At 67.0% G+C, this 57,671-nt stretch carries 40 protein-coding genes (1 of these 40 running past the window's edge); 19 read left to right on the top strand and 21 right to left on the bottom strand.

All coding sequences use genetic code 11. The annotated features are described in order from the left end of the window. Positions 1 to 1,443, bottom strand: the 5' portion of a protein-coding gene (locus tag FHS94_RS17185) for a GDSL-type esterase/lipase family protein (protein ID WP_184060176.1). 624 nt of this gene lie to the left of the window's left edge; 1,443 of the gene's 2,067 nt are visible here — the first part of the coding sequence; its start codon is at positions 1,441 to 1,443; its stop codon lies off the left edge, out of view. A gap of 80 nt (positions 1,444 to 1,523) precedes the next feature. Further along, positions 1,524 to 3,092 carry an aldehyde dehydrogenase (NADP(+)) gene (locus FHS94_RS17180; RefSeq protein ID WP_184060174.1) on the bottom strand — a complete coding sequence of 523 codons (1,569 nt, stop codon included), beginning with the start codon at positions 3,090 to 3,092 and terminating at the stop codon, positions 1,524 to 1,526. A gap of 119 nt (positions 3,093 to 3,211) precedes the next feature. Between FHS94_RS17180 and FHS94_RS17175 the strand changes: the two genes are divergently transcribed. Together FHS94_RS17175 and FHS94_RS17170 are read left to right on the top strand one after the other, a co-directional pair. After that, on the top strand, positions 3,212 to 4,312 hold the full coding sequence (locus FHS94_RS17175; RefSeq protein WP_184060172.1) for a Gfo/Idh/MocA family protein: 1,101 nt from the start codon (positions 3,212 to 3,214) through the stop codon (positions 4,310 to 4,312). A 17-nt stretch (positions 4,313 to 4,329) separates the two neighbouring features. Continuing rightward, positions 4,330 to 5,307, top strand: coding sequence for an SMP-30/gluconolactonase/LRE family protein (locus FHS94_RS17170; protein WP_184060170.1), 978 nt, complete (start codon positions 4,330 to 4,332; stop codon positions 5,305 to 5,307). A gap of 16 nt (positions 5,308 to 5,323) precedes the next feature. On the opposite strand, the gene FHS94_RS17165 is transcribed toward FHS94_RS17170, so the two are convergent. Beyond that, positions 5,324 to 6,904, bottom strand: a complete 1,581-nt coding sequence (locus FHS94_RS17165) for a carboxylesterase/lipase family protein (RefSeq protein WP_184060168.1) — start codon at positions 6,902 to 6,904, stop codon at positions 5,324 to 5,326. A gap of 159 nt (positions 6,905 to 7,063) precedes the next feature. Between FHS94_RS17165 and FHS94_RS17160 the strand changes: the two genes are divergently transcribed. Genes FHS94_RS17160 through FHS94_RS17150 form a run of 3 tightly spaced genes read left to right on the top strand, consistent with a single transcriptional unit; the run spans position 7,064 to position 12,249 of the window. Continuing rightward, positions 7,064 to 8,977 (top strand): glycoside hydrolase family 2 protein, encoded by a 1,914-nt coding sequence (locus tag FHS94_RS17160; protein ID WP_184060166.1) that lies wholly within the window; start codon positions 7,064 to 7,066, stop codon positions 8,975 to 8,977. Continuing rightward, complete coding sequence (locus FHS94_RS17155) at positions 8,974 to 11,166, top strand: beta-glucosidase (protein ID WP_184060164.1); 2,193 nt, start codon at positions 8,974 to 8,976, stop codon at positions 11,164 to 11,166. The genes FHS94_RS17160 and FHS94_RS17155 overlap by 4 nt, the downstream gene beginning before the upstream one ends. 42 nt (positions 11,167 to 11,208) lie before the next feature. Next, positions 11,209 to 12,249, top strand: coding sequence for a cupin-like domain-containing protein (locus tag FHS94_RS17150; RefSeq protein WP_246348766.1), 1,041 nt, complete (start codon positions 11,209 to 11,211; stop codon positions 12,247 to 12,249). Positions 12,250 to 12,255: 6 nt separating this feature from the next. On the opposite strand, the gene FHS94_RS17145 is transcribed toward FHS94_RS17150, so the two are convergent. Genes FHS94_RS17145 through FHS94_RS17125 form a run of 5 tightly spaced genes read right to left on the bottom strand, consistent with a single transcriptional unit; the run spans position 12,256 to position 19,427 of the window. Then, positions 12,256 to 13,260 (bottom strand): cupin-like domain-containing protein, encoded by a 1,005-nt coding sequence (locus FHS94_RS17145; protein WP_184060162.1) that lies wholly within the window; start codon positions 13,258 to 13,260, stop codon positions 12,256 to 12,258. Further along, complete coding sequence (locus FHS94_RS17140) at positions 13,257 to 14,789, bottom strand: tryptophan halogenase family protein (RefSeq protein WP_184060160.1); 1,533 nt, start codon at positions 14,787 to 14,789, stop codon at positions 13,257 to 13,259. The genes FHS94_RS17145 and FHS94_RS17140 overlap by 4 nt, the downstream gene beginning before the upstream one ends. Then, positions 14,786 to 16,396 (bottom strand): tryptophan halogenase family protein, encoded by a 1,611-nt coding sequence (locus FHS94_RS17135; protein ID WP_184060158.1) that lies wholly within the window; start codon positions 16,394 to 16,396, stop codon positions 14,786 to 14,788. The genes FHS94_RS17140 and FHS94_RS17135 overlap by 4 nt, the downstream gene beginning before the upstream one ends. Beyond that, positions 16,393 to 17,898, bottom strand: coding sequence for a tryptophan halogenase family protein (locus tag FHS94_RS17130; protein ID WP_184060156.1), 1,506 nt, complete (start codon positions 17,896 to 17,898; stop codon positions 16,393 to 16,395). The genes FHS94_RS17135 and FHS94_RS17130 overlap by 4 nt, the downstream gene beginning before the upstream one ends. Continuing rightward, positions 17,898 to 19,427 (bottom strand): tryptophan halogenase family protein, encoded by a 1,530-nt coding sequence (locus FHS94_RS17125; protein WP_184060154.1) that lies wholly within the window; start codon positions 19,425 to 19,427, stop codon positions 17,898 to 17,900. Before FHS94_RS17125 ends, FHS94_RS17130 begins: the two co-directional genes overlap by 1 nt. Positions 19,428 to 19,624: 197 nt before the next feature. Here FHS94_RS17125 and FHS94_RS17120 point away from each other — a divergent pair, with 197 nt between their 5' ends. Together FHS94_RS17120 and FHS94_RS17115 are read left to right on the top strand one after the other, a co-directional pair. Then, entirely contained in the window at positions 19,625 to 23,182 is a 3,558-nt protein-coding gene (locus FHS94_RS17120) for a TonB-dependent receptor (protein ID WP_221234852.1), read from the top strand. Between the two features lie 73 nt (positions 23,183 to 23,255). Beyond that, positions 23,256 to 24,914 carry a glycoside hydrolase family 43 protein gene (locus FHS94_RS17115; protein WP_184060152.1) on the top strand — a complete coding sequence of 553 codons (1,659 nt, stop codon included), beginning with the start codon at positions 23,256 to 23,258 and terminating at the stop codon, positions 24,912 to 24,914. 2 nt (positions 24,915 to 24,916) lie between these two features. Here FHS94_RS17115 and FHS94_RS17110 read toward each other — a convergent pair whose 3' ends face one another. The 3 genes from FHS94_RS17110 to FHS94_RS17100 all read right to left on the bottom strand — a co-directional run bounded on the left by FHS94_RS17110 (position 24,917) and on the right by FHS94_RS17100 (position 28,209). Beyond that, positions 24,917 to 26,395, bottom strand: coding sequence for an alpha/beta hydrolase family protein (locus FHS94_RS17110; RefSeq protein ID WP_184060150.1), 1,479 nt, complete (start codon positions 26,393 to 26,395; stop codon positions 24,917 to 24,919). Continuing rightward, positions 26,395 to 27,000, bottom strand: a complete 606-nt coding sequence (locus FHS94_RS17105) for a hypothetical protein (protein WP_184060148.1) — start codon at positions 26,998 to 27,000, stop codon at positions 26,395 to 26,397. Before FHS94_RS17105 ends, FHS94_RS17110 begins: the two co-directional genes overlap by 1 nt. Before the next feature lie 72 nt (positions 27,001 to 27,072). Then, on the bottom strand, positions 27,073 to 28,209 hold the full coding sequence (locus FHS94_RS17100) for an endo-1,4-beta-xylanase (protein WP_184060146.1): 1,137 nt from the start codon (positions 28,207 to 28,209) through the stop codon (positions 27,073 to 27,075). Between the two features lie 89 nt (positions 28,210 to 28,298). On the opposite strand from FHS94_RS17100, the gene FHS94_RS17095 reads away from it, so the two are divergent. After that, positions 28,299 to 29,246: an alpha/beta hydrolase gene (locus tag FHS94_RS17095; RefSeq protein WP_184060144.1), complete on the top strand. Its 948-nt coding sequence runs from the start codon at positions 28,299 to 28,301 to the stop codon at positions 29,244 to 29,246. Here the strand turns inward: FHS94_RS17095 and FHS94_RS17090 are convergent. Then, on the bottom strand, positions 29,218 to 30,864 hold the full coding sequence (locus tag FHS94_RS17090) for a ShlB/FhaC/HecB family hemolysin secretion/activation protein (RefSeq protein WP_184060143.1): 1,647 nt from the start codon (positions 30,862 to 30,864) through the stop codon (positions 29,218 to 29,220). The two genes, FHS94_RS17095 and FHS94_RS17090, sit on opposite strands and share 29 nt — an antisense overlap. 145 nt (positions 30,865 to 31,009) lie before the next feature. On the opposite strand from FHS94_RS17090, the gene FHS94_RS17085 reads away from it, so the two are divergent. The 6 genes from FHS94_RS17085 (at position 31,010) to FHS94_RS17060 (ending at position 38,653) form a co-directional block, all read left to right on the top strand. Then, complete coding sequence (locus tag FHS94_RS17085; RefSeq protein ID WP_184060141.1) at positions 31,010 to 32,719, top strand: FecR domain-containing protein; 1,710 nt, start codon at positions 31,010 to 31,012, stop codon at positions 32,717 to 32,719. 121 nt (positions 32,720 to 32,840) lie between these two features. Then, complete coding sequence (locus tag FHS94_RS17080; RefSeq protein ID WP_184060139.1) at positions 32,841 to 35,120, top strand: putative bifunctional diguanylate cyclase/phosphodiesterase; 2,280 nt, start codon at positions 32,841 to 32,843, stop codon at positions 35,118 to 35,120. 113 nt (positions 35,121 to 35,233) lie between these two features. Then, entirely contained in the window at positions 35,234 to 36,313 is a 1,080-nt protein-coding gene (locus tag FHS94_RS17075; RefSeq protein ID WP_184060137.1) for a diacylglycerol/lipid kinase family protein, read from the top strand. Continuing rightward, positions 36,310 to 37,227, top strand: a complete 918-nt coding sequence (locus FHS94_RS17070) for a hypothetical protein (protein WP_184060135.1) — start codon at positions 36,310 to 36,312, stop codon at positions 37,225 to 37,227. The genes FHS94_RS17075 and FHS94_RS17070 overlap by 4 nt, the downstream gene beginning before the upstream one ends. After that, a complete protein-coding gene (locus FHS94_RS17065) occupies positions 37,224 to 37,973 on the top strand; it encodes a nucleotidyltransferase family protein (RefSeq protein ID WP_184060133.1) in 750 nt (249 codons plus the stop codon). Before FHS94_RS17070 ends, FHS94_RS17065 begins: the two co-directional genes overlap by 4 nt. Then, entirely contained in the window at positions 37,970 to 38,653 is a 684-nt protein-coding gene (locus FHS94_RS17060; RefSeq protein ID WP_184060130.1) for an HAD family hydrolase, read from the top strand. Before FHS94_RS17065 ends, FHS94_RS17060 begins: the two co-directional genes overlap by 4 nt. Here the strand turns inward: FHS94_RS17060 and FHS94_RS17055 are convergent. The 3 genes from FHS94_RS17055 to FHS94_RS17045 are packed head-to-tail and all read right to left on the bottom strand — an operon-like array spanning position 38,650 to position 41,430. Then, positions 38,650 to 39,126, bottom strand: a complete 477-nt coding sequence (locus FHS94_RS17055) for a DUF2141 domain-containing protein (RefSeq protein WP_184060128.1) — start codon at positions 39,124 to 39,126, stop codon at positions 38,650 to 38,652. The two genes, FHS94_RS17060 and FHS94_RS17055, sit on opposite strands and share 4 nt — an antisense overlap. Positions 39,127 to 39,175: 49 nt before the next feature. After that, positions 39,176 to 40,321 (bottom strand): hypothetical protein, encoded by a 1,146-nt coding sequence (locus tag FHS94_RS17050; RefSeq protein ID WP_184060126.1) that lies wholly within the window; start codon positions 40,319 to 40,321, stop codon positions 39,176 to 39,178. After that, positions 40,318 to 41,430 (bottom strand): hypothetical protein, encoded by a 1,113-nt coding sequence (locus tag FHS94_RS17045; protein WP_184060124.1) that lies wholly within the window; start codon positions 41,428 to 41,430, stop codon positions 40,318 to 40,320. The genes FHS94_RS17050 and FHS94_RS17045 overlap by 4 nt, the downstream gene beginning before the upstream one ends. Here FHS94_RS17045 and FHS94_RS17040 point away from each other — a divergent pair. Next, positions 41,429 to 42,796 (top strand): lipopolysaccharide biosynthesis protein, encoded by a 1,368-nt coding sequence (locus FHS94_RS17040; RefSeq protein WP_184060122.1) that lies wholly within the window; start codon positions 41,429 to 41,431, stop codon positions 42,794 to 42,796. The two genes, FHS94_RS17045 and FHS94_RS17040, sit on opposite strands and share 2 nt — an antisense overlap. Before the next feature lie 3 nt (positions 42,797 to 42,799). Here the strand turns inward: FHS94_RS17040 and FHS94_RS17035 are convergent, their stop codons facing one another. After that, positions 42,800 to 44,122 (bottom strand): dipeptidase, encoded by a 1,323-nt coding sequence (locus FHS94_RS17035; protein ID WP_184060120.1) that lies wholly within the window; start codon positions 44,120 to 44,122, stop codon positions 42,800 to 42,802. Between the two features lie 138 nt (positions 44,123 to 44,260). Between FHS94_RS17035 and FHS94_RS17030 the strand changes: the two genes are divergently transcribed. After that, the gene (locus FHS94_RS17030; protein ID WP_184060118.1) at positions 44,261 to 46,288 is read left to right on the top strand and encodes an L-dopachrome tautomerase-related protein; all 2,028 of its coding nucleotides are present in this window, start codon (positions 44,261 to 44,263) and stop codon (positions 46,286 to 46,288) included. On the opposite strand, the gene FHS94_RS17025 is transcribed toward FHS94_RS17030, so the two are convergent. Both FHS94_RS17025 and FHS94_RS17020 read right to left on the bottom strand, forming a co-directional pair. Beyond that, complete coding sequence (locus tag FHS94_RS17025; protein WP_184060116.1) at positions 46,289 to 47,266, bottom strand: MBL fold metallo-hydrolase; 978 nt, start codon at positions 47,264 to 47,266, stop codon at positions 46,289 to 46,291. It lies immediately after the preceding gene. Between the two features lie 32 nt (positions 47,267 to 47,298). Beyond that, a complete protein-coding gene (locus FHS94_RS17020; RefSeq protein ID WP_184060114.1) occupies positions 47,299 to 47,772 on the bottom strand; it encodes an NUDIX hydrolase in 474 nt (157 codons plus the stop codon). 247 nt (positions 47,773 to 48,019) lie between these two features. Here FHS94_RS17020 and otsB point away from each other — a divergent pair, with 247 nt between their 5' ends. The 3 genes from otsB to FHS94_RS17005 are packed head-to-tail and all read left to right on the top strand — an operon-like array spanning position 48,020 to position 51,938. Then, entirely contained in the window at positions 48,020 to 48,787 is a 768-nt protein-coding gene (gene otsB / locus FHS94_RS17015; protein ID WP_343055341.1) for a trehalose-phosphatase, read from the top strand. Beyond that, a complete protein-coding gene (locus FHS94_RS17010) occupies positions 48,784 to 50,571 on the top strand; it encodes a glycoside hydrolase family 15 protein (RefSeq protein ID WP_184060109.1) in 1,788 nt (595 codons plus the stop codon). The genes otsB and FHS94_RS17010 overlap by 4 nt, the downstream gene beginning before the upstream one ends. Beyond that, positions 50,568 to 51,938: an alpha,alpha-trehalose-phosphate synthase (UDP-forming) gene (locus FHS94_RS17005; protein WP_184060107.1), complete on the top strand. Its 1,371-nt coding sequence runs from the start codon at positions 50,568 to 50,570 to the stop codon at positions 51,936 to 51,938. The genes FHS94_RS17010 and FHS94_RS17005 overlap by 4 nt, the downstream gene beginning before the upstream one ends. Before the next feature lie 366 nt (positions 51,939 to 52,304). Here FHS94_RS17005 and FHS94_RS17000 read toward each other — a convergent pair whose 3' ends face one another. From FHS94_RS17000 to FHS94_RS16990, 3 genes are read right to left on the bottom strand one after another with little or no spacing between them, the layout of a single operon-like run. Next, positions 52,305 to 54,047 carry a TolC family protein gene (locus tag FHS94_RS17000; protein WP_184060106.1) on the bottom strand — a complete coding sequence of 581 codons (1,743 nt, stop codon included), beginning with the start codon at positions 54,045 to 54,047 and terminating at the stop codon, positions 52,305 to 52,307. Positions 54,048 to 54,060: 13 nt separating this feature from the next. After that, positions 54,061 to 55,404 carry an HlyD family type I secretion periplasmic adaptor subunit gene (locus tag FHS94_RS16995; RefSeq protein WP_184060104.1) on the bottom strand — a complete coding sequence of 448 codons (1,344 nt, stop codon included), beginning with the start codon at positions 55,402 to 55,404 and terminating at the stop codon, positions 54,061 to 54,063. Continuing rightward, the gene (locus FHS94_RS16990) at positions 55,404 to 57,179 is read right to left on the bottom strand and encodes a type I secretion system permease/ATPase (RefSeq protein ID WP_184060102.1); all 1,776 of its coding nucleotides are present in this window, start codon (positions 57,177 to 57,179) and stop codon (positions 55,404 to 55,406) included. The genes FHS94_RS16995 and FHS94_RS16990 overlap by 1 nt, the downstream gene beginning before the upstream one ends. Positions 57,180 to 57,671 lie beyond the last annotated feature (492 nt).

The raw sequence follows: 57,671 nt of genomic DNA, 5'->3' as shown, positions 1-57,671 counted from the left end.
CGCGGCGCGCCAGGCATCCAGCACCGCGTCCGCGTCGGCAACGCCCTCACCGAACTTGCCGTTGACGAAGCCAAACGCGGGAACCCCGTGCGCACGGAAAGCGGCGATCGCCTGTTGCGCGACGGAGAGGCGGGTGAGGCCAGCCGGCAACGGCCCGTGCGCGGGCATGTCGTCCACGGTGATGGCGAGCATCGGCTGCGGCGGCGGCGGGGTGGGTGCGGTGAACACGTCCAGCGGCACCGCGTCGCCCATCGCGGTGTAACCGGCGGGCGAGGGATGGAGATGGTCGCCCGAGTCATAAGCGGGCAGCAGGCGGTCAGGTTGGGCGGGATCGCGGGTGATGCGGTCGAAATCCACCACGGCGTCGAACACGCCGGAGCCGCGGATGAATGCATTCACCTGTTGCCGGTCAGCCTCCGTCTCGGGGCCCGGATGGTAATAGGTGTTGCCGGCGAACGGCATGATCGTTGCCCCGATCACGCGGATGCCATGGGCGTGAGCGCGATCGGCCAGGGTGCGAAAGGCGGTGGTAAGCTGCGTGACGACCGCACGATGGGCGGCGAGTGTGGCGGGAGCGTCGCGGGTGAGCACGCCGAGGTCGTTGACTCCCTCCAGTACCAGCACCTGTTTGACGCCGCTGCGCGAAAGCACGTCGCGATCGAAGCGCGCGACGAGGTTCGGGCCCGATCCGTCCAGCAACACGCGGTTGCCGCCGATGCCGGTGTTGACCAAAGCCATGTGCCGCGTCGCGGGCGACGCGGAGAGGCGCTGGGCCAGCCGGTCGGTCCAGCGCGTGTAAGTGTCAGCCTTCACCCCATATCCGTCGGTGATTGAGTCGCCGATGGCCACGATCGCCTCTGCGTTCGCTGGTGCCTGCACTTCGATGCCGGCGAGCTGGTACCACCGCTCGACGCGCTCGGCCGTTGGCAGGTCGGGGTCAGCGCTATGATCGCCAGCCGCGATGAAGCTGGCGGAGCGGGCACCGGGGTGGCTGGTCAGGCGGTCAGGCGCCTTGGGCGTGTACAGGCTGACGGCCAGCGTTTCGCCCGCTGCGATCGCCAGGGGAAGGGGGTCGGAAGTGATTTCCCCACCCGCCGGGATCGTCACCTCGCGCCGGCCGGCGAACAGCAGCGGGCGCGGGTCGGTAATGCGGGCGGTGCCGGGCTGGGATGCGCGGGCCAGGGTTGCGGCGCTGACCAGCAGCGGCTCGGTGCCCCAGGCGTTGGACAGGCGGACACGGATCGCAGCCCCGCCCAAGGTGACACGTACCTGCTGTCGCAGGGTCGCGTTCGTGAGCCGGTCGGGCCGGAGCAGCTGGTCTCCGGTCGGGATATACTGCGCGGCGCCCCAACTGCTCACCCACCGCGTCGGCTTTGGGGCAGGTGCAGCGCCGACCAATACCAGACTCGTGGCGAGCAACGCTCCGCGCCAACGCTTGCCCATGCATCTCTCCCCTTGTTCGTGATGAAGGCCGGCCCGGAGCCCCCGATCTTTGCCGGGGTGCCCTGGGCCGGAAATCAGGTTCAGGCCTCGACAGCGCCGTCGACCAGCCGCGGCAGGCCCAGCGGGTTGCCGTGCTGCACCGCGCGCGGCAGCAGCGCGTCGGGCAGGTCCTGGTAGCAGACCGGGCGGAGGAAGCGTTCGATCGCGGCCGTGCCGACAGAGGTCGAGCGCGGGTCGCTGGTGGCTGGGAAGGGGCCGCCATGAACCATGGCGTCAGACACTTCGACGCCCGTGGGCCAACCGTTCGCCAGGATGCGTCCGGCCTTGCGCTCCAGCAGCGGCATCAACGGACGGGCAAGCTCCTCGTCTCCCTCGTCCAGGTGCAGCGTCGCGGTCAGCTGCCCTTCCATGCCGCGCAGCACGGTTGCGACCTCGTCGATGTCGTTGGCGCGAATGACTAGGCTCGACGCACCGAACACTTCATGGGCCAGTTCGGGATCGGCAAGGAAGGCCTGGGCGTCGGTGGTGAACAGTGCCGCACGTCCGCGATTACAGCCGGTGCCTTCCGCCCCGCGCGCAATCTCCGTGACGGCATTGTTGCCGGCCAGCGCCTCGACACCCTTGCTATAGGCCGAATGGATGCCACGGGTCAGCATGACCTGTGGCTGCGCCTGGCCCAGCGCCTCTGCCGCGACGTCGGAGAAGCGGTCGAGCTCGGGGCCGGCAATCGCCAGCACGATGCCGGGATTGGTGCAGAACTGGCCCGCGCCCATCGTCAGTGAACCGACATAGCCCTTGGCCAGTGCCTCACCGCGATTGGCGAGCGCGGCGGGGAACAGGATCACCGGGTTGATGCTCGACATTTCGGCATAGACCGGGATCGGCTCGGCCCGCTCCTGGGCGAGCTTGACCAGCGCGAGGCCGCCGGCGCGGCTGCCTGTGAAGCCCACCGCCTTGATGCGGGGATCGGTGACCAGCGCGGCGCCGAGTTCATTGGCCGGGCCCTGCACGAGGCTGAACACGCCGTCCGGCAACCCGCACGACGCGATTGCATCGCGGATCGCGCCCGCGACCATGACGGAGGTGCCGGGATGGGCGGGGTGGCCCTTGCACACCACCGGGCAGCCGGCGGCGAGCGCGGCGGCGGTGTCACCGCCAGCGACGGAAAAGGCGAGGGGGAAGTTGGAAGCGCCGAACACTGCCACCGGACCGACGCCGACGCGGCGCTGGCGCAGGTCGGACCGGGGCATCGGCTGCCGCTCTGGCTGGGCCTGGTCGACCACCACCTGGGCGTAACGGCCGGCACGCACGTGCTTGGCGAACAAGCGCAGCTGGCCAACGGTGCGGCCGCGCTCGCCGGTCAGGCGCGCGACGGGAAGGCCGCTTTCCTGGACGGCGCGCTGCACCAGTGCGTCGCCCAGCGCCTCGATGTTCGCCGCGACCGCTTCCAGGAACGCGGCCCGTGCTTCGGGATCGGTGTCGCGGAAGGTATCGAACGCCTCGTCGGCAAGCTGGCACGCCCGTGCGACATGCTCCGGGGTTGAGACGGAAAAGGCTGGCTCGACCAGCTGATCGGTCGAGGGATCAAAGGCCTGGAATGTTTCGGTGGTGACGACCGACTCGCGGCCGATCAGGAATGCGCCGTCCATGGGGAAGCTCCGATGCGTTGCTTTGCGCCTCCATGGACCCGGTTATCGCTACCAGCAACCCGTTGCCGGTCTTGATCGCCGCGCGTACCATCATCGGGAGAGCGAGAGGGAGAGAGGCAATGGACGGGATTGATCGCCGCGGTGTGTTGGCCGGGGGCGGCGCCTTGGCCGCGGCGGCGCTGGCTGCGCGGGCGGGCGCGGCGGATGCAAAGCCGCTTCGCTACGCGATCGTTGGATTGGGCTATTACGCCGTCAACGTGATCCTGCCGCAGTTCGCCAACTGCCGGTCCAGCCGCGTCACGGGCCTGGTCAGCGGTGATCCCGCCAAGGCACGTCGCATCGCGGCGCAATATGGCGTGCCCGAGCGATCGATCTACAATTACCAGAACTACGATCGCATCGCTGACAATCCCGACATCGACGCCGTGTACGTGATCCTGCCGAACTCGATGCACGCCGAATACACGATCCGGGCGGCGAAGGCCGGCAAGCACGTGCTGTGCGAAAAGCCGATGTCGAACACCGCCGCAGAGGCCGAGGCGATGATCGCGGCCTGCAAGCGTGCGGGCAAGAAGCTGATGATTGGCTACCGCATCCACTTCGAGCCGAACAACCTAAACGCGATCCGGCTGATCCGCGAAGGGGCAATCGGCAAGTTGCGTTTCATCGATGCCGAGCATGGCTTCGTTCAGGGCGACCCCAGCAAGTGGCGCCTGAAAAAGGCGCTGTCGGGCGGCGGGTCGCTGGCGGACATGGGGATCTATTCCCTCCAGGCGGCGCGCTACCTGTCCGGCGAGGAGCCGAACGCGGTGCTGGCGCGGACGAGTACGGATCGCACCGACCCGCGCTTCCATGAGGTCGAGGACCTGATCCAATGGACACTGGCTTTCCCAAGCGGCGCGGTAGCGTCGTGCATGTCGTCCTATAGCTCGGCCCATAATCATGTCCGCGCCACCGGAAGCAGCGGCTGGCTCGATCTCGATCCCGCCACGTCGTACGAGGGCATCACGCTGCGCCGAAAGACCGGCGACCGGACAGAAACCGTTCCGGCGCCCGCTGGCCCCGGCAAGACCATGTTCGCAGCGCAGCTCGACCACCTGGCCGATTGTGTCGCGAGCGGGCGCGAGCCGATCGTGTCCGGCGAGGAAGGTCTGCGCGACATGCGGATCATTGAAGCGATCTATCGGTCTGCACAGACCGGCCGGACGGTGGACCTGTGATCCATCGGCGGACTTTCATGGCCGCAGGTGCGGCGCTGCTCGCCAGCCCGGCATTCGCGGAAACACCGCCGACGATCCGGCGGCTGTCGCCCAAGCTCGATCGGGTGATCGCGCCGGGAACGCCGGTGGAAACGATCGTGACCGGCATCCGCTGGGCCGAAGGGCCCGTTTGGGTGCCCGGCACGGGGCTGCTCTTTTCCGATCCGCCTGCCAACATCGTCCGGCGCTGGACCCGGGCGGGCGGGACGAGCGTGTTCCTGAACCCGTCGGGCGCCCCGACGTTCGACCCCAAGCTGGTGCGGGAGGCGGGGGCGAACGGCCTGGCGCTGGCCCGGGACGGCGCGCTTCTGATCGCCAATAGCGGCGGGCGTACGCTTGACCGGCTTGACCTGAGCACCCGCAAGCGGACCGTGCTCGCCGACCGGTACCAGGGCAAGCGCTTCAACAGCCCCAACGATATCGCGGTCGCGCGTGGCGGAGCGCTCTATTTTACCGACCCGCCTTATGGGTTGACCGATCCGGACACCTCACCGTTGCGCGAACTGCCGCACAATGGCGTGTACCGTCGCGCGACCGACGGCTCGGTGGCGCTGGTGGACGGGTCGTTGACCCGCCCCAACGGCATCGCCCTGTCACCGGACGAACGACGCCTGTACGTGTCGGTTTCGGACGAGGCAGCGCCGCGGATCATGATCTATGACCTCGATGCGAAGGGCATGCCGACCGCGTCCCGGGTGTGGCTGGATGCCAAGCCGATGCAGGTGAACAAGGCGCCCGGCCTGCCTGATGGCATGACCGTGGCGCAAAACGGCATCCTGTTCTGCTCCGCGCCGGGCGGCATGTATGTGCTGACGCCTGAGGCGGAGCCGCTTGGGTTGATCGAGCACGGCGCGCCCATTGCCAATGCGGAGATTGGGGAGGGCGGCCGCTCGCTGTTCCTGACCGCCAACGACCGCGTGCTGCGGGTGCCGCTGGCGCCGGGGTTCCCCAAATAGGCGCCCGGCCGGTCGATCAGCGCGGCGTCAGAACCGTGCTCATCGACCGGTAGCGCTGTTGATCGTCGAAGGGGCGGCCCTCCGTCACCACGTCGATCTGCTGGCGGTTGGCCGGGGCGTCACCCGCACCGACCGGGGCCCAGCGTGGCAGCTCCGCGCCGTTCGGATCGCCGGTCAGGACGAAGTTAGCCCAATAGCCCTGCATGGTCGTCGACACCCGCTCATCCTCGGGCGTCCAGGCATAGCTGTCGCGGAAGGTATGCAGGTTGCCGAGCGCGTATTCGATTTCCGCGCTGTGCACCGCCCCGAATGGCGCGGGCGCCGTGGGCGTCGCCAATGCGGCCGGGCGCACGCGAGCGTAGCGGTAATAGTAGACCGGCACGCCCGTCCGGCGCTGGGCATCCATCCACGCCCATGTGCTGTGGCCCAAGAAACGGTCCGACGCGAACTCGGTCGCGACGCGGCGGACATCGGCATCGCTCGCCACCGGATAGGCCGCCGCGATCGCCGTGGCGTTCTGTTCGCCCATCGCGCGCACCAGCCCCGCGCGCCAGGACGCGATCGTCGGCGCGTCGTTGCCCAGGATCGACTCGGCCGCGCCCTCCTGTGAGTTGGTGCCGACCAGCAGCGGGATGCGCGCCTGCCGACCGGCCGCGAAGGTGGCGCTGGGCTGTTCGGTCAGGAACCAGCCATCGAGCGTGGGGCCGAAGCGCAGGTCACTCGCCGCCGTGAGTAGCGTGGTCGCCGGTACTGCCCGGAGCGCGGCGAGGTCGCTCGCCCCGAGCTTGCCGGCCAGCGCCGCGGTGGCCGCATCCGCCTTGTCACGCGTGGGGAGGTCGAGCGTTGGCGCCATGATCGCGCCGCTCTCCCCGATGGCCTGGGCGAATCTGGTCCGGGTCAGTGGCGAGGCCATCAGCGCACTGACCGACATGGACCCGGCGGACTCGCCGCCAACGGTCACCCGAGCGGGGTCGCCGCCGAACGCGGCAATGTTGCGCCGGACCCAGGCAAGCGCCGCTGCCTGGTCGAGCAGGCCATAATTGCCCGATGCCCGGTGCGGGGACTCTGCCACAAGCGCAGCGCTGGACAGGAAGCCGAGGGCCGCCAAGCGATAGTTCACCGTCACGGAAACGATCCCGCGCCGGGCCATGCTTTCCCCGTCATAGCGCGGTTCGTCGCCGGAACCCGCCTGGAAGCCACCGCCATGGATGAACACCAGCACCGGCAGCTTGGCGCCCGCGCGTGCCGTGGCCGGCGCCCAGACGTTCAGGAACAGGCAGTCCTCACTCGGCGCAGGGGAGCGGAACACCATGTCGGCAAACAACGGCAACTGCGCACAGCGCCCACCGAAATCGGCAGCCGAGCGGACACCTTGCCAGCGCTGGACCGGTTGCGGCTCGCGCCACCGCAGAGGGCCAACAGGCGGCGCGGCGAACGGGATGCCAGCGAAGCGGCGCACCTGCCCATCGGTGGTGAAGGTGCCCGCGAGCCGCCCCTCCGCAACCCGAACCTCTGGCGCCTTGGTCGTTTGTGCGTGGGAGAGGGCGGGGGCGATCGTCGCGATCAGGGCGGTGGCGAGCAGGGCGGGCTTGAACATGAGCGCAGCGTGGCAAATTCCAGCATGTCCGCCAAGGGCGACCATGGTCTGGTGAACGATCCGCCTTCGTGAGTTGGTGCGTTCGGATTGCGCTGCCCGGCACCGCGCGCCATGGTACCGACCGCCGGGCGCGGAGACCCGGGTCGAGGGGGGAAACACATGCGCTCGCTGCTCCACAATGCCGCCCTTGCCCTATCCGCACTGGCAGGACTCGCCGTTGCGGCTTCGGGCGCCGGGCAGGCGCAACAGGCTGCGGCCGTGCCTGACACCCCCTTAGTGCTCGCCGCGGCGGATATGCGGCCCGGCATCGACCTGTCGGGGCCATGGCACTGGTCGATCGACCCGTATCGTGACGGCGCGGCGGGCTTTCACGGCGGGGAGCCCGGCGTTGGACACCGTCGCTATGACGACACGGACGTGGAGGCGGCCAGCCGCGCCAACCCGACTGCGCTGTTCGAATATGACATGGACCGGTCACCGACGGTCAGCCTGCCATCGTCCTGGATCACCCATTCGCCGGAGATGCGCTGGTATCGCGGGCTTGTCTGGTACGCGCGCGACCTGGACGCGGCACCACGTCCCGGAGAGCGGACCTTTTTGCGCTTCGGCGCGGTCGATTACAGCGCGGACGTGTTCCTGAACGGCAAGAAGGTCGGGCACCACGAAGGTGGCTTCACTCCATTTGCGATGGAAGTGACAGAGGGGCTGCGGGCCGGGAAAAATCGGCTGGTGGTCGGGGTGGACAGCGATCGCGACGAGCGGAGCGTGCCGCCGCCTGTGACCGATTGGGAGAACTACGGCGGCATCACCCGATCGATCCGACTGGTGAGCGTGCCCGCGACCTTCGTCGACGATGCCTGGGTGCGGATGACCCGCAGCGGCCGGATCGCGGCTGATGTCACGCTGGACGGCGCGGGCAAGGCGGGGTCGCCGGTGCGTCTGACCGTGCCGCAACTCGGGCTCGCGATCGACGGGCGTGCCGACGCGGCGGGGCACTGGCATGGCGAGGCGGCGGCGCCAGCGCGCCTTGCCCGCTGGTCGCCCGAACACCCGACCCTGTACGATGTCGAGGTGGCGGCGGGCGAGGATCGCTGGCGCGACCGGGTCGGCTTCCGCACGGTATCGGTTGAGGGCAACCGGGTGCTGCTGAACGGCCGGCCCGTGTTCCTGCGCGGCATATCGCTGCACGAGGAGGAATTCGGGGCCGAGCCGACCCGTGCGATCACCTCCGCCGCGGCGCGCGCGCTGTTGCTGGAGGCGAGGACCGGGCTCCATGCCAACTTCGTCCGGCTTGCCCATTATCCCCATTCGGAGGTGATGACGCGGATGGCCGACGAACTCGGCCTTCTCGTCTGGAGCGAGATCCCGGTGTACTGGCGGGTCGCTTTCAGTGATCCAGCCGTGCTCGCCAAGGCGCGGGTGATGCTGGCCGAGAACATTCGGCGGGACCGCAACCGCGCCTCCGTTGCGCTGTGGAGCGTCGGCAACGAAACCCCGGTCAGCGAACCGCGTACGGCGTTCCTTCGCACGCTGGTGGGCGATGTGCGGCGGCTCGATCCCGACCGGCTCGTGACGGCGGCGCTGCTGACCGAGCGCAAGGAACAGGGCGGTCATCCGGTGATGGTGATGGCCGACCCGCTCGCCAACGACCTCGATGTGATGGCGATCAACACCTATAATGGCTGGTACACGCCCGATCGCCTTGCCGATGTGCCCGCGATCGGATGGGACACGCCCCAGTCCAAGCCGCTGATCTTTTCCGAACTGGGCGCCGACGCACTTGCCGGATTTCACGACCTGACAACCCGGCGCAAATTCTCCGAAGAATTCCAGGCCGACTATTACCGCCAGACGCTCGCCATGGCGGATCGCATTCCGAACCTTGCCGGCATGTCGCCCTGGATCCTTAAGGATTTCCGCTCGCCGCGTCGCCAGCACCCCGTTTTTCAGCAGGGCTGGAACCGCAAGGGGCTGGTCAGCGAAGCCGGGCAGCGTAAAGCCGCCTTTGGCGTGCTCGCCGACTGGTACGCGGCCAAAGACAACACATCCTCATCAAGGAAGCCTGTTCGATGACCCTGCGTGCCCGCCTGATCCCCGTGTTGCTGCTGGCCGCGAGCAGCGCGGTGCCGCTGACCGCGCAAGGAAGCCGGCCCTGGGCCAATGCGTCCATGAGCCCCGACGCACGCGCGGCCGCCGTTGCCGCGCAGATGACGCGTGACGAAAAGCTGTTGTTGGTGTTCGGCCAGTTCGGCACCGACTTCCCGTCCAAGAACTTCAAGGCGGCGGCTGAAGCGCGGCCAGGTTCCGCGGGCTACATCCCGGGCATCCCGCGGCTCGGCATCCCGGCCCGGTGGGAAACCGACGCGGGCGTCGGCGTCGCGACGCAAGGGTCGGCGGAGAAGAAGCGCGAGCGCACGTCCTTGCCATCGGGCCTGGCGACCACGGCGTCATGGGACCCCGACATGGCCTATCGCGGTGGCGCCATGATCGGCGACGAAGCGCGCCGGTCCGGCTTCAACGTCATGCTGGCGGGCGGCGTCGACCTGATGCGCGACCCGCGCAACGGCCGTAACTTCGAATATGGCGGTGAGGACCCGCTGCTCGCGGGCGTCATGGTCGGTGAGCAGATCCGCGGCATCCAGTCCAACGCCATCATCTCCACCGTCAAGCATTACGCGATCAACGACCAGGAAACCGATCGCGACACGGGCAACTCGATCATCGACCCCGCCGCCGCGCGGGTCAGCGACCTTCTCGCCTTCCAATTTGCGATCGAGCGGGGTTCGCCGGGGTCGGTGATGTGCTCGTACAACAAGGTGAACGGCACGCACGCCTGCGAGAACCGCTTCCTGCTCACCGACGTGCTGCGGCGTGATTGGAAGTGGCCGGGCTATGTGATGAGCGACTGGGGCGCCGTGCACTCCACGGCACCAGCCGCCAATGCCGGGCTGGAGCAGGAATCGGGCTCCGTGTTCGACAAGGAACTCTATTTCGGCGCGCCGCTGAAGGCTGCGGTCGAGCGGGGCGAGGTGTCGGAGGCGCGGTTGACCGAAATGGCGACCCGGATCCTGCGCTCCATGTTCGCGCATGGCCTGTTCGGTCGCCCGGTTGCCGAGGCGAAGATCGACATGGCCGGGCACGCCCAGGTGACCCGCGCCGATGCCGAGGCGGGCGCGGTGCTATTGCGCAACGAGGGCGCGCTGCTGCCGCTGTCGCCGTCGGTGAAGCGGATCGCGGTGATCGGCGGCCATGCCGACAAGGGCGTGCTGGCGGGCGGTGGATCGTCGCTGGTCTATCCGGAGGGTGGCAACGCGGTTCCGGGGCTGGAGCCCAAGACCTGGCCGGGGCCGGTCATGTACCATCCGTCCGCCCCGCTCGCCGCGATCAAGCGGCTTGCACCGGGCGCAACCGTCCGCTTCGCAAGCGGGGATGACCCCGCCGAGGCCGCGCGGCTGGCGGCGGACAGCGACGTTGCGATCGTGTTCGCGACGCAATGGGCCGGCGAGGCGTTCGACGTTTCCTTGACGCTGCCGACCAACCAGGATGCGCTGATCGAGGCGGTGGCGCGGGCGAACCCCCGCACCGCCGTGGTGCTGGAAACCGGCGGTCCGGTCCTGACGCCCTGGGCGGGCCGCGTCGGCGCGATCATGGAAGCATGGTTCCCCGGCACCGCCGGCGGTGAGGCGATCGCGAACCTGCTGTTTGGGCGGGTCAGCCCGTCCGGTCGCTTGCCCGCGACCTTCCCGGCCAGCGTCGACCAGCTACCACGGCCCGAGGTGCCGCATCCTGGTGATACCCGTTACCCGGAGGGCGCTACCGTCGGCTACAAATGGTATGACGCGCGCAAGCTGGAGCCGGCGTTCCCGTTCGGCCACGGCCTGTCCTATACGCGGTTCGGCTATGGCGGGCTGACCGCCAGCGCCGGTAACGGAACGGTGACCGCGCGTTTCCGCGTGAGCAACACCGGCGCGCGCGATGGCGCAGCGGTGCCGCAGGTTTATGTCGCTGGTGCGGGTTGGGAGGCACCCAAGCGGCTGGGCGGCTGGAGCAAGGTCCAACTGAAGCCGGGCGAAAGCCGGGAGGTGTCGGTGACCATCGACCCCCGCCTGCTTGCGACCTGGAACGAGGCGAGGCGTGAGTGGCGGATCGCTGGCGGCACCTATCAGGTGATGCTGGCGGCGTCGGCTCGCGACATCCAGCAGACCACCACCGTCCGGCTGCCGGCCCGTACGCTGCCGGTCGGATGGCGGCCGTCCCGGTGATTTGCCGCTGACAGACAGGTGGGCGGGGCGTAGTGGGCAGCCATGTTGGCCCTGCACCCGCCCGCCGCGACCGAACGGCGCGTTGCCGAACGTCCGGCCGTCGACGCGGACACCTTTGCGCGTGAGGTCGCGGGTGAATACCGCCCGGTGGTGCTGCGCGGTCAGGTGAAGCACTGGGCGGCGGTGCAGGCCGGGGCCGGCGGCGATCGCGCCATGGCGCAATACCTGGCCGGCTTTGGCGGCGGCCGCGCGCTGGAGGTGATGATCGGCGCGCCGTCGATCGGGGGTCGCTTCTTCTACAATGGCGACCTGACGGGCTTCAACTTCACCCGCCAGTCGGTGCAGCTGCACCAGTTGCTGGGCGAGCTGATCCGCTTTGCCGAACAGGACGTGGCCGAGCCCCACGCGCTGTACGCCAGCGCCGCGACCGCGCCCGAGCATCTGCCCGGGTGGGAGGCTGCGAATCCACTCGGGCTGCCGACTCAGGACGCGCCCGCGCGGCTGTGGATCGGCAATGCGGCGCAGGTCGCGACCCATTATGACCAGTCGCGCAACGTCGCATGCGTGGTGCATGGGCGGCGTCGATTTACCCTGTTTCCGCCTGACCAACTCCCCAACCTGTATATCGGGCCGCTCGACCATACCATGGCCGGCCCGCCGTCGAGCATGGTCGATCCCGACGCCCCCGACCTCGACCGGTACCCGCGCTATGCCGACGCGCTGGCCCATGCAGAGGTTGCGGAATTGGAGCCGGGCGATGCGCTCTTCATACCGCCGATCTGGTGGCACCATGTGCGCGCGTTCGATCGACTGAACGTGCTGGTCAATTACTGGTGGCAGGTGAATGCAGCGGCATCACCTTTCCTTGCGCTTGTTCACGCCATGATGAGCGTACGCGACCTGCCGATGGCAGAGAAAGCGGCGTGGCAGGGATGGTTCGACCATTTCGTCTTCGCGCCCGACGCGGCGGACGCCGGAGCGCATCTGCCCGAGGCCGCGCGCGGCGTGATGGCGGCCGCGAGCCCGGCGCGCAACGAGCGCATCCGGGGCTTCCTGATCCGTATGCTCGGCGGTCTCCTGTAGCCCTGACTAGCTGCGCGACAGGCTGTCCAGCAGCGTCGCGCGCATTCGGGCCGCGGTCGACAGATCGGCAGGGCCAAGCACGCCCTGCACATCGCGGGGCAGGTGCTCGACCGGGTTCCCGTTGGCGTGGAAGACGAGGTGGTCGAATAGCGTCCGGTACACCGCGCGTTGGTCGTCCGGAAGCGAGCCGATCGTCACCAGCGCATGAAGCAGCGCGTCATACGGGTTGCCCATTCCCGCCGGGGCCGGGTTCCACCAGTAGTTCACGAAGACGTTGACGGGACCCAGCGAGTCCACGGCGTGCCACCAATGGAACGGGATGTAGATCGCGTCGCCCGGTTCCAGCACCGCATCCTGCGCAACGGCGAGGGCGTCTGCGAACCGGGGATAGCGGTCGAGGTCCGGATGCGCCGGATCGACCAGGCTGATCGGCGTGCCCGCCGGCGTCAGCTCCAGCGGACCCATGTAGAGGTTGGCGATCTGGTCCGGCGGAAACAGCGTGAAGCGGCGCCGGCCCATCATCACGATGCCGATATTCTCCATCAGGTCGTAATGGGTCGCCACCCGGATCGCGTTGCCGAGCCACATGCGCGGGATCACGTCGGCGGGCAGCAGTTCGGTCGCGTTCTCGTCCGTGAAGCCGGGCAACAGCTCTGGCAGGGGCACGGACTGAACGGCCATGGCAAAGGGTTGCTCGGCGCTGCGATCGCGCAACAAGCGATCGAGGAACGGGTTGAGCGGCGAGCGACCGCGGGTGAAGTTCAGCCCTTTAAGGTCCGGCGTATAGAAGAACCGGCCCCCGATCGCGGGCTCACCGACGATGGCGGGCACGGCGTTGGAGTGGCTGAAGCGCTTGAGATAGGCGACCGCGTCCTCATCGGACCGGCGCGCCGCCGCCACGGCGGGCCAGTCGGCGCCAAGGCCCCGTAGCACGACCGGCTTGCCAGCAGGGCGGACCTCCTCGTCGAAGGTGCGCCGGTCGATGCCGGACAGTTCGGGAAGGGGTGTCATGAAGCGCGCCTAAGGCCGCTGAGATCGCAGCCGATTTGACGAAGATAATCGTCCTGCCGCGGCATGGTGCTCGCGGCCTGTGACACGACGTCACGGATGTGCTGCAGCCGGGACAGCGTCTCGGCATCCGACAACAGGTCGGCGGCGGGGTGATAGCCGGACGCTTCGATCCCCTGGCCGGCCATCACCGAGAGCCAGCTCGTTTCGGTGAACAGTTCATTGTGTTCGCGGAAGATGCGGCCGTTCGCGGCGAAGATGGCGAGCTTCTCTGCAAGTCCGGGTGGCGGCTCCAGGGTGCGGCAGTAATCCCAGAACGGCGTGTCGGTGCGCTCGGTCGCCTTGTAGTGGAGGACCAGGAAGTCGCGGATGTCGAGATATTCCTGAAGGTGGGCGGCGTTGAAACGCGCGACCTCCCGCTCGTCGAAGTTGCGGGTCGGCCAATAGGTTAGCAGCCGGGCGATCGCCGACTGGACGAGGTGGATGCTGGTGGATTCGAGCGGTTCAAGAAAGCCGCCGGCCAGCCCCATGGCGACGACATTGCCGACCCAGGCCCGCTTGCGATGTCCCCCGGTGAAGCGCAGCGGCCGCGGCTCGGCGAGCGGTGCGCCGTCGAGATTAGCCAGCAGCGTGTGCGTCGCCTCGTCATCCGAAATGTGCTCGGACGAATAGACATAGCCGTTGCCGATGCGATGCTGCAGCGGGATGCGCCACTGCCATCCGGCGCCGCGCGCGGTGGACCGGGTGAGCGGCTGGCGGTCGCCCCCATTCTCGCACGGCACGGCGACGGCGCGATTGCAGGGGAGCCAGCGGGTCCAGTCCTCGAACCCCGCCTCCATCGCGCCCTCGATCAGCAGGCCGCGAAACCCGGAGCAGTCGATAAACAGGTCGCCCTCGACCCGGGCTCCCGACTGGAGGCTCAGCGCGGCGACATGGCCGCTCTCACCATCACGTTCGACATCGACGATGCGCCCCTCCGTACGGACCGCGCCGTTGCCCTCCGCGAGTCGGCGCAGGAAACGGGCATACAGGCCGGCGTCGAACTGAAAGGCATAGCCGAGCTTCGACAGGGGTGACTTGGGCTGGTCTGGCCGGGGATGGGCGAAACGGCCCTGCTGACCGCCGACGATCGCCAAGGAATAGGCGTCGAGCGAGGTCTGGTCGCCAAGCTGCCGGCCTTTCAGCCAGAAATGGTGGAACTCGATCCCCTTCATGTCGAGGCCGTAGAAGCCGAAGGGGTGGACGTAGCGATGGCCGAGGCGCGTCCAGTCGACGAACTCGATGCCGAGCTTGTAGGTCGCGTTGGTGGCGCGCACGAACTCGGGCTCGTCGATACCGAGCATCTGGTTGAACAGCACGATCTGGGGGATCGTCGCCTCTCCGACCCCGACGGTGCCGATCTCCTCCGATTCGACCAGCTCAACGCGGAGGCCGGGCATCTCGCCCATGATGCGGGTGATAGCGGCCGCCACCATCCAGCCGGCGGTGCCGCCGCCGACGATCACCACGCGCCGGATCGCGTCATCCCTCATACCGGCGACCCTTCGAAGCTGAACGGTGATTCCGACGCGAAGGAGAAGGTCGGGCCATCTGCCGCAGGGGCGGGCGGTGGCGGCGGCGAGGCGGGTTGTGGACTGGCGAGCGACCCGGTCCTGCGCAGGAATTCGGCATGGGTCGGCAACTGGTCGGCGACCGCCAGGTAACCTTGCCGCATCTGTTCCATCGCGTGGGCCACCCTATCCTCATCGAGCGCATCGACCGCCGGTTCATACTCGGATGGGATGATGCCCTGGCCAAGGCAGACCGCAACCCAGCTGGTTGTCGCGAACAGTTCCAGCCCGTCACGGAACAGGCGCCCCTTGCCACGGAACAGGTCGATCTTGCGTTGCAGGTTCTCGGGCACGTCCATCGTGCGGCAGCGGTCCCAGAACGGCGTGTCGTTGCGGCGGGTTGCCTTGTAGTGGAGGATGACGAAGTCGCGAACGTCCTCGTACAGGTCCTTCATCTGGCGATTATATTCGTCCCGCTCGATCGGGTCGAAACGCTGGTCGGGAAACAGCGCGATCAGCTTCGCGATCCCGGACTGAACAAGGTGGATCGATGTCGACTCCAGCGGCTCAACAAAGCCCGAGGAGAGGCCCAGCGCCACGACGTTGCGGTTCCAGCCAAGCTTGCGGCGGCCGGTGACGAACGACAGGTGGCGCGGCTGCGCCAGCGGCTCGCCCTCCAGATTGGCCAGCAGTTCGCGTTCGGCCTCTTCCGCGCTCATGAAGTCGCTGCAATAGACTAGGCCGTTGCCCATCCGCTGCTGCAACGGAATGCGCCACTGCCAGCCTGCGCCGCGAGCGGTTGCGCGGGTGAAGGGGTCGGGATCGCCGACAAGCCGGCTCGGCACGGCAACCGCGCGGTCGCACGGCAGCCAGTGCTGCCAGTTCTCATATCCGGTCTCGAGCGCTTCCTCGATCAGCAGGCCGCGAAAGCCCGAGCAGTCGATGAACAGCTCGCCGCCGATCCGCTGGCCATTCTCCAGCACCACCTCGGTAACATGGCCGTCTTCCGGGCGGAGGCGGACGTCGGTGATCTTGCCCTCGACGCGGGCTACGCCGTTCGCCTCGGCATAGCGGCGCAGGAACGCGGCATAGAGCGCGGCATCGAAATGATAGGCGTAGAGCAGGTCCTTGACCGCAGACTGCGCGCCGTCCGCGGGCCGGGCGAACTTGCCGCGCGAGGCCGCGACCGCGCTCATCGCCCAGGCGGAAATGTCCGGCAGCACGCGGCGCTGACGTTCGCGCAGGTAAAGCTGGTGGAAGTGGATACCTTGCAGATCCTGGCCGAAAAAGCCGAACGGATGGAAGTAGCGGTCCTGGCCGTTGTGCCAGCCGGCAAACTCAATGCCGAGCTTGTAGGTGCCGCCCGTTTCGCGAACGAAGTCGTTTTCGTTGATGCCGAGCATCTTGTTGAAGGTGAGCAGCGGCGGGATCGTAGCTTCTCCCACACCCACCGTGCCGATCTCTTCCGATTCGACCAGCGTCACGCGGGTCACGCCGTTGTTGAGAAAGCGGGACAAAGCGGCCGCGGCCATCCAGCCGGCGGTGCCGCCGCCGACAATCACCACGTTGCGAATGGTATGCTCGTTCATGCGGAGATCTGTCTCTTTTGAGCGCCGAGATAGGCGGCGGGAGTGGGAAAGGAGGGTAGGGCGGCCTCGATGGCGGCGCGCCACCCTGCCATGGCCTGATCGGACTGGAACGCCGGCACCGTGTCGATCAGCGGATCGGTGCGGCGGGGGATCACCCCTTGGCCGATCAGGACGGAAAGCCAGCTGTCCTTGGCGAAGGTTTCTTCTTCGAAGAAGGGCAGGCGTCCGCGCTCGGCAAACAGGCGCAGCGTATAGGCGAGCGACGCCGGCGGCTCGGCCGCCGCTGCGCGCTGCCAGAACGGCTCGGGACGGTTGGATGTCGCATAATGCAGGGCGACGAAATCGCGAACGCGTGCGACCTCTGCGGCAGCCTGTCGATTGTAGTCGGCGAGTTCCAGCGGGTGGCAGGCGTGCCCGGGCATCATGGCGATTACCCGATCAATGGCGCTGTGCGCGAGGTGGAGGTTGGTCCATTCTAGCGGCTCGATGGACATTGCGGCATCGCCGATCGCGACGCAATTGGCTCGCCACGGTTCGGGCCGGGTCCCCTGGCGCAGGGTGACGGGCGCCGGTGCGTTCAGGCCGGTGGCGCCGCGAAAAGCTCGCGCAGCAGCCTCCGTCGACAGATCCGCGCTGGCGTATAGCATGCCGTGGGCGGTACGATTGGGCGTTTCCGACACCCAGCGCCAGCCGGCCGGCATCGCGACGGCCCTGTCGAGCGCAGACGGTTCAGCGCGGGGCGGTCCATCCCCGATCAGCAGGCGATCGGCGGGTAGCCATCGGCTCCAGTCTTCCCAGTCGCCATCCATCGTCGCGCGTATCGTCGCCTGCGGCCCGGTCGCGTCCACGAACAGGTCGCCGTCGAGTTCGCTGCCGTCCTCGAGCAGCAGCGCGTCCACAAAGCCGTTCTCGCGAAGGCGCACGTCCCGAACGGCGCCCTCTCGGACCACCACCCCGACATGCCGGGCAAAGGCTGACAACATGGCCGCGTAGGAGGGGAGGTCCAGCACCAGCCCGTGCTCGATGCCGGCGAAGGGTGAGCCCGCGTCGCTGATCGGTGGCGCGAACCGTCCGGCGCGGGCGAGCGCAGCAGCGGGCGAATGGGCGTCAAAGGGCGCTGTATCGCCGGCGGCCGCCGCGGCGCGGACCCAGTGATGGTGGAACGACGCGGTGCCGAATGGCTGGCCATGCGTGCCATAGGCGTGGACGTAGCTCGGGCGCTTGCCAGCCCAGCCCTCAAACGCGGTACCAAGGCGATAGAAGCTGCCGGCCCGGACAACTGCATCCTCGTCCCGCAGACCAAGGTCGTCATGAAAGCCGACCACAGAGGGAAGGGTGCCGGGCACGAGGTCGGCCAGCGCGTTCGCGGGCGGCGGCACCGGCACGATCGTGACGGCGAGCGAAGGCATGCGGCGCCTGAGCGCAGCGGCCGCGGACCAGCCGATGATGCCGCCGCCAACCACCACGACGCGGCGCATTGGACCATCGAGAGGTGCGGGCATCAGGCGGCTGCCTTCATCGGGCAATAACCGTCCAGGTACGCCAGGTGATCGGGCATCGCGGCAGCGGTAGAGCGGATCTCGGTGCGCAACTGTTCAAGACCGGCGACAAGGCTGTCGATCGAGGGAAGGTCCGCACGCGGGTCGTGCCCCTCCGGCGTGACGCGCTGGCCGAGATACACCGACACCCAGCTCGCATCCAGGAACGCGCCCTCACGGTATTTCACGATGCGGCCGCGGCGGCGGAACAGTTCCATCTTTTCAGCCAGGCTGTCCGGGATCGGCATGGTGCGGACATAGTTCCAGAATTCGGAATCGTCGCGCTCGGTCGCATGGTAGTGCAGGATCAGGAAGTCGCGGACCCGGTCATATTCCATGTCCACCACCCGGTTGAACTCATCGCGGTCGACCGGGGAGATGCGGCGATCGGGGAAGAGTTCGAGCAGCGCGGTGATCGCCTGCTGGACGAGGTAGATGCTGGTCGACTCCAGCGGCTCGAGGAAGCCACCGGCCAGGCCGATCGCGACCACGTTGTGCGCCCAGCTCCGCTCGCGCCGCCCGGCCTGGAAGCGCAGAAAACGCGGAGACGCCATCGGCTCCCCTTCCACAGCGGCCTCGAGCGCCTGTGCCGCCTTGTCCTCCGACAGGAACGCGCTTGAGAAGACATAGCCGTTGCCGGTGCGGTGCTGCAGCGGGATGCGCCAGCGCCAGCCCGCCGGCATTGCGATGGCGCTGGTATAGGGCGTGACCTCCGTCGCCGTGCGGCACGGCATGGCGGCGGCGCGGTCAGCGGGCAGCCAGCGTGACCAGTCCTGGAAGGGTTCGTTCAGCGTCTTGCCGATCAGCAGCGCGGCGAAGCCCGAGCAATCGATGAACAGGTCGCCCTCGATCCGGCGACCATCCTCCAGCACGATCGCGGTAACGTCGCCCGTTTCGCCGTCCTGGTCGACGCGGACCACCTTGCCCTCTGTCCTGCGTGCGCCAAGGCTTTCGGACAGGCGGCGCAGATAGGGCGCGAAGGTGACTGCGTCAAACTGGTAGGCATAGCCAAAGGTCGACGCGATGCTGCGGGAATCGGTGCTGGGGAGGGCGAAACGGTTCATGCGCGCGACGGTGCACGCCATCGAGAAAGCCTCGATCGGGGGGAGCTTGATACCGGCGTGAACCAGTCGAGCATAGTATTGGTGAAACTGTACTTCACCAGTGCCGCGGCCGAAGGTGCCAAATGGGTGGATATAGCTGTCCCCGATCCGCCCCCAGTTGCGAAACTCGATTCCCAGTTTGAACGTCGCGCGAGTGCCGGCCATGAAGTCCGCTTCGCGGATACCAAGCCGTTCGTTGAAGGCGCGGATGTGGGGCAGCGTAGCCTCCCCAACTCCCACGATACCGATCGCTTCCGATTCGACCAGGTGCACGGAAGCACGGTGCGGCAACAACTTAGCGATCGCAGCCGCGGTCATCCAGCCGGACGTACCGCCGCCCACGACCACGACGCGCAGCCTTTCTGCACCATCAAAGCGGACGTCATCCATGCCCATCCTCACCCCCGACCAAAGTCTTAGCTACCTAGACCATCTCGTGCCAGTGCGTGGCAATCCTGCAACACTCCGCAAGTAAGTGTTACCGCAATCATTTCTGCTTGCCGAGAGGCGGCGCGATATTTACTCCACCCAGCATCAAAGCGCGCGTTCGCATGACAGCGCTGACAATTCATGGGGGGGAAGCACTGATGTTGCGATCCGTTGACGGTTCACGAGACGCTACCAAGGACAATCTGAGCCAATTGCTCCGCACCGGCGCGTCGGTGACGGCGCTTTGCATGTTTGCGCTGGCTGGGCCGGCGCTGGCGCAGACCGGCAACGCTGCCGGGCAGAACACCGCGGGCTCCACCAGCCCGACCAACGCGCCCAACGCAGATCAGACCGCGAATCCGCAGGACGCGACCACCACCGCGACCCCGCCGACGTCCGCGCCCGAAGGTCAGGCCGCGCCCGCGACCGACGATGCGGGCAGCGACGACGTCGTCGTGACCGGTATCCGCCAGAGCCTGGCCAACGCGCAGAACATCAAGCGCAATTCCGACACGGTTGTTGACGCGATCACCGCGCAGGACATCGGTGCGCTTCCCGACCGGTCGGTGACCGAAGCGCTGCAGCGCGTTCCCGGCGTGTCGATCAACCGCTTTGCCGGCAACAACGACCCCGACCACTTTTCTGTCGAAGGTTCGGGCGTCAACGTCCGCGGCCTGAACTTCGTTCGTTCTGAGTTCAACGGGCGCGACACCTTTTCGGCCGGCATCGGTGGTCAGTCGATCAACTTCGCCGACGTGCCCGCAGAATTGCTGGGCTCCGTCGAGGTGTACAAGAACGCGACGGCCGACCTGATCGAGGGCGGCCTGGCCGGTACCGTCAACCTGAACACCCGCAAGCCCTTCGACAACAAGGGCTTCCACATCGGTGGTGGCGTCGAGGCCAATTATGGCGATTTCGCCAAGAAGTGGTCCCCGACGGGATCGCTGCTGGTCAGCAACACCTGGGACACCGAGATCGGTCGTTTCGGCCTGCTCGCCAACGCTTCCTACTCGCAGCTGAAGAGCCGCGCTGACGGTATCCAGGTCACCAACTACCAGACCCGTGATGGCGTCCAGGCGGCAACCGGCACCGGCACCAACACCACGGTGACCTGCCGCAGCCAGCTGCCCGGCACCACCGACACGACCCGCATCTTCAACGCGGATGGTTCCTCCATCTACCGCGGCTGCGGCGTGGCGGGCCTTGCCGGGGCAGACGGTTTCGCTGACCCGACCGCGTTGGCCTATGCGCCGATCGGCGGCCAGTTCCGCAGCCAGGACTATAACCGCAAGCGCGACGGCCAGGCCCTGGCCGTGCAGTGGCAGAGCAACGACGAAAAGGCGCTGTTCACCGCGCAGTTCCTGCGCACCCATTCCAGCAACGCCTGGGGTGAGCACACGTTCGAAACCGCGCCGGACCTGTCCGAGTACAACACCTATCCGGCGGGCTGTCAGCAGAACGACCGTGGTCCGCTGAACGGTGCCGGCAACACCACGACCCGCGCCGAGTGCGCCATCAACAGCGCCGGCCAGTTCACGTTCGGCGCCAACCAGCGCGGCAACGGCTACAACCCGGCTGGCGGCTCGTTCGGTAATTACGTGTACGACGAGAACGGCCTGTTCCAGAGCGGCTATGTGACGCTGCCAGGCACTGGCTGGCGCACGGCGTCGAGCGGTTCGGCCACGACGACCGTTCCGACCGGTGGTATCCAGCAGTCGCTGTCGCGCCGCCAGGTCTATGACGAGAACCTCGTCAAGGACGCTGGCCTGAACCTGAAGATCAACCCGGACGATCACTGGTCGATCAACCTGGATGCGGACTACACCTATGCCCGCCACCAGGTCACCGACCTCAGCATCTTCGGTTCGACCTTTGCCGATCAGGAACTCGACCTCACGGGCAAGCTGCCGAGTGTCATCGCGCACAAGCCGCTGACGCTGGCTGCGAACTGGGCGGCGCCGAATGCGGCGTTGGCCGCGGCTAACGACCAGCAGTACTTCGCCGGCCGTGACTTCCAGTTCTGGCGCGCCGCGATGGATCACATCGAGGACAGCACCGGCGACGAGTATCAGATCAAGGGCGATTTCGCGTACAAGTTCAACGACGGCGACCTGTTCCAGCGGATCAAGTTCGGCGCTCGTTATGCCGAGCGTTCGCAGGACGTGCGCTACACCGCGTACAACTGGGGCGCGATCAGCGAGATCTGGTCGGGCGCTCCGGTCACCCTCAACCAGGGTGATACGAGCCGGTCGTCGTTGTACAACTTCGACAACTTCTTCCGTGGCAAGACTGGTGGCCCGCCGCAGGCTTATTACTACAACGGCGACCTGGTCAGCGGTTACAACGACGCTGTCGCCTTCGCCCAGACGCAGAACGACATCTGGCGCAACCAAAATGGCGCCACGGCGAGCAATCGCTTCCTGGGTGCCGGTCAGCGCGCTGGTGCGATCCCGGGTACGGCGTTCCTGCCGTCGGAAGTCGCCAATGTTCGCCAGGAGGACTCGTCCGCTTATGCGATGATCCAGTGGGGGAACAGCGATCCCATCTTTGGCGACATTCGCGCTTCGGGTAACTTCGGTCTGCGGTATGTCCACACGGACATCTATTCGCGTACGGCGACGGCCATTCCAAACCGAGCTGACCTGGGCGTACAGGATCCGTTTGATACTCGTTGCCGGGTAACGACGCGCACCCTGCCGGACGGTACGGTTCAAACCGTGCAGCCAAGCGGTGTCTGTAACCTGGGCCAGGCCGCTTACACGTCACTTCAGCAGTTCGCGGTGGATGGCTATGCGTCGCAGCCGGCCAACTTCAAGAACAGCTACGGCTACTTCCTGCCGAGCGTGAACCTGAAGCTGGGTCTGTCGCGGGACGTTATCTTCCGCCTGGCGGGTTCGAAGGTGCTGACCCGTCCAGACTTCGCCAACATCCGGCCGTACGTGACCTACTCGCTGGAGCCGGGCTCGGGCACGGTCACGATCAACGCGGGTAATCCGGACCTGAAGCCGGCAACGGCGTGGCAGTTCGACGCGACGCTGGAGTGGTACTTCGGGCGGGTCGGCCAGATCTCGGTCGACGCCTTCTACAAGACCGTGGACGGGTTCTTCTACCAGTCGCTGGTCAACCGTAGCGTGACCAACAACGGTGTTACCCAGAACATCCTGGCTCGCGGCCCCGCGAACTATGAGGGCAAGGGCAAGATCAAGGGCTTCGAGGTTGCTTATCAGCAGACCTTCGACTTCCTGCCGAGCTTCCTGAACGGCCTGGGCTTCAACGGCAACTACACCTTCATCCAGAGCTCGGGTCTGCCGAACTCGTTCCTGAATGGTGGTACGCCGTCGTCGACCTCGACCATTGCAAAGGGCAGCCTGCCTCTGGAAGGCCTGTCGAAGCACAACATCAACGCGACGTTGTTCTACGAAAAGGGTCCGATCTCGCTGCGTGCGGCGTACAACTGGCGCTCGCGCTTCCTGCTGACGGCAGCGGACGTGATCTTCCCGTATACGTCGATCTTCAACGACAAGACGGGCCAGCTCGACGCGTCGGCGTTCATCAACCTCAACAAGTACCTCAAGCTCGGCGTGCAGGGTGTGAACCTGACCAACACCACAACCAAGCTGTTGCAGGCGTACAAGGCCGGTTCGAACGACCTGGCGCCGCGGTCGTACTTCACCAACGACCGGCGTTACTCGGTTATCCTGCGCGCCAACTACTAAGGCTGACGTGAAGGGTTGACCTTTGGACGGGCGGGGCTTCGGCTCCGCCCGTTTTGTTTGAGGAGTTTGAGACATGAAAAGCCTGCGCCTGTTGGCCGCCACCGTCGCCCTGCTGTCCGGCCCAGCCCTGGCCGGCGAAGCACGGTTCGACTGGTTCAGCTATCAGGGGCAGGAGGCAGGACACGGGCCGGGCGCTGGCGAATACCGCAATCCCATCTTGCCCGGCTTTTATCCCGATCCCAGCATCGTGCGGGTCGGGGCGGAGTTCTTTCTGGTCAACTCGACCTTCTCCTGGTTTCCGGGCATCCCGGTCTGGCGCAGCCGCGACCTTGTACGCTGGCAGCAGGTTGCGAATGCGATCAGTCGCCCGACCCAGCTCGACTTCAAGCGGCTCGACATGTCACGCGGGGTATTCGCGCCCGCGATCAGCCACCACGGCGGCCAGTTCCAGATCGTCAACACCTGCGTCGATTGCGGGGGCAATTACGTCGTCACGGCGCGCGATCCGGCGGGACCGTGGTCTGACCCGATCTGGCTGAAGGATGTGGGCGGGATCGATCCGTCGCTGTTTTTCGACGATGACGGCCGCGCCTGGCTGGTCAACAACGACGCGCCCGAGGGTAAGCCGCTGTACGAAGGGCATCGCGCAATCTGGCTGCGCGAGGTCGACCCCGTCACGTTCCAGAGCAAGGGGCCGGCGCGAGTGCTGGTCAATGGCGGCGTTGACCTGTCCAAGCGGCCGGTGTGGATCGAAGGTCCGCACTTGTTCAAGCATGAGGGGCGCTATTACCTCTCAGCGGCCGAGGGTGGCACCAGCGTCAACCACAGCCAGGTGATCTTTCGCGCCGACAGCCTGGCGGGACCGTTCGTGCCCGCGCCGGCCCCGATCAACCCGATCCTGACCCAGCGCGACCTGGACCCCGCGCGGCCGAGCCCGATCAGCGCGGCAGGTCATGCTGACCTGGTCCAACTGGCCGACGGGGCGTGGTGGGCGGTGTTCCTGGGCACGCGGCCCTATAAGGGTGATCTGTACAACACCGGTCGCGAGACGTTCCTGTTGCCGGTCACGTGGCGCGATGGCTGGCCGACAATCCTGCCGGGCAGACAGGCCATTCCCGCAATCGCATCCGCACCCAGGCTGCCTCGCGGTTCAGGAGCCGCTCCGGGTGAGCCGGCGATGGTGCGCGACGAGTTCGCCGGTTCGTCCCTTTCGCCTTATTGGCTGACCATGCGGACGCCAACCGCGCCGGTGTACCGGGTCGAGGGCGGGGCGCTGGTCCTGACCCCGGGGGAGGGCATCGGCAACCACGGCCACCCGGCGTATGTCGCCCGGCGCCAGCAACAGGCGGATGCGACCGTCACGACGGCAGTGCGCTTCCAGCCGGGTAAGGGCGAGGCGGCAGGCCTTGCGGCGGTTCAGAATGACGATTGGTTCCTGACGGTCGCGGTCACTCGTCGGCAGGGCCGGGACCGGGTTGAAGTGCGCCGTCGTGCTGGACCGGGTGAGCCTGTGGCGGGCAAGCTGGTGGCCGAAGCTCCGCTCGCACTGAGGGCAGGCGCAGCGGTGGCGCTGCGCGTCGTCGCGCGGGGTGGCGATTATGACTTCGCCTACGCGTCCAGGCCGGGTCGCTGGATCGACGTGGCGAAGGGCGTGGACGGCACCGTGCTGTCCACCGAGCGCGCGGGCGGCTTTGTCGGCACAATGATCGGGCCGTTCGCCGAAAAGCGATAAGGTCAGCGCGGGCCGGTCACGAAGCGGCCCGCCCAGCGCAGGAAGTGGCGCATGTTCGGCGCGTCGGTGTGGCCGCCGTCGTGCTGGCGCCACGCCAGTGCGCCGTCCAGCCGATCCTCGTTGACGGCCGGCATCGGCGTGGTGAGCGCGTCGCCCGTGTCGGGTCCAGCCGCGCCAAGCAGGCGGTACACGCGCGCGGCATCGAGCGTCGCCATCCAGCTGCCACGCTGGTCGAGCCACTTGGCGTCGCCCGCCTCCGGCACGCCATAGCTGATGAAAACCGGCCGGGGCGCCACCAGCGCGATCAGGGCGTTGCTGTCGACCGGCAGGTCGGCCGCGTCGAGCCCGGGCCGCGACACGCCCTTGGTATCGTATTTCAGGAAATTGCCGGCCATCCAGTGGTACTCACCGGTGGCGAGGTTGCCGACACTCTCGCCGAAGTTGCGGCGCAGCGGCGTGGCGCCACCCTTGCCCGACGAGCCGATCAGCCCGGTCGCGAAACGCGGATCGAATGCCAGCGCGACCAGCGCCGCCTTTCCATAGCGGGACACGCCCTCGATCCCGATCCGCTTCGCGTCGACGTTCGGGTCGCGGGCCAACCAGTCGAGCCCGCGACCGGCCGCCCAGGCCCAGGCCCGAAGCGCGCCCCAATCGTCAGGAGCGCGGGGCCGGCCACGATTGGTGAGCCCAATGATCCCGCGTCGCAGCCCCGATCCGTCATCCTCCTGCGCGCTCAGCGGATCGATCATCGCGTAGCCCCAGCCGGCCGCGATCAACTGTTCGATCGGCGGCGGCTCACCGGGCCCCGGAAAGCGAAAGGGGGCGGCGGACGCGAGCGGGAAGGCCTGGTGCCGGTCGAACACGGCAGCGAGTGGAGGATCCTGGCGGACGAGCAGGGCGCGCATGGCCGTGTTGATCCGGTCAATCTCGTCGGGATCAGGCTGCGACGGTGCGGGGAAGTCGGCGCGGCCGAACATCATCAACACCGGCACGGGGCCCTTCGCATTGGCGGGCAGTACCACGGTCATGCGCAGCCGAACCGCGATCTGCGGCGCCGCGCGATTGTCCACTGTACCGATCACACGGCGGGCGATCACCGGCTGGCCGAAGCCGATGACTTCCCGATCGGTTGCGGTCACCTGCCAGTCCACGCCCGGCACGTTCGCCGGAACCCGCCCATAAACCTCGCGCGCCAGCACCTCGGCCAGCTCCACACGACGGCGCGGCCAGCTCTTCGCGGTGACGGGGCGGCCATCCGCGAAGCGCAGCGGATCCGGCAGGTGGGGGTAGGGCGTCGCCCGCCCCTCATCCTCGTTCGCCGAGTTGGGCCGGCCCGGCTCTCCGCTGACGCCCGGCACCAGCGCCGTGATGCCGAGCTGCCCCATCATCTGCTCGCGATCCTGGTCGGCAGTGACCGCCGTTTGGGCGAGCGCGGCCGTGGCGAGCAGGACGGCGGCCAGCGCCGGCAGTGTTCGTCGCATCACTTCAGCAATGCCGCCGGGTCCGCGTCATTCTTGTAGTCCAGCACGAAGATGGGGCCGAGTTCCACAACGTGCTTCGCGGCGGCCAGGTGCACCGTCGCGCGCGCCTTCCCGGCCGTAAAGCCCTTGGGGCTCTTGGCTGCGGCCCGGTACAGTTTCCAGTCGGGGCCGACATCGGCGTTGCTGCCCGCAATGGTGGTGTAGGGGGCGTCGCCTTCCGTCGCGCCGAAAAAGGGAATGGGCGTCGTTTCGCCGGCCTTCAACTGAGGCGCGCGCATATACACGGCGACCAGTACCGTATCGCCCGCCGCGATCGGCTTTTGAATTGGGGACACCGCGCCGGTGTCATAAGGATGCGCACCCGCGCGATCGATCGTCACCTGAACCGCCTCGTTGCCCGGCACGCCTTCGACCTTTACCGCCTTGGCCTTGTTGGGGCCGTAGAAGCTCCAGTTGGTGCCTGGCTGGTTTACCGCGCGATCAAGGATGCTGGGTTCGGCCGCCTTGGCCGGGGCCGCAGCGGTTTGCGCCAGCGCGGGCGCGGAAAGAACCGACAGCGAAAGCGTAAGGCCGGCAAGCGCAAGCACGGGCGGGCGACGGGTCATAGATCCTCTCCTGTTTCTTATGTTGTTCCTCGATTGTGGCCGGACCGGCCGATCCCGGTCAAGCGTGTCTCTTCACGTGCGGGCGGGTGCCGCGGCGAGCGCGGCGGCGATGGCCTCGCGCATCGGCTTGGGCTTGAACGCCGCGTCATAGGGGCAGGGGCGACCCCGCGCGTGGTCGGGACGCGGTTCGAACCCTTCGATCCAGCTGAACCGGTCGGTCATCCCCCAGGCGAGGACGTCGCGCAGCTGCGGAAAGGACAGCGTCACGTCTAGGTAGCCGCGCGTGTAGTCGGCAACCGCCCGGTCCCGTTCCGGCACATCGGCGGGTAGATTGTTGTCGCGCACGTCGAGTTCGGTGATGAGCAGGCGATACCCCATGCCGGTCACCTCCTCCAGGAACCGGCGCCACTCACCATCCAACGCCCGCACGCTCGCGCGCGTGTCGCGGCCCTGGGCGACGATGTGCGACTGGATGCCGAGCGCGTCCACCGGCGTCCCGCGGCGGCGAAAGCCTTCCAGCAGGCGCAGCACACCCGCGCGGTGGGAGGCGTTATCCGCTTCCCAGCTCATATAGTCATTGTACACGAGCTCGGCATGAGGGGCGGACGCGCGGGCGGTGCGGAAGGCGAGGTCGATCGTTTGTTCAACGCCGCCCATCGCGTGTGACAGGGCCGTTTCCTCCAGCGCGCCGGTTTCGGGCGTCACCACCTCGTTCACGACGTCGTAGCTGCGGATGCGGGTGCCATAGCGTCGCGTCACGGTATCGATGTGCTGCGTGAGGAGTCGTGCCGCCTCCGTCGCGGGGCGCGGGCCGAAATCGTAGCTTTCGAGCCAGCGCGGCATCCACTTGCGACGGTGCCAGAGGAGGTTGTGGCCCCGCATCGCCATGCCGTTGCGATCACCCCAGCCGATCATGGCATCGAACGGCGCGAAGTTGAACCGATGCGGGCCTGGGCGCAGGAACTGCCACTTCATCTCGTTCTCGGCGACGAGCAGCCCGCAATCGGCGCGCAACAGGCGGGCGTAATCGGGGTTGAGAAAAGACCCGGTACGCGGGTTTGCCGATACGGCGGAGCCGAAGCGCAGGCCGCGCCCTTTTGCGATCGCATGGAGGCTGCGCTGCTGCGGGGCGGCGATCGCGGCAGCGGGTGCGAGCGCTGCGGCGGCGAGCATCGCGATCCCTTCGCGGCGCGTCGGCATGTTAGTCATGAAAGCCTCTCCCGTATCGGCGCGGCTCTTGCCGCCCCGGCTGTGATAGCGCTAGCATCCGCCCGCGCAATCGCGTGGAGGGGATATAAATGAGGACGTTAGGCTTGCTGGCCGGGGCGCTGGCCCTGTTGTGCGGCACGGGCGCGACCGCCCAGGACTATCATCCCGATTCCCGAGCGCCCGCTCCGGCGGTGGTGACCAAGACGATCAAATTATGGCCGAATGGCGCGCCCGGTTCCGAACGGCGCCGCGCCGAGCCCGAGCAGGCGGCGGATTACTGGATCAAGAACATTCACGACCCCAGCCTGACGGTGTACCCCGCCGACCCGCGCCATGCGAACGGCGCGGCGGTGATCGTGGTACCGGGCGGAGGCCATCGCCTCCTTGTCTGGACCACCGAAGGTATCGCCACCGCGCAGCCGCTGGCACGCCTGGGCGTGACCACCTTTGTGCTGAAATACCGGTTGGCGCGTGAGGAAGGCTCGACCTATTCGATCGAGAATGACGCGGCGAGTGATCTGCGTCGCGCGATCCGCTGGGTCCGCGCCCATGCGGCCGAGTACGGCGTCGACCCCCACCGGATCGGGGTAATGGGCTATTCGGCCGGGGGCGAACTGGTGACGCTGGTGGCGGACAATCCCCCGCCAGCGGCGTCACGGACCGGCGATGCGCTCGACAGGGTCGATGCGCGGCCCGACTTTCAGATCCTGGTGTTCCCCGGCCCGCTGGGATTGCCGGCAAAGGCGGTGGCAGGGGCGCCACCCGCGTTCCTGACGGCAGGATCGCTGGACGCTTGCTGCGCGACCCCGACGGTGACGTTGTTCGAACAGCTTCGCGGAGCCAAGGTGCCAGCCGAACTGCATATGTATTCGCACGCCGACCACGCCTTCAACCTTGGCGAAACCTCCACCTTGCTGTCGGTGGCACATTGGCCGGACCGGCTGGGCGACTGGCTGGCCGATGGCGGATGGCTTGATTCGGGGAGCAGGCGCGGTGCCGCGCCTGCCGCTAGAAGCGCCGGGTCAGCCGGAAATTGACGACCGGGTCCGCATTGCCGCTGTCATAGCGTTCGCCCGACAGCGGCACCGCCACGCCGATGTCGGCGTCGAGAATCTCGCCCAGGCGTGACCGGACGCCGCCGCCGACGGACACCAGCGTTCCGCCGCCGAAGCCGTCGCGCAGGTTGCTGACGCTGCCAGTGTCGACAAAGCCATACAGGATCGGCTTGCGGGCAAAGCCGATATTGCCCGGCACCGACCAACGCAGTTCGCCAGAGATCATGGTGCCTTGGTCGCCGCTGCGCTCGCTATAGTCATAGGCGCGGAGGAACTCGCTGCCGCCCAGGCCAACCTCCTCGGACACGAGCAGCGGCTGGAACGCGACCTGGCTCGCGACGGCAAGCTGCCCCGACAGCCGGCCGACGATGGGGCGGGTCCAGTCCGCGCTGAACGTCACTGTGGTGAAGGTGCCGTCCGCATCGCGGCGGGAGGCAAGCGGATCGCCCGCCCGGGTCGCGTCGAACAGGTCGAGTCCCTGGCTGAGCGTCGCGGAGGAGCGCAGGCGGCCGCCGGCCCAATCGGCAAAGCCGTTCAGCCCGACCCGCGCGACGGTGAGCCGGTCGCGGCGCGCCAGCACCTCCTGCCGGTCCTGCCGCACCGTTCGGATGCCGATGTTGCCCGACACCCACAGGCTGGCCTGCCGGCGGCGGAGCAGGGGGTGCAACAGGTCAAGGCGAGCCGTCCAGCTGGTACCGTCGATGTCGCGGTCGAGCAGATACGAACCCGGATGGGTGCGGGCGTAGGAGGCGCTGACCGCGATTTCCGTGCCGTCGCTGGATATCCGCTTGCCGTAGCGGGCGCGCAGATAACCGAACTCGCTCGGCTCGAACGGGGTTACGAGTTCGGTGATCGACAGGATGTCGTCATCGGCCAGCAACTGGCTTGCCCGCACCGTCAGGTCGGCCTGAAGCGGGCCGATCAGTCGCGATCCGGAATTGTCGATGCCGACGCTTGCAGAGAACGGGTCCGGCAGGATGTCTACCTCCAGTACTGTGCGAGTCCCTTCCCTCAGCACGCGCGAACGGCGCAACCAGAGCCCGTCGATGTCGCCGGCGATCAGCAGCCGCCTTTCCAGTTCCGCCTGGCGAACCGGGCCGTGGCCGACCAGTGGCTGCAACGCCGCGATCACGGCACGGTTGTTGCCACCCCGGGTGCGAACCGCGTCGATATTGCCTTCATCCAGATCGACCCGCAGGATGCCGGACGTCAATGGCTGGGCGGGGATGGACGCGCTGGCGAGAACAAAGCCCTTCTCCCGAGCGCGCTGGGCCAGAGCATCGGCCAATCCGGCGAGGGCCGGCGGTGACAGGGTACGACCGACATAGATTTCGAAAATGTCGGCGAAGTCGGATGGGCGAAGAACCTGCAACCCGGCGATCGTGATGGCGCCGACGGTAATGGGCGCGCTTCGGCTGGCGCTGGTGTCCGCTGGGGAAACGGTCGTGGGGGCAGAAGCTTCGGCCGGGTGCTCCGCGTCGCGTGGTGCTTGGGCCGCGACCTTGCTTGGATCGACGCGATCAAGGGTCGTCTGCGCCTGGGCCGCCGGAACGGTGGCCGCCAATGCTGCCAGCGCGGCGATGCTGTTTCGCTTGATCACGGAAAAACCCTTACTGCCTTATGCATCGGGCGGTACGGGCAAGACCCTAACAATCACTGAAGCTTAGGGCGCCGTTAAGCACATCGACTCATCGAAACGGCATCTTTGTTTTCTAGACCGGGCGCTTGAAACAAGGATGCCGCTGATGCGCAAGACGATTACCGGTGCTCTGGCCATGGCAATGCTGGTATCCACAAGTGGTACCGCAATGGCTCAAGCACTTACGTGGCGCGTGTCGGAAGCGGCGGGCGCGGTGACGATCCAGCGCGGGGGCGTTTCGCGCCTGGCGACGCGCGGCGCGACACTGGCCGAGGGCGACGTGGTGCAGACGGCCGGCGGCGGCCGCGCGGTGCTGGTGCATGATCGCGACTTCGTGACGGTGGCGCCCAACAGCCGCGTGTCTGTGCCCGAGGCGGCGCAGGCGAGCGGCCTGACCAAGCTGATCCAGACCATCGGCAACGCGGTCTACAAGATCGAGAAGCTTGGCGTGCCGCACTTCGGCGTCAACACCCCGTACCTGGCCGCGGTCGTGAAAGGCACGACCTTCTCCGTCACTGTCGATGCCAGCAGCAGTTCGCTCCAGGTGGTCGAGGGCGCCGTGGAAGTGGCGACGCTGGATGGCGGGGCGCGCGACCTGATTCGGCCGGGCGCGGTGGCGAGCATCGCAGCAAGCGACATGTACCGCCTGCGCGTGCAAGGCGACTTCAACCGGACCATCGACTCGCCCGCGCGCCCTGCGTCGAGCGCGCCAGCACCCGCGCCTGCGCCGACTTCATCCGCGCCTGCGCAAACGCCCCAGGCGGCTGTAACCGAGAACAAGGTCGTGGCGGTGCAATCGCCCGCCGATGTCGGCGGCGCGGTGATGGTTGGCCACGACTCGATCGACAACTCGCTGCCGGTGATTGTCGAGATAATCTCGTCCAAGCCGACCGATCTCGGCTCGGTGACCGGTGGGCTGGTCAGCGGGACGCTGGCTTCGGCGGTAACTGCGGTCGCCACTACTGTGGATCGTGTGGAACTGGCCGCCGCAGCAAAGCCGTCCACGGCAGTGCCTGCGCCGGCTGCGGGAGGGACGGTGCCATCGACTCCGACCTCGCCGGCGCCGAGTGCGGGGGGGCCGGCAACAACCGCGCCCGCGGCCCCGGCCCCCGTAGTCGAGACGCCTGCGGTCCCTGCTCCGCCCGTGACGACGCCGGCTGCTGAGACGCCGGTCACTCCAAATCCAGCCACGCAGCCCGCGACGTCACCGGCCCCGGCGGGAGACGTGTCCCCCTCGCCCGCACCAACCGGCGACGCGGGTAGCGACAAGGCGGCGGTTGACAAGGCCGCAACGGACAAGGCCGCTGCGGAAGCCCCGACTGGCAAGGACAATGGCAACGACCCCAAGCCGGATGCGGGTTCGGGCAAGGACAGCCCGGCCGATAAGGATAACGGCAAGGGCAACGACAACAAGCCTAGTGCGGGCCCGGATAAACCGAACGCCGAGAAGGACGCCAAGGACAAGGCTGACGCTGACAAGGCGGCCAAGGACAAGCCGAACGCCGAGAAGGACGCCAAGGACAAGGCCGACGCTGACAAGGCAGCCAAGGACAAGGCTGACGCTGACAAGGCAGCCAAGGACAAGGCCGACGCTGACAAGGCAGCCAAGGACAAGGCGAACGCCGAGAAGGACGCCAAGGACAAGGCTGACGCTGACAAGGCAGCCAAGGACAAGGTCGACGCTGACAAGGCAGCCAAGGACAAGGCGAACGCCGAGAAGGACGCCAAGGACAAGGCCGACGCTGACAAGGCGGCAAAGGACAAGGACGTTGGAAAAGAAGGCAAGAACAAGGGCAAGGGCGCCGACGACGATTGAGGCCCCGCGCCCGGTAAGGACGCTCCCAAGGCGGACGCCAGGCCCCAAGACGCGTCAATCCCGGTGACGGGTTGTTAGGTGGATCGAACTAAACGGCGTGCTCCCCAGTGGAGTGCGCCGTTTGTCGTTTGCGTTGTACATCAAGAAGCCGCGCCTGCTCGTGCTGGTGGCCGCCATGATCGCGGCCCTTTCCATGACATTGTCGGGCGGCACGGCACCGGTGGAACAACTGATCGACCCGTTGCGCGTGGCGGCCTGGACCCGGCCGGCCAGCGGGCAGGTCGTGGTTGTCGAGATGGACGCGGCGAGCGTGGCTGCGATCCACGAATGGCCCTGGGCGCGCGACCATTATGCCGCGGTGGTGGACGAGCTGCGCACGGCCGGAGCAGGGTCCATCACCTTTGACGTCGACTTGTCTTCTCCGGCTACTCCTGCCGGTGATGCGGAGTTGGCAAAGGCTTTGGCCAGGGCCGACGGGCTGGTCGCGCTGCCGACCTTTGGGCAGCGGGCGCGATCGGACGACCAGCGCTCCATAGACTCGCTCCCGATTCCCATCCTGCGCGACCATGTCGCTCTGGCGTCGGTCAGCATGTTGCCCGATCCCGACGGGGTGGTGCGCCGCGCGCCGTTCGGGACGGTGACGGATGGCGTGCCGCGGCCTTCGTTATCCTCCTACATGGCGCGCCGGTCCGGGAAGGCGGACGAAAGCTTTCCGATCGATTTCGGTATCGATCCCGGCACCCTGCCGCGACTAAGCTTTGTTGCCGTTCGCGATGGGCATTTCGATCCAGCGCAGGTGCGCGGAAAGGACGTGATCATCGGCGCGACCGCGATCGAGATGGGCGACCGTTATGCGACACCATATTGGGGCGTCGTTCCGGGGGTCGTCGTGCAGGCGTTGGCTGCCGAAACGCTGGGTCGCGGCGTCCCGGTGCAGGGAAGCATCTTCACAGTGCTGCTGGTGGCCGGGGCCATCGGCGCGGGTGTGTTGTTGCTGAGCGGCACGGCGGGGCCTGTAGCGGCGATCCTGGCGCCCTTTGCCCTGTTCGTGGCGGGCGTGACGGTTCAGGTTGCATGGGGGCGGGTGTATCCGCTTGCACCCGGCGTGATCCTTCTGCTTCTCGTCGCTGCGGGGCTGGCGGGGATCAAGTTCCTTCACCGGATCGAGCGTGAGCGCAGCGTGGACGCGGATACAGGGCTGCCCAACAAGCGGGTCATGGCGGCCGATCTTGCTGGCAGCGTGGACGGGCAGGTCGTGGTGGCGCTGATCGGCAATTTCGACAATCTGCTCACCATCTGTGGTGACAGGGCCGGGCACGACCTGGTGCTGCGCCTGGCGGACCGGTTGCGGTTCGGTGGGCAGGTATACCGGCTGGGGGACCGGCTGCTCGGGCTGTTGCTGCCCGCCGATGTCGACCTGGACGAGCATGTCGCAGGGCTGAGCGCCGTGATGAGGCAGCCAGTGGAGATCGCCGGCCGCCTGGTCGATGCCGCGGTGCATCTGGGGGTCGTCACCGGTGGCGCGGATAACGACCGGCTGTCGCGTGCGACGCGGGCGGCGAATCAGGCCGCGGCGGAGAACGTGTTCGCGCGACACGACCAGGTCGACATGGACGCGGTCGAGCGCGAGCTGATCCTGATGGGCGAACTCGACGAGGCCATAGGGGCCGGGCAGATCGAGGTGCATTACCAGCCCAAGCTCGACATCGCCGCCGATCGGATCGCCAGTTGCGAGGCGCTGGTGCGCTGGCGCCATCCGACTCGCGGGATGGTGCGGCCGGACCTGTTCATTCCGCTTGCCGAGCAGGCGGACCGGATTGGCCCGCTGACACTGTTCGTGCTCGATCGCGTCGTCAACGACCTGCAATCGTGGCGGGCGAGCGGGCTGGAGCTGACCGCGGCGGTGAACGTGTCGGCAAAGCTGGTGGCCAGCGCTTCGTTCGCGGCCAAGGTTCGCGACGTGATCGAAAGCGGGCGGGTGCGACCCGAATGGCTGATCCTGGAGGTGACCGAATCGGCGGCCTTGGCCGAACCGGAGCGCGCGGCCGCCGTGCTGGGCGAATGGCGCGCGATGGGCGTGTCGGTGTCGATGGACGATTATGGCACCGGCCAGTCGACGCTCAGCTATCTGCGCCAGCTGCCCTTGTCGGAACTGAAGATCGACCGCAGCTTCGTCCAGCACGCCCACCAGAACCGAGCCGATGCGCTGATGGTTCGGTCCACGGTCGACCTGGCGCACGAGCTGGGCATCAAGGTCGTCGCGGAAGGCATCGAGGAGGAAGCCTGCCTCAACTTCCTGCGGGAGGTTGGTTGCGACATGGCACAGGGATACCATATCGGTCGTCCGATGCCGGCCACCGACTTCGTGCAGCGCCTGACAAATACCAGTCTGGCAGCCTAACCCAGATTGGACGGGAGGCTGACATTTAGGGGCTGACAAAAAAACCTGCTCGGCTCGCCCTAATTTTGTCCGAGTGGGGGAACTATGTCCGTGTCATGACAGTAGCGTTACGAATGGAAGAACACGCGTTCGGGCCCGGGCTGCCTCGGCTTGCGCCTGCGGGCGGCGCGGCCGCTGTTCCGCATGGCGGCGCGACGCTGGCGCGAGCGGGTGTCGGCGCGGAGCTGGTCGCGCCCGAACAGTTGCGGCGTGGCAAGACGGGTTGGCCCTCGGTCGATCGCGGGCTTCGCATCGGTGCCATCGTCAACAAGCGCGCCCATCGCAATGCCGCGCGCGAAATCTTCAACGGGTCAACGCTGCTGGACTGGGCGGCTCCGTCCAGCGTTGGCGAGCTTGACGCGGCGCTGGCACGCTTCGCTGAATCCAAGATCGACACATTGGTCATCGATGGTGGGGATGGCACCATCCGAGACGTACTGAGCGCGAGTGCCCGTGTCTTCACCGGCCCTATGCCGACGATCGCGGTGGTGCCGTCGGGCAAGACCAACGCGCTGGCGATCGATCTGGGCGTGCCCGCCGACTGGTCGCTGAAGGATGCGATCGCGGCCGCGGCAACGGGTCAGATAAGAGTTCGCTCTCCCATCGAGGTGTCGCGCCTGGGGGAGGCGGGACCCGGCCTGCGCGGCTTTCTGTTCGGGACGGGGGCGTTCGTAAAGGCGACCGCGCTGGCGCAGGAAACCCACAAGGTTGGCGCGTTCCGGGGTCTTGCCGTCGGCATGGCGCTGACTGGCGGCGTTCTGCAGACCGCATTTGCCGGCAGCAACAATCATTGGCGGCAGGGCGAGCGGATGGAGATCCAACTGGAGGACGGGCGCCGGCTCGACCGCTCGCTGTATCTGGTGCTCGGCTCCACGCTGGAGCGGTTGCCGCTGGGGCTGAAGCCGTTCGGGCGGGAGCGCGCCGGGCTGAAGTTCCTGGGCATCGACGCGCCACCCCGTCACATCGTTGCGACCGCGCCGATGCTGCTGTCGGGGTCTGAGGCCGGATGGCTGGAGCGTATCGGCTATCACCGTGCCGATATGGAAGCGATGACCATCTCTGTGCCGTCGGGCTTCATCCTGGACGGCGAACTGTATCGCGGCGGTGACCTGTCAGTTCGCAAGGGAGCGCCGCTGCGGTTCCTGGTGCCATGACCGGTTCGGCGCTGCAAAGCGCTGTAATCCGGGACCTGGCGGCGGAGGTTCCGACCGAAGTGACGGAGGTTGCGCGGACCCTGGCGGCACGGCTGGGCGGGGTGGCGGTGCTGTTTTATGGCTCCGTCCTGCGCACGCGTCAGTTGGGCGACATACTGGACTTTTATGTGCTGACCGATCGCGACGGCGGCTTCGCGTCGCGGTATCTGTGGCCCGATGTCAGCTTCCAGGAGATCCCCGCAGGTGGGCGGGTGATCCGGGCCAAAGTCGCCACTATGACCCTGGCGACCTTTGAACGGGCGACGACGGGCGTATCGATCGATACCACCGTGTGGGTCCGCTTTGCGCAGCCGAGCGCGCTGGTCTGGGCTTTGGGACCGGATGAGCAGGCCCGCGTAACTCGCGCGGTTGCCGCCGCCGCCACCACCGCCGCTTCCTTTGCGGCGGCCCTGGGCCCGCGCCAGGGCCGGCCCGCCGATTACTGGCAGGCATTGCTGCGCGAGACGTACCGGGCCGAACTGAGAGTCGAGGCACCCGGGCGCGAGCTACAGGTGCTGGCCCATGCGCCCGAGCGTTATGACCAATTGCTGCCGCTGGCTTGGGACGCGGCGGGAATACCATTCCATCGCGGAAGCGAAGGGGTGGCGCCACGCCTGTCGTTCGGCCGCTGCCGCCGGCTTGCCCAGGCGTGGCTGACGCGCGCGGCGATGGGCAAGGCGCTGAACATCGCTCGGCTGGTGAAGGCCGCCTTCACCTTCGAAGGCGCCGCACGCTACGGCCTGTGGAAGATCCAGCGGCACACGGGCGTGCACATCGCACTGACACCCTGGCGCGAACGCCATCCCGTGCTGGCGGGCCCCGGCGTGTTGTGGCGCGTGCTGCGGGCGCAGAACGCGGCAGCCCGCAACGCATGACATCGGTCACCACGGCCCTGATCCTGGCGGGAAGCCGACCGGGGGGCGATCCGCTCGCCCAGGCAGTTGGCGTCCGGCACAAGGCACTGATCGAGATCGGCGGCACCAGCATGCTGGCGTACGTCGTCGCGGCGCTGCGTAGCGCGGGGATGACCCGCATCCTGGTCAGCACCGGCGACGAGGCAGTGAGCGCGGCGGCAGTGGCCTTGGGGGCGGAGCCGGTTGCGGCGGAAGCGGGGCCGAGCGGCAGCGCTGCCGCTGCACTCGCGCTGGCCGGCGCGCCGTTGCTGCTGACCACGGCGGATCACCCCTTGTTGCGGCCCGAATGGATCAGCGACTTTTTGCAGGCCGTGCCCGCAGAGGCGGACGTGGCCGTGCTGCTCGCCAGGCAAGAGGCGATCGAGCGGGACGCGCCGCCCAGCCGCCGCACCTATCTGTCCTTTGCCGATGGGCGCTGGTCGGGGTGCAACCTGTTCCTGCTCGTGACCCCGGCGGCGTCGCGCGCGCTGGATTTGTGGAGCCATGTCGAACGCGACCGCAAGCGGCCATGGCGGATCGTGCGCCGCCTCGGGCTGGGTATGATCTGGCGTTATCTGACCGGGCGGCTGACCCTGGCCGCCGCTGTGGCGCGGATCGGTGAGGGCGTCGGGATAAAGGCGCGGATCGTGGCTGCTGGGAACGGGCTGGCGGCGGTGGATGTCGACTCGCCCGGCGATCTCGAACTGGTTCGCGGCTTGCTGACATGACCGACCAGCCTGTCCGGCTGGCGATCTATGACCTGGACCGGACGATCACCGACTGGCCGACCTGGACGCCGTTTCTGCTGTTTGCGGCGCGGCGTGATGCGCCTTGGCGGCTGGCGTTGCTGCCGCTGGTCGGCGTCGCGGCGGGTGTCCGGGCAGCAGGGTTGATCGACCGCAACCGGCTAAAGATAATCATGCATCGCTTGTTGCTGGGCGGAAGGATGACACCCGACAGGGCAGCGGCAACTGGAGATGCCTTTTCGGCATGGTTCGCTCGGGATCATGTTCGGGCCGCCGCGCTGGAGCAGATGCGGCAAGACCGTGCGGAAGGGCGGCGAATCGTGATCGCCACGGCGGCGCACCACTTTTACGCCGATGCGATCGCCGCTCGGTTGGAGGTTGCCGACCTGGTCGCGACCCGGGCGCTGCGGGACGGGGCGGGGCGGATCACTCCGGCGCTGGACGGACCGAACTGTTACGCCGGTGCCAAGCAGGCCATGTTGGCATCGTGGCTGGCGGACCAGGGTGTCGCGAGGGCGGACGCGCACCTGCGCTTTTATTCAGACCATATCAGTGACGAGCCGACTTTCGCCTGGGTCGACGAGGCGGTCGTGATCAATCCGGATGCGAAGCTGCGCGCGCTGGCTGCAACACGGAGCTGGCGCTGCGCCGAGTGGCGCTAGCGCCGGTACCGCATCTTTACCCGCAGGGTACGGCCCCCTGCTGGCAGCGTGAACTGCGTATCCTTCATCGACGGCAGGCCAAGCGTCGTCGACGCATCGTTCGAGAAGCCGAACCCTTCCTTGGGCACGAACAGCGTGCGGTTGAAGTCGTGGTCGGCATTCTCGTCATGATACTGCGCCACCTCATAGATGCCGGGCGGCAGCCAGAAACAGGTCTGCGTTATCGGGGCAACAGCAGGCACCCGCGCGCGCAACAGCTTGCCGCCCTTGGCCAGGAACTTGCGGCTGTCATTGGCATAGACCGTAAACGCGACCTCTCCATTCCCGTTGCGGAGCCCGGTGGCCTCCACGGTCAGGCGCGCGGCGCCGGGCGTGTGCGCTCCGGTGCAGGACTGGGCTGATGCGGTGGTGGGCGACAGTGTGGCGAAGGCAGCGGTGAACAGGCCGGCGGTGATCGCAGTTCTCATGGTCATCGCTGATCCTTAGGGCCGCGAAGCTGAACCTTTGATGGGCGCACAAGGTTCAGCTGAATTGTTCGACGATGGCAGCAGCGGCGCGATCGGCCGCGGGCTGATCCGTGTGGTCGAAGGTGGCGGCGAACGCGGCGCGCTGCGCTGCGTCGAATCGGTGCGGGTCAGCCGCCGCGCGGTCGAGCGCAGAGGGGAGCTGGTCGATCGTCTCCACCACCTCCCCCAGGTGCCAGTGCGCGAAATTGGGATCGTCACGCCAGTCGAGCCCCGCGGCGTTGATGAAGATGGCCGGGCGGGGGCGCGCGATCCATTCGTAGATCTGGCTGCTTGCGTCGCCAATGTAGATGTCGGCGCCGCGTGTATAGGTCATGTCGACCGAGCGATCGCTTCCCTGGTCGATGATCATGTGCGGGTCCTCACGATGGCGGCCAGCCACATCGGGCCGCCAATGGAGCTGCCGGTGCTCTACCGAGGCATGGATGCGGCGCTGGAACAGCATGACATGGGGCGCGAACACCAGATCGAAGCGGGACTGGCCAGCGAACCAGTCCAGGATCGCCGGCCCCATCCGGTACCAGGATGACAGGCGCGGATCGAAATGGGGATTATAGAGCACGGTGGGCCGGTTGTCGGCGAACAGGCGCGGTGGATCGCCGGCCCCGATCGTGTCGAACTTGGGATAGCCGATGATGCGATAGCTGTCGGGCGTGACCAGCCCTGCGTCGAGCATGCGGTCGCGCACTTTCCTGCCCGACAGCAGGACCAGGTCGAACTGGCGCGCCACGGCGCGAAATCCGACGGATCGGTCACCAGCGCCATGCGGGATCCAGACGAACTTCAGGCCGTGCAGCCCCATGCGCTCGCGCAGCAGCAGCGACGTGGTCTCGGGCACCACCAGCACGTCAAGCTCGGCAAAGGCCGCCCGGTTCTGCCACAAGGTCGCGACGCGGCGGAACGGGGCAACGAAGCGGAGCACGCGGTCCAGCGTCATGGCGCCGCGGCCGATCGCCAGCGGCACGAAACGGACCCGCGCCGCCGCCTCCGCCCCGATCAGCGCCCGCACCCGCGCCGCCTGTTCATCGGACGAGGTCAGCACCCGCACCTCCACCCCCGGATAGCGCAGCAGTGCCGGGATGACAGGCGCGGTGTGGCTGATCTGGTGCAGCGCGTCGTGATTGTAGAGGAACCCGACCTTCATCGCGTGACATATTCCACGATCGCGTCTGCTGCCCGTGCCGCGGCGCCGGGGCTGGTATCGCCCAGGCTCGCCGCCGCCATCGCGCGCTGCCGATCAACATAGAGTGCATGGCGGGCGGGGGCGGCGCGGATCGCGTCCATCAACTGCGCCGGATCGTCCACCACGTCACCCAGATGCCAGTGCGCGAAGCTGGGGTCATCACGCCAGTCGATCCCGTGCGCGTTGAGGAAGACGCAGGGGCGCGGGTCGGCAAGGAATTCATATACCTGGCTGCTGACATCCCCGACATAGATGTCGGCTGCAACCGCATAGCTCATGTCCACGGACCGATCGGAACCGGGGTCGACCAGGACGTTGGCGGTGCTGCGCGCCCGCCACTGATCGCGCAGCTCATCGTTACAACGCCGGAACAGCTTGACGTGAGGCGCGACGATCAGGTTGATCGACGGGTCGGCCGCGAACCCATCGAGCATGGGTTCGATGAAGCGATACCAGGAGGTTAGCTTGGGTTCCTTGTGCGCGTTATAGAGCACGATGGGGCCCGGGCTGGCGAAGGGCAGCCCCTCTGCCGTTGCCAGGTGAGCGGCGGTGTCGAGCTTTACCGACCCTGTCAGTGCATAGCCACCCTCTCGCACCAGTTTCGCTTCCAGCATCCGCGCGGCGGTTTTCGGGCCGGCAAGAAGGACCAGGTCGAAGGTGGCGATGCGGGGAATGAAGCCGCGCGCCCGATCGCCGAATCCGTGCGGGCTGTAGATCAGCACCGGATGTTTGGCACCCAGGCGGCGCAACGCGGCAACCGTGTTCTCCACCGCGAACACCGCGTCATAGCCGTCCAATTCGGCGATGTTGTCCCGCATCACCATGTCCTTGAACATGCCAAGCCGCTTCAGGCGCTGGAGGGCGCGGGTCAGGAACGATCGGTGCAGCCGCCGATAGTTCCCCGGCGGCGCGTCCATGGCGCGGCGTACGCGCTCCAGATGATGCGGCGTGTCCGGGTCGTTGTAATAGTTCACCACCGTCCAGCGATGCCGGTCCGCGAGTTCCAGCGCGATCGCCGCACCATGGTAGCACTGGTAGGCCTCGGCGATATAAAGGAAGGCGATCCGCATGGGTGCGCGCCTTATCGCACCCGAACACAATGGGAAGAAGTCGTTGGTATCCTCCACGCGGCAACCGACGCCGTTCGGCCGCGCCTTGCGCAATGTTGGCTGGCTGTTGACGGGCAAAGGGGTCGGTGCGGTCCTGTCGATCGTCTACCTGGCGCTCGCGACCCGGTCGCTGGGCGTGCAGAAGTTCGGCCAGTTCTCTCTCGTGCTTAGCACGGCACAGGCGGTGGCCGCCTTTGCCGGGTTCCAGACCTGGCAGATCGTGGTGCGGTTCGGGATGGCGCACCGTGAGCGGCCGGGCGGCGGCGACATGGCGGCGCTGGCCCGGGTCGTGCGATTTTGCCTGTTGCTCGACCTGGGGGCGGCACTGGTCGGCTGCGTGCTCGCGTCGATTGCGATGCTGTTGATGCAGGATCACTTCGGCTGGTCCCCCCACCTGACGCGCAACGCGCTGTTGTTCAGCTTCGTGTTGTTGCTGTCCGTCCGATCCACTGCGGTCGGTGTCCTTCGACTCCACGACAAGTTCGCGACCGGGGCGGGGGCCGATGCCGTGACCCCGCTGGTGCGGTTCATCGGCGCGGGGATCGCGGTGTGGTGGCATGCGACGGTCACCGGCTTCCTGATCGCCTGGGCCGCGTCCGAGGTGCTGACCGCTGTCGCCTACTGGATCAGCGCGTCACGTGCCGCACCCGGATTGATGAGCCACTGGCGGGGCGGCTTGCGCGCGCCGGCGGAAAATCCGGGGCTGTGGCGCTTTGCCTTCGTCACCAACATCGGATCGACACTGACCGTCGCGTCACGCCAGGTGGTAGTGGTGCTGGTCGGGCTGGTGACCGGCGCGGCAGCGGCGGGTAATTATCGCCTGGCCTATCAGCTCAGCCAGTCGCTGGTCCGCCTTGCCGACATGTTCGCGCGCGGCGTGTTTCCGGAGGTGAGCCGTGCCGACGCCAGCCGCACGTATGAGGGGCTGGTCGCGCTGGTCCGCCAGTCGGGCAAGCTGGCGGTTGCGGTGGGCGGCGCGACCTGTGTGCTGGTGCCGTTGCTCGGCTCACCCGCGCTGCACCTGATCGCGGGGGCGAAGTACCTCGGCGCCTATCCGGTTCTGGTGCTGCTTGGCATCGCGGCGGGGTTCGACATCATGGCGGTGGGGTTCGAGCCGGTGTTGCTCGGCACGGGTCACGCGACGCAGGCGCTGGTGATTCGGGTCGTCGCCGCGGCCGTGCTGTTCATTGCCGTGGCGCTGTTGATGCCGCCGCTGGGCGTGATCGGGGCGAGCATCGCGTCGCTGATCGCGTCGGCCTTGCTGCTGGCGATGCTGGTCCACGCGGCGTTGCGGCTGATCCGCGGCCTTGCCCGATCAGCCGCCTGACACTCATCGGTTGGTTGCGGGTCGCACGGCGCGGGAGGTGATCGGCGTTGACGCGGGCAGTTCCCCGGCGAGCTGCGTCTTCACCTTCTCCGCCGCGGCCATGACCCGCAGGACGTTGCCGCCCGCCAGCTTGGCGACGTCCTTGTCCGACCAGCCGCGCCGCATCATCTCCGCCAACAGGGCAGGGTAGGTGGTCACGTCACCCAGCCCTGCCGGCAGGGTCGAGCCCACGCCGTCATAATCGGAGCCGATCCCGACGTGATCGACGCCCGCGACCCGCGCGACATGATCGATATGGTCCGCCACCTGCGCGAGCGTGACCTGCGGGGCAGGGTGCTGGGCGAGCCAGGCTGCATAGTCCGCCGCGGCCTTTTCAGGCTGGCCGATGTCGAGCCCGCCATAGGGCGGCGCATTGAGGCGGGTCTTTTCCGCGGCCGCATCGGCTGACCAGCGGCGATACGCATCGGAGACGTAGCCGGGCGCATAGTCCACCATGACGACGCCGCCGTTGGCGGCGACCAGCTTCAGCGTCGCATCCGACACGTTGCGAGGATGGTCGTTGATCGCGCGGGCGCCCGAGTGGGAGTATATCACCGGCGCGCGGGTCACCTCCAGCGCATCGCGCATCGTGTCCTCGTTCACATGGCTGAGGTCGACCAGCACGCCCAGGCGGTTGAGCTCTCGCACGACCTGCCGGCCAAAATCGGTCAGGCCGCCATGCTTCGGATCGTCGGTGGCCGAGTCCGCCCACTCAATGGTTCGCGAATGGGTCAGCGTCAGGTAACCCGCGCCCAGCGCCGCATAGGTGCGCAGCACCGATAGGTCGGCATCGATCTGACCGCCGCCCTCAACCCCGATCAGGCAGCCGATGCGGCCAGCCTTGTGTGCGCGGCGAACCTCGTCCGCGGTGCGTACGATCGTGAAAGTCTGGGGGGAGCGCGCCGCGAGTGACCGGACGAGGTCGATCTGCTCAAGCGTCTGTTCGACCTGTTCAAGGCCCGGCAGGTCGGGGGACACCCAAACCGACCAGAATTGCGCGCCGACCATGCCGCGCCGCAAACGGTTGATGTCGGTGTTGTACGGCTCAGGCCGGGCAGACAGGTCGGTCAGGTCCATCGTCCAGCGCGCGTCGCCCTCCCGCTCGCGCAGCGCCTCGGGCCAGTCATTATGCCCGTCGATGAGGGGGGTCGCCTTCAGCACGCGCGCGACGCGGGCGGCATAGTCCTGTGCCAAAGCCGGTGTCGCAGCCACCAAGGTCGCCGCCGCGAGAAGGAGGCTGAGGCGCAGGGATTTTCTTTTCGTCGTGCGCGACCAGTTGTCCTGCATTTCCATCCCCTGAATGTCCGATTGGCGCAGGCTGGAGGATGCCCGTACCGATGTACAGGGCACGGACGTTCCGCCCGACGCGGGGGCGAAGTTTCCGCGCGGGCGGAACAGGACCGGCGAGCCGAACGCTTCGCCGCCATGCCGACCGCTGCAATCGAGAATGCCACCATCGCATACCGGGACGGCGGGCCTCGAGATGGGCAGCCGGTGCTGCTGATCCATGGCTGGCCCGATGACGCATCTACCTGGGACGAGATAGCGCCGCTGCTGCACGGGGCGGGGTTGCGGACCATCGTGCCCACCCTGCGCGGCTTTGGCGACACGCGGCTGCATGGCGATGCGCCACCGTTCGGGAACAGCGCCACGCTCGCGATCGACATGATCGGGCTGATGGACGCGATCGGCGTCGAACGGTTCATGGTGGCGGGCCACGACTGGGGATCGAACATCGCCGAGGCGCTGGCGGTGGGCTGGCCCGACCGGACGGAGCGAATGGCGATGCTCTGCTCACCGCCGCGACTGGGCGGGGTGCCGACCCCATCCTTCGACCAGACGCAGCGGCAATGGTATCACTGGTTCATGGCCACCAAACGTGGTGCCCAGGCGGTGCGCGACGACCGCCGCGGCTTCGCACGCCGGCACTGGGACAACTGGTCGCCCGCCGGCTGGTATAACGAGGCGACGTTCGACCGCGTCGCCCGGTCATGGGACAATCCCGACTGGGTCGATGTGACGCTTCATAGCTATCGCTGCCGCTGGGAAGAGGCGGAGCCCGATCCCCGCAGCATCTGGCTGGAAGACAAGATCAGGGAAACGCAGACGCTTTCGCTGCCGACAATCTACGTCCAGGGCGCGGACGACGGGGTGAACCCGCCCTCGGCAAGCAGCACGGTGCCGGCCAAGTTCGCCGGTCCCTTCGCCTTTGTGACGGTGCCAGGCGTTGGCCACTTCGCGCAACGCGAGAACCCGCGCGAGGTCGCGCGACACCTGATCCACCTCTTCACCGGCGATATCGCCACCCTCGCCGACAGTACCGACAGGAGCCTTCCCATGACGAAAGCCACTTCCCTGATCGTCGGCGTTGCCGCCGCTGGCCTGATTGCCGCGACGGCGCTGGGGATCGCCCAGGCCCAAGGGCGCAGCGGGCAACTGACTCAGGTCGCCCAGTTCGATCATCAGGTGACCGGCGTCGCCGTGGTCGCGGATGGCCGCCGCTTCGTGAACTTCCCGCGCTGGACCGATGACGCGCCGATCTCCGTCGCGGAGGTGATGAAGGACGGCAGTCTGCGCCCCTATCCCGATGCCAAGTGGAACAGCTGGCGCAACGCGCGCGCCAACGAGCTGCCGGTCGGGCACTATTTCGTCTGCGTGCAGTCGATCGTTCCGGACGGTCATGGCAACTTGTGGGTGCTCGACCCCGGCGCGCCCGGCAATGAGAAGATCCTCGAAGGCGCGCCCAAGCTGGTCAAGGTGGACCTGCAAACCAATCAGGTTAGCAAGGTCATTGCCGTTCCCGGCGACGTCGCGCTGCAAGGGACCTATCTGAACGACATCCGATTCTCACCCGACGGAAAGATCGGCTACATCACCGATAGCGGCACGCGCGGCGCGATCATCGTCGTCGACCTTGAATACGGCAAGAGCTGGCGCGCGCTCGACGGGCACCCATCGACCCAGATCGACAAGACGGTGAAGGTGGAAATCGAGGGCAAGCCGCTGGTCCGCCCGGATGGCCGTCAGCCCATGTTCTCCGCCGACGGCATCGCGATCTCAGCCGATGGACGCACGCTCTATTGGCAGGCGCTGACCGGCAAGACGCTATACTCGATCGACACGGCGCTGCTGCAACAGGGCAGGGGCGAGCAGGACCGCGCGGCGGGCGTGAAGACGGTGGCGCAGACCCATGTCGCGGACGGGCTGTGGATGAGCAAGGCCGGGGTGCTGTATCTCACTTCGCCCACCGATTATTCGATCAAGCGTCTGGCCGGGTCGACAGTGGAAACGGTGCTGACCGACAAGCGGCTGCGCTGGCCCGATACCTTCGCCGAAGGGCCGGACGGGACGATGTACGTGACGGCTAGTCACATCCAGGACACGCAGTGGTTCACCCCCGGCGCGCCGCCCTCGGTCCGGACACAGCTTTTCTCATTCAAGCCGGCCGGCTGATCAGAAGCGATAGGTCGCGCCCGCTTCCGCTGCCACGAAGCGGTCGGGTGCGATGTCGGCGTCGGCGAGCGCGGTCGCCAGCTCATCCACGGGAGCCTCGCGCGGCTCGTCGGTGAGCTGGAACGTGCCCCAATGGATGCCAAGCGCGTGGGCGGCGCCAAGGTCCTGCATGATGCGGACCGCCGCTGCCGGGTCGACATGCTGGTCGCCCATGAACCAGCGCGGTTCGTACGCGCCGATCGGGATCAGGGCGAGATCGGGCGACCCATGACGGGCGCGCAGGTCATGGAAGATTTTGCCGGTTCCGTAGCCCGTGTCACCGACGAACCAGATGCTGGCCACGGGTGTGTGGATCCAGTGCCCCGACCATAGCGCCATTCGGCGGTCACGGGCGCCCCGGGCAGACCAGTGATTGGCGGGGGTCAGTGTCGAGGAGCAGTTTCCGCCCAGATCAAGGCGATCGTGCCAGTCGCCGACGACGATGCGCGCGCCCGGCACGGCCGCCCTGACGATCGCGTCGTTGCCTAGCGGCATGGCGAACAGCGGCGCGAAGCTCGCCTGCAATCGGCGGAGCGTGGCGACGTCCATATGGTCGTAGTGATTGTGGCTGAGCAGGACCGCGTCGATCGGGGGCAGGTTCTCGAACGCCACACCCGGTGCCGTAACCCGCTTGGGGCCGGCGAAGCTCAACGGGCTCGCACGATCGGACCAGACCGGATCCGTCAGCAGGTTCAGCCCGGCGACCTGGATCAGCAGGCTCGCGTGACCGACCATGGTGACGGTCAGCGCATCGACCCTGGCTGCTGGACGTGCAGGCGTGACGGGTGCGCCCGTTGGCCACTTTGCCGCAGCGTCTGCCATCTTCCAGCGCAGAACCTGGCCCAGGCTGCGGTCGGTTGAGGGCTCGCCGGGGTTGAAGAAGCGTGTTCCGTCGAAGTGATCGCTCGACGGGCCGGCGTAATGGGGATTGCGGGGCATGAGCTGACGCTAGCCCAGCGGATGCGGTCAGGTCATCCGGCATCCGCACCGCACCGCTCGATCAGGCGGTCGAGGAACGGGGCCTGGCTGACCAGCATCATGGTGCGTGCCTGATCCAGGCCGAACCAGCGCGCTTGATCGACCTCGGGGATTGTCATGGTCCTGCCGCTTCGGGGAGGCCAGGCGATCTCCACCGTGTTGCTGACGACCTTGGCTGGGTCGAGGTCAAGACTAGCGGCAAAGGCGACCACCGTCTTGCCGCCCGACTGGCGCACCTCGCCCAGCGGGGTTAGGGGAACGGCAACCCGGATGCCGAGTTCCTCGGCCGCTTCGCGCCGGGCGGCGGTTTCATCATCCTCGCCGGGTTCCACCATCCCCTTGGGCAGTTGCCATGCGCCCACGTCCTTGTTGCGCCAGAACGGGCCGCCGGGGTGAACGAGGAGAACTTCGAGGCCTTGGGCGCCCGGGCGGTGCAGCAGCACGCCGGCACTGCGCTTCACTACCATGGCCTGCCCGCCGCATCGATGCGCATCGTCGCTTCCCCTTTAGACCGGCGCGGGCTTGATCGACCCGTCGCCCTTGTTTTCTGAAGCGACAGAACGCGTATGATGACGAACGTTCCCGCGTCCGAGCGCGACGAACGCAATCGATCCGCAGGCGCGAGGAACGCCGCGGGTTCCAGCTTGTTACGCCCCCATGGCCTTCGCAGTTGCAGCGACAGATGGCGGTGATCACGCCGGACGACCACCGTTAGTGGAAGAAACCGACCCCGGCGTGGCGGAACAGCTTCCCGCACCACCAGAGGAGTTGCTGCGCGAGAGCAGCCTGTTCCTGGATTTCGACGGAACGCTGGTCGCCATCGCGGAGCAGCCCGATGCGGTGATCGTCGAGGAAGTGCTCAAGTCTCTCTTGCCGCGCCTGCTCGTGTCGCTTCAGGGTCGCGTCGCGATTATCAGCGGACGTGCGCTAGGGGAGATCGATAGGCTTTTGGTCGGGGGGCGTTTCGCGGCGAGCGGAAGTCATGGCCTGGAAGTCCGCTTCCCGGACGGGCGGCTTATCACCCCTGCCACGCCCGCTGCCCTGTCGGAGGTCGTTGCGGACATGCGGGCGTTGAAACGTGCGACGCCGGGGCTGGTGGTCGAGGAGAAGCCGTTCGGGGCCGCGTTGCACTACCGGACTGCGCCGGCCGCCGAAGAAGCGTGCCGCGCGCTTGCGACCAAGCTGGCCGAGCGCGACGGCCTTACCTTACAGCCCGGCAAGATGGTGTTCGAGATCAAGGTCGCCGGGGAGGACAAGGGCACGGCCCTGCGCGCCCTGATGGCCGATCCGGTGATGGCGGCCGGGCGCCCGATCTTTATCGGCGACGACCACACCGACGAGGTGGCGTTCGAGGCCGCAGCAACCATGGGTGGAACCGGCATCCTGGTCGGCCCGGCGCGGCCTACCGCCGCCCGTTATCGTTTGGTCGATGTGCCGGCGACACTTGAATGGCTCCAACGCGCGCAGAAAGCACTCGCATGACACCCGATCTCGACCTGTGGCCCATCGGTAATTGCCAGGTCAGCGCCCTTGTCGACCGGGCCGGGCGGTTCGTCTGGGGATGTGTGCCGCGCGTCGATGGCGAGCCGGTCTTTTCGGCACTGGTCAACACGCGCGACGAGGACCAGCGCGGCATCTGGTCGATCGAGCTGGAAGGCTGCACCCGCACCGAACAGGCGTATCGCCGCAACACGGCGGTGCTGGTCACCCGCCACAGCGACGACGCGGGCAACGCGATCGAGGTGGTCGATTTCTGCCCGCGGTTCGAGCGGCATCATCGCCTGTATCGGCCGGTCGCCTTTGTCCGGACGGTACGGCCATTGTCCGGCTCGCCCCGGATCACGGTGCGGCTGCGACCGTCAAGCGGGTGGAGCGGGGAGGTGCCGGCAACCACCTCCGGCTCCAATCACATCCGCTTCCTGGTCGATCCCCAGCCGCTGCGCCTCACCACCAACGCCCCGATCGGCCTCATCCAGAACGAACGAACGTTCCGGCTGGAGCATGAGCTATGCTTTTTCCTTGGACCGGACGAAAGTTTTTCGGGCGACCTGTCGGTAACGGTCGGGCAGATGCTGGCCGACACCACGCAGGAATGGATGGAGTGGGTGCGCGGGCTCGCCACGCCGCTGGAATGGCAGGAAGCGGTGATCCGCGCCGCCATCACGCTGAAGCTTTGCCAGCATGAGGAAACAGGCGCGATCGTCGCGGCGCTGACCACGTCTATTCCCGAACATGCCGGCTCGCAGCGAAATTGGGATTATCGCTACTGCTGGATCCGCGATGCCTATTACACGGTGCAGGCGCTCAATCGCCTGGGCGCGCTCGACGTGCTGGAAGGCTATCTGGCCTACCTGCGCAACATCGTCGACCAGTCGCAGGGCGGGCACATCCAGCCTCTTTATGGCGTGCTGGGGGAATCGACGTTGGAAGAGCGCGAGGAGCCATCGCTGGCGGGATATCGCGGCATGGGGCCGGTGCGCGTGGGCAACCAGGCCTATGAACAGGTCCAGCACGACGCCTATGGCCAGATCGTGCTGTCCAACGTCCAGGCGTTTTTCGACCACCGGCTGTTCCGCATGGCCGACCTTGGCGACTTCGAAGCGCTGGAGCGGGTTGGCGAGCTCGCCTGGGAAGTTCATGACAAGGCCGATGCCGGCCTGTGGGAGCTGCGCACGCGCCAATCGGTGCACACCTATTCGACGGCCATGTGTTGGGCGGCGTGCGACCGGCTGGCCAATGCCGCCAAGGTGCTTGGGCTGGAAGACCGGCGAGTGCTCTGGCAGGAGCGGGCCGACCAGATCCATACCACCATCCAGCAATCGGCATGGCGGGACGAGACAAGTCGCCTGTCCGCCACGTTCGAGGGCGATGACCTGGACGCGAGCCTGATCCAGCTGCTCGACCTTCGCTTCCTGGAGCCGAAGGACCCCCGTTTCCTGTCGACGCTGGACGCGGTGGAGGCGGGACTGCGGCGTGGGTCGCACATGCTGCGTTATGCTACCGAAGACGACTTCGGATTACCCGAGACCGCGTTTAACTTCTGCACCTTCTGGTTGATCGAGGCGCTGCACCTGACCGGCCGGCACGCGGATGCGCGGAAGTTGTTCGAGGAGATGCTATCCCGGCGGACGCGATCGGGTCTGTTGTCGGAGGATATCGACCCGGTATCGGGCGAGCTATGGGGTAATTTCCCGCAAACCTATTCGCTGGTCGGGATCATCAACTGCGCGGTGCTGCTGAGCCAGCCCTGGGGAACTATTCGTTGAACCGTTTGATCATCATTTCCAATCGAGTTTCCGCTCCCAACCAATCGGGCGCGCAGGGTGGGCTTGCGGTCGCGCTGCAGGCGGCGCTGCGTGAATATCGCGGCATCTGGTTTGGCTGGTCCGGGGAAACCGTGGAAAGCTTTACCGGCAGCATTAATTTCAACCGGGCCGAAGGAGTCACCACCGCGACCGTCGACCTGGAGGAACAGGACGTCGACGAATATTACAACGGCTACGCCAACCGGACGCTGTGGCCGCTATTCCATTACCGAATCGACATCGCCGAATATGAGCGCGGCTTTGCCGGCGGCTACCAGCGCGTCAACGACCGCTTCGCCGACACCGTGGTCCCCTTGATCGAGCCGGACGATACGGTCTGGGTGCAGGATTACCACCTGTTCCCGTTGGGCGACGCGCTGCGTCAGCGCGGCTGCCGCAACAAGATCGGCTTTTTCCTCCACATCCCTTGGCCACCACGCCGGCTGCTCGCGACCCTGCCCGAAGCAGCGACGCTGACCCGGACGCTTTTCGCCTATGACGTGGTCGGTTTCCACACGGAGGAATGGCTCGACTCGTTCCGCGATTACGCCCGCAACGAGCTTGGCGCGGTGGAAGAGGAGGGCGATGTGCTCTGCCTCGATGGTCGCCGGGTCAAGCTGGTGGTGGCGCCGATCGGCATCGACACCGCCGAGTTCGTCGCAGCGGCGAGTTCGGTGCCGGCCAGGCTCGCCTTTCGCCAGATGCGCCAGAGCGCCACGGGGCGCGACCTGATGGTCGGGGTGGACCGGCTCGACTACTCAAAGGGGCTGGAAGAACGATTCCTGGGTTATGAGCGGTTCCTCAACGAATACCCGGAGGAGCGGAAGGAAGTTTTCCTGCTCCAGATCGCGCCGCCTTCTCGCGGGTCGGTCGAGAGTTACCAGCGGATTCGGACGACGCTGGAAGGACTGGCTGGGCGGATCAACGGTGCCTATGCCGATGTCGACTGGGTGCCGATCCGCTACGTCAACCAGGGCTATCCGCGGGGCGTGCTTGCCGGCATCTACCGGGCGGCGAAGATCGGGCTGGTAACGCCCTTGCGCGACGGCATGAATCTGGTCGCCAAGGAATATGTGGCGGCACAGGACCCGGCCAATCCCGGCGTGTTGATCCTGTCGCGTTTCGCCGGTGCCGCCGCGCAGCTTGGCAAGGGCGCGGTGCTGGTCAACCCTTATAGCGCGGAGGAGATGTCGGACGCGATCATGCTCGCGCTCAAGATGCCGCTGGAGGAACGCCAGCAGCGCTGGCAGGCGATGATGGAGAACGTCACGGCGGAGGACGTGCTCTGGTGGCGCCAGCGCTTCACGGACGCGCTCGAAGAAGTTTAATATGGCCGACCAGTACTCGAACGCCGGTTGACTACCTAGCCAGAGGTGTTGTTCGCGAGCGGTATACCCAACAGAGCTGGACCCCAAGACTGGTGACGACGGGATAAGCGCGGCGCGCACTTGAAGCGGTACTGCTTACTAGGCGGATGCACCACTACCGATGTTTGCAATGAATACTTAACGTCAGAAGCGCCGACGTTGTTTGAGGTCCGGTTCTGAATTAGGTCCGGCTCTGTTCTGATCCAACCCGTGCCATTGTCTGTGTCAGTCTAGCTGCCGGCAAACGTTGGGACGACGACGGCGGTTAGCCCTAGTGCATCGGTGGTGGGGCGATGCTCACCTGAAGCGGGCCGGGCCGTGCGACAATCATCGCGTCGTCACCGGATCGGGCGGGGGCAGCTTGGTGATCTCTCCCAATGCTGCCTGCGCGCCGGCATCCCGCGCCGGGCGGTCGCGCTTGTTGTCGCCAACGGTCAGATGATCAAGCGCGCTGACCGCCGGGGTAAACAACGGAATGTCGCCGCGGTGGAACACGCGTTCATAATGCGCATCCGCATCATAGCCTTCCAGGCCCGGAACGAGCAGCGGCCCTTCGAGCAGCCCGGCCGACGCCAGCAGGCTGGCGCGGGCGAGATACTCGTTCGCGACCGTGATGTTGTAGTTATTGCGCACGGTCAGCAGGTCGCGGGCAAGGTCCAGAACGTCCAGCGTGGTGCGGTCACCCGCCTTTTGCTGAAGCAGGGCACCGTCGTAAGCGCGCTGGGCGGCCGCGATCGCCGACCGGTAATCGCCCAGGCTCGCCCGCGAGGAGGCAAGCTGGTCCCAAGCGCTGCCGATCGATTCGCGCGTGTCGCGATAAGCCTGGTCGAGCAGCCGCCAGTCGGACTGGTTCGCTTCCCGTGCCTCGTTGGTCCGCTCGCGACGCAGGCCCGAGTCGATCAACGGCTGGCTGAGGACCACCTGGCCCACAAGCTGGGTCGTGCGCAGATTGTCGTTATAGGGTGACACGGAGCCGTAGTCCGCCGTTCCACGCAGATCGACCCGCGGCAGATACTCCGCCTTTGCAGCGCTGACCGCGGCGCGTGAGATCTTTTCGCGCGACTGGGCCGCACGGATCAGCGGGCCGTTCGCCTCCGCATAGGAGTAAGCGGCGTCGAGCGCGGTGAAGCGGATGTCCAGCAGATCGGGCGGCAGCAGGTCGCCCGGAGGAGCGCCTACCGAGGCCAGGAACTGCTTTTGCGAAATGCCAAGCTGTCCCTCGGCCTGCAGAAGCTGAGCACGGCCCAGGTCCACGCGCGTGCGGGTCTGGTCCAGGTCGGTCAGCGTCAGATCCCGTACGTCGAACCGGATCTGGTTCTGGCGCAGCTGCTCTTCGAGCAGGGCAAGGTTCTGGCGAGCAATGGTGACGGAGGTCGCGTCACGCAGCACCGACACATAGGCCGTCACGACGCCGTTCAGCGTCTGCGCTTCGGTGATGCGCAGGCTGTCGCGCTGGAACTGCGAGCTTGCGATCGCGCCGGCTTCACTCGCAGCGTTGCGGCCAAAGGTGAAGACTGGCTGGTTAAGGACGAGCGATGCGGTGCTCGCCCAGCCGCGCGCGCCGGCAAAGGTGCCGGGCAACACTTCAACGCGGCTGCGCGTAAAGGTGTAGGCACCCGTGGCCGAAAGCGCCGGGCCAAAGGCGGAGCGTGCCTGGGGAACGCGATAGTCCGCGGCGCGCGCCTGTGCCCGCGCGGCGAGCAGGTTGGGGTTGGTCCGATACGCCACCGTGATCGCTTCGGCGAGCGAGCGCACGGGCGCCAGCGCCGGCACCGGGTCGTTGCGGTCACGCTCTGGCCCGCCCGACAGATAGCCACCACCATCGGGGCGATAGGTGGGGGAGGGGCGTGGCCCCGCCACCGGTGCCACCTGGATCACCTGTGCTGACGTGGACGCGGGCGGCACGTCGGGCGTGCCCGTGACCGGGGCGGCGGCAGGCTGCTGGCCGGGCTTCGCGACCGGGGCCGGCGCTTGCGGCGACGCTGGGCGGGTCGCCGGCCGGGTTTGCGCGGCAGCGATGGTGGCCATGCTGCAGGCAAGCAGCAGGGCTGGTGCGAAATGTCGGATCATGCAGCCCTCTGGCTTAGTTGTCGCGGAAGGCGCGAGCGAACTGATCGCGCAACGGCTTGGTCATGTAGCTCAGCATCGACCGGCTGCCCGTGGCAATGAACACCTCGGCGGGCATGCCCGGGCGCAGCTTCAGCTCGGGCCAGCGGGCAAGATCCGCCTGATCGACCTCGATGCGAACCGCGAAATAGCTTTGCCGCGTTTCCTGGTCGTTGGTCCGCTCCGGCGCGACCAGCATCACCCGGCCGGTGATTTCCGGCGTCGCGGTCGAGTTGAACGCGGTGAAGCGGATCCGTGCATCCTGGCCAGTCTGGACCTGGTCGATGTCGCCGGGGCTGACCATGGCTTCCACCAGCAGGCGATCCTGGTCGGGCACGATCTCCATGATCGTTTCCGCCGGGCGGATCACGTCGCCGATGGTGGCAAAGGCGAGCTTGTCCACCGTGCCCGAATAGGGTGCGCGAATGACGCTGCGTTCATGGATGTCGGCGGCGTTGACGCTGCGGATCTGTTCCTGGTTCAGGCTGCCGTTGATGGTGGCAAGCTGGGTACCCGCATCGCTCCGCCGCGTCTGGCCAAGCTGGATCAGCTGTTCGTTCGCTTCGGTGATGCGCGCCTGTGTTTGCGCGATCTGCGCCTGCAGGGCGGCGATGCTGCCCTCCATGTCGGCGCTGGTCCGTTCAAGCTGGTTGACGCGGGAGATGGTGACCAGGTCCTTTTCCCACAGCTCCTTGACGCCCTTGCGCTCGGGCTCGATCAGGGCAGCCTGCTTCTGCAGGGCGCGGATCTGCGCCTCATAGCCGTCGATCTGCTTGCGGTTCTGTGCGACCCGCGCTTCCAGCTGGGCGCGCATGCCGCCTTCCTCGGCGCGACGGATGCGGTACAGCTTCTCCTCGTCCGCCATCGCCTGGCGAGCGCCGGCGTCGTTGCGCGCGCGAAGCTCTGCCGGGAAGTTGATCCGTCCGGTGCCAAGCCGCTCCGCCTCCAGGCGCGCGCGCTGGGCGGTGAGCTGATCAACGGTCAGCGACGACAGTTCCGACTGGCTGCCCGTCACCTTGTCGTCCAGGCGCATCAGGATGTCGCCCTTGTTCACATGGTCGCCGTTGCGGACATAGATGGCCGCGATCGTGCCGCCGATCGGATGGGCGATACGCTTGACGCGCGATTCGACGCCGACCTGGCCGCCGCCGACAACGGCGCCGCCGATCGGGATGAACACGGCAAGCGCGACAAACGCAACCACAAGTGCACCGATGGTCAGCAGGGCGGTGCGAAGCCGCCTCCGCATCTGCATTTCGGGATCATAATGCTCGACCTGCCAATCCGGCGTGGTCAGGCGGGCGGGAAGGTTGGTAGCCATTAGCGTTCACCTCCGGCGGCCTTGCGCGGGGCCTCACCGCGAGAGTTGTCGGCCGCCTCGACGCCCGCGTTGATCGGAATGGGCTTGCTCATGATCTTTGCCAAGACTTCGTCGCGTGGGCCGAACGCTTCCTGGCGGCCATCGCGCATGAACAGGACGTGGCTCACCCGCGCCAGGGCGGATGGCCGGTGGGCAATGACGATGGCGATGCCACCGCGCGCACGCACCCCGGCGATGGCGTGCTCCAATGCTTCCTCGCCCGCCTGGTCCAGGTTGGAGTTCGGCTCGTCGAGCAGCACCAGGAACGGATTCCCGTACAGCGCGCGGGCAAGGCCGATGCGCTGGCGCTGTCCTGCGGAGAGCTGCGTGCCATCGCTGCCGACCGGCGTTTCATAGCCCTGGGGCAGGGCAACAACCAGGTCGTGGACGCCGGCCGCCTGCGCCGCGGCGATGATCACCTCGGAGGGTGCGTCGGGCTCAAAGCGGGCGATGTTTTCGGCAACGGTGCCCTCCAGCAGTTCAACCGTTTGCGGAAGATAGCCGATGGCCTCTCCGAACCGCTCCGGATCCCACTGGTCGCGCGTCGCGCCGTCCAGGCGGACAGAGCCGCGCAGCACCGGCCACACGCCGATCAGCGCCCGCGCCAGGCTGGTCTTGCCCGCCGCGCTCGGCCCGATGATGCCCAACGCGTCTCCGGCACCCAGCCGGAACTGGGCATGCTGCACGGTCACCCGCTGCGTACCCGGAGGAGCGATCACGACCTGCTCGACCAACAGTTCCTTGCTCGGACGGGGCAGCTGCACAACCGCGTCGCCAGCGGCGGAAAGGCGGGCGAACAGATCGTTCAACCGCCGCCAGCCTGCGCGCGCCGAGGCGAAGCCGCGCCAGTTGGCGATGGCCGTGTCGATCGGCGCCAGCGAGCGACCGGACAGGATCGAGGAAGCGAAGATCACGCCGCCCGATGCCTTGCCATCGATCACCAGCAGCGCGCCGACCGTCAGGATGGCGGACTGCAGGAACATGCGGAAGACCTTGCTGCTGCCGCCCAGCACGGCGACGGAGCGCGCAAGCCGGTCGTTGGACGCCAGGTAAACCTTGTTCACCTCGCTCCAGCGGTCCCGCATCCGTTCCCGCATGCCAAGCGCGGTTAGCACTTCCACATGCCGCAGATTACTTTCGGCCATGCCGCTGCGGTACGAGGTGAGCTGGCCGATCTCCTGCGTCGGCGCCTTGGTAGCGCGATCGGTCATCCAGGTCATGCCGATCATGATCAGCGCGCCGACGAGCGCCGTCACTCCCAGCCAGATATGGAGCATGCTCAGGACCACCAGGAAGAACACGATCCAGGGCAGGTCAATCAGGGTGGTCGGCCCGGTGCCGGACAGAAAGGCGCGGATGTTGTCCAGGTCGCGCATCGGGGTCATGCCGTCCCCGCTGAAGCGCCCGCCGCGGAGCGCAGCCTCACTGATCGCGCGCTGAACAAGGGGCTGCATATTCTGGTCGAGAGCGCTGCCTACGTCGTTCAGGATGCGGCTGCGCATCATATCGAATAGCGCCTGGAAAGCGTAAACGATGGTGATCATCGCCAACAGGCTGAACAGGGTCGGAAGGCTGTGGCTCGGCAGAACCGAGTCATAGACCAGCATCATGTAGATGGACCCGCCCAGCAGCAGAACGTTGAGCACCGCGCTGAGGATCGCAACCGTTATGAACGCGGTGCGGTACCGGTGCACGGCCCGCCACAGCGGGGTGCCTAGTTTGACTTCGGCCGCCAATACTTGTCCCCGCCCAGCTTTGCCCGCCCCCTTCAGAGGGCAGTTCTCAAGCCTATCAGGTCCCTTCCGAGCGGCGCCGCGCGAAATATCGGCCCGTGAATTTCGGTGCGGGCTTCTGTGTGCCGGGACACTTCCCAGCTGTGAGCTGCTGCCTGACCGGTCGTTCTGCGGTGGTGCTCTGATAAGCGAACCAGTTTGCCCACGCCCCTTGAGACCGGACAGCTTATAGAAAACTGCAAAGGCCTCACCCGCCTCGATTGCGCGAGCGCTCGCTTGCTACCTCAATCAGCCTTCGACATCTCGAACCGCTGATACCCTGCGTACCTCGGCTGTCTTGCTTGAGCTTCCTCACAATCAGTCCTTACTCGCTCGAGGCACACATCACGAGGTAATTTGCCCTAGGGTCAGGACCCATTGATGTGAGAGGCGCGATCTGATTCAGGCTCTGTGAGGAGAGCGTGGATGAGCGACCTGTACTGGCTGACGGATGAG

It is taken from the genome of Sphingomonas aerophila, assembly GCF_014199305.1.
GTDB classification, from domain to species: domain Bacteria; phylum Pseudomonadota; class Alphaproteobacteria; order Sphingomonadales; family Sphingomonadaceae; genus Sphingomonas; species Sphingomonas aerophila.
This window is presented reverse-complemented; position numbering and strand designations above follow the sequence as displayed.

Bases quoted from the DNA above. Each gene is read 5' to 3' on its own strand.
- FHS94_RS17180 (WP_184060174.1), bottom strand. From the start codon at position 3,092: ATGGACGGCGCATTCCTGATCGGCCGCGAGTCGGTCGTCACCACCGAA.
- FHS94_RS17175 (WP_184060172.1), top strand. From the start codon at position 3,212: ATGGACGGGATTGATCGCCGCGGTGTGTTGGCCGGGGGCGGCGCCTTG.
- FHS94_RS17170 (WP_184060170.1), top strand. From the start codon at position 4,330: ATGGCCGCAGGTGCGGCGCTGCTCGCCAGCCCGGCATTCGCGGAAACA.
- FHS94_RS17165 (WP_184060168.1), bottom strand. From the start codon at position 6,904: ATGTTCAAGCCCGCCCTGCTCGCCACCGCCCTGATCGCGACGATCGCC.
- FHS94_RS17160 (WP_184060166.1), top strand. From the start codon at position 7,064: ATGCGCTCGCTGCTCCACAATGCCGCCCTTGCCCTATCCGCACTGGCA.
- FHS94_RS17155 (WP_184060164.1), top strand. From the start codon at position 8,974: ATGACCCTGCGTGCCCGCCTGATCCCCGTGTTGCTGCTGGCCGCGAGC.
- FHS94_RS17150 (WP_246348766.1), top strand. From the start codon at position 11,209: ATGTTGGCCCTGCACCCGCCCGCCGCGACCGAACGGCGCGTTGCCGAA.
- FHS94_RS17145 (WP_184060162.1), bottom strand. From the start codon at position 13,260: ATGACACCCCTTCCCGAACTGTCCGGCATCGACCGGCGCACCTTCGAC.
- FHS94_RS17140 (WP_184060160.1), bottom strand. From the start codon at position 14,789: ATGAGGGATGACGCGATCCGGCGCGTGGTGATCGTCGGCGGCGGCACC.
- FHS94_RS17135 (WP_184060158.1), bottom strand. From the start codon at position 16,396: ATGAACGAGCATACCATTCGCAACGTGGTGATTGTCGGCGGCGGCACC.
- FHS94_RS17130 (WP_184060156.1), bottom strand. From the start codon at position 17,898: ATGCCCGCACCTCTCGATGGTCCAATGCGCCGCGTCGTGGTGGTTGGC.
- FHS94_RS17125 (WP_184060154.1), bottom strand. From the start codon at position 19,427: ATGGATGACGTCCGCTTTGATGGTGCAGAAAGGCTGCGCGTCGTGGTC.
- FHS94_RS17120 (WP_221234852.1), top strand. From the start codon at position 19,625: ATGTTGCGATCCGTTGACGGTTCACGAGACGCTACCAAGGACAATCTG.
- FHS94_RS17115 (WP_184060152.1), top strand. From the start codon at position 23,256: ATGAAAAGCCTGCGCCTGTTGGCCGCCACCGTCGCCCTGCTGTCCGGC.
- FHS94_RS17110 (WP_184060150.1), bottom strand. From the start codon at position 26,395: ATGCGACGAACACTGCCGGCGCTGGCCGCCGTCCTGCTCGCCACGGCC.
- FHS94_RS17105 (WP_184060148.1), bottom strand. From the start codon at position 27,000: ATGACCCGTCGCCCGCCCGTGCTTGCGCTTGCCGGCCTTACGCTTTCG.
- FHS94_RS17100 (WP_184060146.1), bottom strand. From the start codon at position 28,209: ATGACTAACATGCCGACGCGCCGCGAAGGGATCGCGATGCTCGCCGCC.
- FHS94_RS17095 (WP_184060144.1), top strand. From the start codon at position 28,299: ATGAGGACGTTAGGCTTGCTGGCCGGGGCGCTGGCCCTGTTGTGCGGC.
- FHS94_RS17085 (WP_184060141.1), top strand. From the start codon at position 31,010: ATGCGCAAGACGATTACCGGTGCTCTGGCCATGGCAATGCTGGTATCC.
- FHS94_RS17075 (WP_184060137.1), top strand. From the start codon at position 35,234: ATGGAAGAACACGCGTTCGGGCCCGGGCTGCCTCGGCTTGCGCCTGCG.
- FHS94_RS17070 (WP_184060135.1), top strand. From the start codon at position 36,310: ATGACCGGTTCGGCGCTGCAAAGCGCTGTAATCCGGGACCTGGCGGCG.
- FHS94_RS17065 (WP_184060133.1), top strand. From the start codon at position 37,224: ATGACATCGGTCACCACGGCCCTGATCCTGGCGGGAAGCCGACCGGGG.
- FHS94_RS17060 (WP_184060130.1), top strand. From the start codon at position 37,970: ATGACCGACCAGCCTGTCCGGCTGGCGATCTATGACCTGGACCGGACG.
- FHS94_RS17055 (WP_184060128.1), bottom strand. From the start codon at position 39,126: ATGACCATGAGAACTGCGATCACCGCCGGCCTGTTCACCGCTGCCTTC.
- FHS94_RS17050 (WP_184060126.1), bottom strand. From the start codon at position 40,321: ATGAAGGTCGGGTTCCTCTACAATCACGACGCGCTGCACCAGATCAGC.
- FHS94_RS17040 (WP_184060122.1), top strand. From the start codon at position 41,429: ATGGGTGCGCGCCTTATCGCACCCGAACACAATGGGAAGAAGTCGTTG.
- FHS94_RS17045 (WP_184060124.1), bottom strand. From the start codon at position 41,430: ATGCGGATCGCCTTCCTTTATATCGCCGAGGCCTACCAGTGCTACCAT.
- FHS94_RS17035 (WP_184060120.1), bottom strand. From the start codon at position 44,122: ATGCAGGACAACTGGTCGCGCACGACGAAAAGAAAATCCCTGCGCCTC.
- FHS94_RS17030 (WP_184060118.1), top strand. From the start codon at position 44,261: ATGCCGACCGCTGCAATCGAGAATGCCACCATCGCATACCGGGACGGC.
- FHS94_RS17025 (WP_184060116.1), bottom strand. From the start codon at position 47,266: ATGCCCCGCAATCCCCATTACGCCGGCCCGTCGAGCGATCACTTCGAC.
- FHS94_RS17020 (WP_184060114.1), bottom strand. From the start codon at position 47,772: ATGGTAGTGAAGCGCAGTGCCGGCGTGCTGCTGCACCGCCCGGGCGCC.
- FHS94_RS17010 (WP_184060109.1), top strand. From the start codon at position 48,784: ATGACACCCGATCTCGACCTGTGGCCCATCGGTAATTGCCAGGTCAGC.
- FHS94_RS17000 (WP_184060106.1), bottom strand. From the start codon at position 54,047: ATGATCCGACATTTCGCACCAGCCCTGCTGCTTGCCTGCAGCATGGCC.
- FHS94_RS16995 (WP_184060104.1), bottom strand. From the start codon at position 55,404: ATGGCTACCAACCTTCCCGCCCGCCTGACCACGCCGGATTGGCAGGTC.